Source organism: Enterococcus sp. NPDC086594 (assembly GCF_044746145.1).
GTDB lineage: Bacteria > Bacillota > Bacilli > Lactobacillales > Enterococcaceae > Enterococcus_D > Enterococcus_D entomosocium.
Map to the genome: position 1 here is coordinate 1 of NZ_JBIVBP010000001.1, position 57,156 is coordinate 57,156.

The following is a 57,156-nucleotide window of genomic DNA, read 5'->3' on the forward strand; positions in this document are numbered from 1 at the left end:
ATAAGATGAGCTTTATTTGCGCGGATGGCGAAACAGGAAAATTAATAGATGTTTTGCCTACGCGTAAATTACCTCGATTAACAAGCTATTTCTTAAAGTGTACCAATCCAGAAGAAGTAGAATTCTTGGTGACAGACATGAACGCCGCCTACTTCCAGCTCACCAAACGTGTTTTGCCAAATGCGAAAGTAGTGATTGATCGGTTTCATATTGTCAAACACATGAATCAAGCGTTCAATGAGTTGCGTATCCGTGAAATGAATGAACTTCGTAAAGCAGGACAGAAACGCCAGGCAGAAAAACTGAAAAAGAACTGGCGCTTTTTGCTAAAAAATCGTGCAAACATCAACCATTATGAATACAAAACATGGAAAAGTTTCCGAGCACCAAAATACCCATTTCTTACTGAAGCAATGATGATTGATCGATTGCTTGAGTTTTCTACGCCCCTAAAGGAGGCGTATCCCTTTTTTCATGAATTAGTTGAAGCCTTTCGAGACAAAGACCCTGACTTATTTTTCTCCTTATTAGCAGAACTTCCCGAAACGTTGGATGACAGCTTTCGGGAAAAGCTTCAAAACCTTCTGACCTATGAAGAAGGCATCACCAACGCAATGATCTATCCTTATTCCAATGGAAAAATAGAAGCGAAGAATACCCACATAAAGACAATGAAACGAGTATCCTACGGATTTAAATCATTCGAGAACATGAGAATTAGAATCTTTTTGATCAATCAATTAATCAAAGTAAGATAACAAAAAATCTGAGCCAGAATGAGGTTCATTCTGACCCAGATTTGATTTTGCACAACTCATCAGTCCTTATTGACAAAGAGCCCAGATAATTATACTTCATTAATAATTTGAATCTGATCCATACTCCGTGCCATAGCCCGTTCCGTTGTCAGTACCGTACTCGCTGCCATAACCTGTTCCTTGAGACCCGTCGTCGTATCCTGTCTGAGCATCTGTGTTTTGATTTTGGGTACTCTGTTCTTCTGTCTGCTTGCCTAATGCCTTAAGCATGTCGTTTCGGATTTCATTGTAAGAGTAGTCTTGGATGTACACAATGGACTGACCATCGTAAGACTCCCCATCATACCATTCAAAGGTATGACTATTGATTTCAAATCCTGAAATCATATTTCCAGCAAGGGAAACTAAATCTTCAAATTTAAAGTTTGTATTTACGTCATTACTTACAGAATCTAAAATTTCTTGATATTTCGTCACGTTATTAATTTTTAAAGCCTGATGAATTGCTGCTTCAATGACTTCTTGCTGACGATTTCCCCGATCAACATCGGTATCCATTTTTCGAATACGCGCAAAAATCAAAGCTTGCTCACCATTCAACAACTGACGACCTTCCGGAATCAATGTTTCCCCAGAGTTATCTGCGGCATAATCTTGATTTATGTCGTAAGGGACATTTACAGTTACACCACCAATTGCATCAATAATTTTTTTAAAACTTATGAAATTCACATTTACATAGTAATCGATTGGCAATTGCAAATAATTTTGAACGGTTTCGATCGTGGCATCTTCTTCTCCGACTGTATAAGCACTATTGATTTTTGCTGTGGTATAGATTGTACCTGTTCCAGTTCCATCATAGATATTCGTCCAAATATCCCGCGGGATGCTGACCATATCGATTTTTTTATTTTCGCCATCATAAACCATGTAGATCAAACTATCAGTACGTGCACTGTCTAAATGATCTGTTTGTTCACGTTCCTCATCATTATCGACACCCATCAATAAAACACCGAACTTAGAACTTACATCGGATGTTTTGAGTGATCCATCCTCTTTTTCTTTGTTAGAGGTTATCACAGCGGATTCTTTAAACATTTTATCCACTGAATTTTTTGCTGCATAATACGTATAGCCGGCAAATAAAACGATGCCTGCAATGGCGAAAAGAAAGATTCCTCCAATAATCACGCGTTTGTTGCGCGCTTTGTGGGCTCTTTGCTGTTTATATCTCGTCTTTCTATCCATAGTGCCTCCTTCATTTCTCCTGAATTGCTCTCCCCGATTGTACCAGAATTTTTGCGATCCGCCTATTTTTTTAAGAAGTTTTATTCTTTTTCTGTGAAGTCCTTTAAACATTCCTTAAAAATAATTCTGATGATGAAAGAAAGCTGGATAATTAGTCAACTTCTATGGATATTTTATTAAAAAACGATTTTTTTCATTCACCCTTTTTTGATGGATCAACTTCTTTTTCGACAGTAAGCTGAATAATTACACCAAATGGATCGCGAACACTTGCATAAAAAAACGCAAACGGATTTTCACTAGGTGCCTGGATCACCTGACTGCCCTTTTCCACTAGTCGTTGATAAAGCTTTTGAGCTGTTTTGGTGTCGTCTATCGTCAAACTCAAGGATAAGTGATTCCCTGCTTGAATGGGCTCCCCTTCGATCAATGGATTGTCAGCCAGCTGCAACTGGAAATCTCCGATTTGTAGGATGGAATGAGAAAGATACTGTTCTTGACCTGCAAGAATCTCCAGTGTTGGATCAAGTTTTTCTTGATATTCTTGGTTGGTGATGGCGAATAAGAGGGTCGCGTCTAATGTTTCCTGATAAAAGTGGATGGCTTCTTGGGCTTTGCCGTCTAAGGTTAAAAATAAAGCGATTTTTGGTTCGATCATTTGTTGGTTCCTCCTTTTCTTGTTACCATAAGTGTAACTGTGAATATTGCCAAAACTTGGCACCATTGGAGAAAGAAATGAAAAAATCAGAACGTTTAACTCAGGAGCTATTGTATTTACAAGGAAAAACCACTTTTCATCTAGCTGATTTGATGAAAACCTTTGCGATTTCAAAACGCACAGCCGTCCGCGATGTCCAATCGTTGGAAGAGCTGGGCTTGCCTCTCGTGGTAGAAACCGGTCGTTATGGCGGCTATCAGATCTTAAAAAATCAACTGACCCCCTTGTACTTTGACAAAAATGAACGTTATACCCTTTTCTTTGCTTTACAGCTCTTACAAAAATTATCCGATTCTCCTTTTGATCGGAGCTATCAAGGGCTGCGGCGAAAACTTTTGCAGTCTTTTTATCAAGGAGATACCGACTGGTTAGAAAAAATGGAGACGGCGGTTTCATTTCAAGGGGTGCCTCAATTGACGAGTGCACCGATCCTCTCAGCGCTTTTTTCAGCGATCGTACAAGAACAGGTCATCCAATTTACCTATCAGCGTTATCAAAAAACGAACAAGACCGTACAACCCTATCAGCTGGATTTTCGTGCTGGTTACTGGTATTGTTTGGCCTTTGATTGTCAAAAGCAGGCCTTTCGCCGCTATCGCTGTGATGCAATGCAGGGACTTGCTCCGACTGAAAAAACAGGCTATACCTTGCAGCAGTTAGCTGAAAAACAGCTGCAGCAACAAGTGTTGACACAAACACTGGGCTATCACATCCGCTTTGATCTATCGGCAAAGGAACGCTTGTGGCAAGAAAAATATCCTGATATGGCAGTGGTGGAACGTCCTAGTGATCTTTGCTTAGAAGGACACATTGCCGACAATGAGCTTGATTTTCTAGCTGACTTTCTCTTGCAATTTGGGCCAACCATCAAAGAAATCGAACCGTTAGCCCTCAAACAGGCGTATACTGAAAAAGTTCGGCGGATGCTGCAGCCATTTACAACTGACTAAGCGTCTTCACGCTGTTCGATGATGGTTGACACTCTGCCTAAAACGATTCTTACTTATAAGGAGTTTTCTACCCATGTTTCTTTTAAATAAAAAAACCTTCCAAGCGTTGGCAGCCCCCTATTTGACGGAAGGAGCTGTGATCGGCTATGCAAAATGGCAGTCCTTCAATGCCATCACCAGCCGTACCCTGCTCGTCTTAGATGATCAGCAATTGACGATTTTGGCATTGAATCTTTTCTCGACAAAAGTCCTGCAGCACAAAATCGTGCCGCTTGCTGAGCTAAAAAAACAGCACAAAGATCCTGTTGTAGGGATGCTCGTCCCGATTCGCTTTACTTATAAAGGGGAAACCTACCGTTTTCAAATGCAGCGAGTGATTTTGCCCTTGGGGGATTGGCAAAAAACCTTTCTTGCCCGCTGGCAGGCGTGGTAAATAGGCAGCAACTGGCAAGTTCTAATTGTAAAAGAAAGAATTTTCATGAAATTTACACTCTTTTACAAGAAAGTTGTTGTATTTTTCTGATAATGTTTTCGGCTATTTCGTTCTATGGTAAGATGTCCCTAAAGAAATGGAGGCTGTCTATGGTATGTATGGAAAGTGAACGGTTAACGATCCGTCCGTTTCAAGAAAGTGATTTTGCCGATACCTTTGCTATTTATCAGCAAGCGGAAGTTTGCCGTTTCTTACTTCATGAGCCTTGGCAGACAGAAACGGCAGCGGCGTCTTTTGCCAAAAAATGTCAACAGCACATCTTGACGGACCAAGCAGGTCTTTCTTTGGCGGTACTACACGATCAAACGGTCATCGGCGATTTGTCGGTGTGGTCTACTGGTCAGCCGTCTTCCGTTGAAATCGGCTATGCCTTCCATCCGTCATTTGGCGGACAAGGGTTTGCTCAAGAAGCCTTGAAAGAGTTGTTGGACTGGTTGTTTGCCAGTCAGAAGATCCATCGGGTCCAAGCGACGCTAGATGCCCGCAATCAGGCCTCAGCCAAGCTTTGCCAACGGATTGGATTGCGCCAAGAAGCACATTTTATCCAAGACTGGTGGAACAAGGGGGAATGGACCGATAGTTTGGTTTTTGCCTGTTTAGTCAGTGAACATCTTGCTGAAGTTCACTCATAAGCTCATGAGGATGAACAAGTCCGCTCATCCGCAATAATTTAGGAGGTTTTTTATGATAAGCTTGTTACGCTACGCCAAGGATTATCGCAAACAGATTATTCTTGGTCCGTTTTTCAAATTTTTAGAAGCGGTGTTTGAATTGGTCCTGCCTTTACAGATGGCCGCTTTAGTCGATGAGGGGCTACGGCAAAACAATTGGTCGAAAGTCGTTGAAATGACGATCTGGATGATCGTGATGTCCGTGGTAGGAATGATCTGTGCCGTCATCTGTCAGTATTATGCTTCCGTCGCTTCTCAAGGATTCGGGACAGAATTACGCAATCGCTTGATGAAAAAAATCAACACCCTTTCCCATAGCGAACTGAACTTATTCGGTACTGATACGTTGATTACTCGAATGACCAACGACATCAATCAGATGCAGATTGCTTTGGCGATGCTGATTCGGCTGGTTGTCCGGGCGCCCTTCTTAAGTATCGGTTCTGTGATTATGGCCTTTGTCATTGATTGGCAAGCTGGCTTGATTTTCCTACTCGTTTTACCGCTCTTTTGTATCGTCTTATTCTGGATCATCGCCAAAACCGTGCCATTGTATAAGAAAGTTCAAGTCCATTTAGATGAGTTGAATGAGCTAGTTAGTCAAAATTTAAGCGGGATTCGGGTGATTCGTGCCTTTGCCCGCACAAAAACGGAAACGAAACGCTTTGATAAGGCAACTGATGATTTAAGTGAGGTCTATTTACGGGTCACAAATCTCTCTGCCTTATTGACGCCTGCCACCACCTTGATCATGAATGTCGGCATTATCGCGTTGTTTTATATCGGTGGATTCAAGGTCAATATTGGCAATTTGCAGCAAGGACAAGTATTGGCACTGGTCAATTACATGAATCAAATGCTCTTAGCGTTGATCGTGGTTTCCAACTTAGTGATCATCTTTACCCGTGCGGCAGCATCTGGTTCACGGATTAACGAAGTGTTAGCCACTGAGCCGTCGATCGGCGACGAGCTTTCAGAAGTCTTTATGGATCAGCCGAAAAACAACGTCGGAGCGATTCGCTTTGAGCACGTTGATTTCCGCTTTTCAAAAGAATACGGATTAGCCTTGAAAAACATTGATTTCCAAGTCGCGCCGGGGTCTATTTTAGGTATCACTGGACCAACCGGGAGTGGGAAATCTGCCTTGACCCAATTGATCCCCCGCTTCTACGATGTGGCAGATGGCAAAGTGATCGTTGACGGACACGATGTGCGGAAATGGCCTTTACAGCAATTACGCCAAAAAATCGCCATGGTGCCTCAAACCGCCGTGCTGTTTACGGGAACGATTCGAGAAAACTTGCAATGGGGCAAAAAAGAGGCCACCGATGAAGAGTGTTGGCGAGCACTCGAAATCGCTCAAAGCCGCGACTTCGTTGAAGCCTTGCCGCAGCAACTGGATACCCCGATTTTTGAAGGTGGCAAGAACTTTTCTGGGGGACAAAAACAACGGTTAACGATCGCCAGAGCGTTGATTGCTAAACCAGATATCTTGATTTTGGATGATTCCCTAAGCGCCCTTGACTATCAAACCGATCTTGATTTGCGGATGGCTTTAAAAGAAAGCATTCGTGGCACGGTCATCATTATCTCTCAACGGGTTCGCTCCATTCAAGATGCGCAGCAGATCTTAGTCTTAGACCAAGGGAATTTGGTAGGCAAAGGGACCCATGAAGAGCTGTTGGCATCTTCAAAAGAATACCAAGAAATCGTGGCATCACAGGCAGAGGAGGAAGAAGCATGAAAAAGAAATCATTCGATTGGTCGGCCTTTCGTCGCTACCTCCCTTATTTGACTGCCTATGCGAAGGAAACTTGGGCAGCAGTTGTCCTCGGGATCGCTGCTGGCGTCTCCTCGGTTTATATGACGTATCAGATTGGTCAAGCCGTCGATCAGCTGATAGGTGCTGATCAAGTGCAATTTAGCACTCTCTATCGTATTTTGCTTCTGTTTGCCGGAGTGGTTTTAGTGACTGTGGTCAGTCAATGGTTGATCCAGCGACTGGGTAACCGCGTGGCGTATTTATCTGTCGCCGATTTGCGCAAAAAAGGTTTTGCGCATCTCAATACATTGCCTTTGCGCTATTATGACCAAAACTCCCACGGCAACATCGTCAGTCGTTTTACCAATGACATGGATAATATTTCCATTGCCGTCGCTGCAGTCTTCAACCAGCTGTTTTCTGGTATTTCGGTCGTCTTGATCGCCTTAGTCGTCATGCTGCAAATGAGTGTGCCCTTAACGTTGGTCGTATTGGTTTCGACCCCGATCATCTTTTTGGTCAACTGGATCGTGGCACGAACGTCACAATCGCATTTTGCTCGGCAACAAGAAATCGTCGGCGAAATTTCTGGCTTTGTTACGGAAATGATCGGCAATCAAAAAATCGTCAAAGCCTTTGATCGAGAAACCATCAACCAAAACCGTTTTGAAACGATCAACCAAGAATTGAATGTCCGGGGGCAAAAGGCACAGTTTTCTTCTTCTTTGACCAATCCCCTTTCACGATTCGTCGATCATTTGGCGTATCTGTCAGTCGGCTTTGTCGGCGGTCTGCTTTACTTTTCTGGTACAGGTGCTGTCACGGTTGGGATGATTTCCAGCTTTACGATCTACTCCAGTCAGTTTTCGAAACCATTCATTGAATTGTCAGGAATTACGACCCAGATCCAAACGGCATTGGCTGGACTTTCAAGAACCTTTGAGCTGTTGGATCAAGAGCCAGAAACAGCCGATGATCAAGAATCTCAATCACTGGGAGAGATCAAAGGCGAGATTGCCTTTGAGGAGGTGTCTTTTGCTTATGATCCTGGTCAAAAATTGATCGAAGATTTCACTTTTACTGCAAAACCTGGAGAAACCGTCGCAATCGTCGGAAAAACCGGTGCCGGTAAATCGACGTTGGTCAATTTGTTGATGCGTTTCTATGATGTCGATAAAGGCGCGATCAAGATCGATGGCACCGATATTCGTCAGTTGAAACGAGAAGAATTACGGCAAAGCTTCGGAATGGTCTTGCAAGATACATGGCTTTTTGATGCCTCTTTACGAGAAAACTTGCAATACGGAAATGACACTGCCACAGATGAAGAAATCTATGATGCCCTAAAGCATGCCTATATGTATGAATATGTGATGCGCTTACCAGAAACACTAGATACGCCGATCGGTCATCAAGGCATCAAGATCTCTGACGGACAACGACAGCTATTGACGATTGCCCGCACGATGATCAGTAACCCACCAATGCTGATTTTGGATGAAGCAACCAGTTCGGTTGATACTCTGACTGAGAAAAAAATTCAAGATGCCTTTTTGAAAATGATGGAAGGCAAAACCAGCTTTGTGATCGCCCATCGATTATCAACGATTCGAGCAGCAGACAAGATCCTTGTAATGGATGCCGGTCAAATCGTGGAGCAAGGAACCCATGAAGAATTACTGGCAGAACAAGGCTATTACTATCGCCTGTACCATGCTCAATTCCAACATTGATCAGTCATACAACAACCCCCACCACCTCAAAGAGAGACTCTTGAGTTGGTGGGGGTTGTTTTGGTTGATTTATTGGTTCCAAACATCGGCATATTCTGGTTTGCGTTCAAATTCTTTTTTGGCAAAGGGACACAAAGGAATGATTTTCTTTTGTTCTTTGCGGGCTTTTTCCACCCCTTTTGCCACTAATTTTTCGGCGAGTCCTTGTCCCCGATAAGCAGGATCGACAAAGGTATGATCAATGATCATACGCGTTTCACCGGCTTTTGACCACGTCATTTCACCAATTTCTTTGTCACCGTCTTTTAACACAAATCGAGCATTTTCTTCTAAGATTTCCATGATTGTTCCTCCTTTAACACATACTTTAATGCACCGCTTGGACAGGTATGGATCACTTGTGCCGCTTGGGCTGCTTCCCCATTATCAGGAATCACCCAGGGACGCCGTCCAACTTCAAAAATGGCGGGATTGCCCCGCACACAATTACCGCTGTGGGTGCAGATTTCTTTGTTGTAATAAATATCGATCGCTTCACCACGATACTTCCGATATCCTGCAGCAATCAACCCTTCTTCTGTTTCATTCGCTAGTGGCTGTTCGTCCATGTTGAACACCCTCCTCTTACTGATTGTCAGAAGCAAACTGCCTGCCTCCTCCTTCATCATACGACTTCTCGAGAAAAAAATAAATCATTTGTTCTAAAATAGCCTCTCAGTTGCCGATCATTAGCCAAAAGCTTGCGGCAGCACAATAAAGCGTTCCGTCAAAACAGCATGTTTTGACGGAACGCTTTTTTCATTCGTGGGGCACTTTTGCAACAAAATGAAACCGCTGCGTGGCGTAATCCCCTGCTAAATGAGGATCGATATATAACCCGAGTTGCATCAATTCATCGCCACCGAAGTTCTCGCCCCCACTTTGATAGGTGAGGTCAGGATCAAGACCAGCCAGCTTTAAAGTAACCAATGGTGCAGAGGCTTCAGCTAAAACTCGGAAGTAAAAGACGATCGCTTCTTTTTTATCCTGAGAAACATACAGCCAGGCGGCGTCATTGCCTTCATAAGGGCTGAGCAGTCGAACAAAGCGGCCCAACTGCAGCAGGCGCCGATGTTTTTTATAAAAAGTGATTTGTTCTTTGATTTGCGTTTTTTCTTCTTCTGTCAGCTGTGTTAAGTCAAGCTCATAGCCCAGCAAGCCAGACATCGCAGCATTGCCGCGAATCGCTAGATCCGTTGCCCGTTGGGTCTGATGGTTCGGGATCGCTGAGACATGCGCACCCATGGTGGATGGCGGATAGACCAGACTGGTACCGTACTGGATCTTCAAGCGGGCGATGGCGTCGGTGTTGTCGCTGGTCCAAATCTGCGGCATATAATACAAGAAACCGGCATCAAAGCGCCCGCCACCGCCAGAACAGCCTTCAAACAGGATCGTCGGATAGGCAGTGGTCAGTTTCTCTAGGAACTCATACAAGCCCAGCAGATAGCGATGCGCGACCTCCCCTTGCTGGGCAGGATCGAGGAGCAAGGAATAGACATCCGACAGACTGCGGTTCATGTCCCATTTGATATAGTCGATGGCAACCGTATCAAACAGTTGGGATAATTGCTGATAGAGATGGTCTCTGACATCTTGTCGAGAAAAGTCCAACACATACTGACTGCGGCTAAGCGCTGGCTTGCGATTTGGTACTTGTAACAGCCAATCGGGGTGTTGTCGGTTCAGTTCACTGTCGCCCGAAACCATTTCTGGTTCCAGCCAAAGCCCGAATTGCAGCCCTTTGTCATGGACTTTTTGGGCAAATCCTGCCAAGCCAGAAGCTAGCTTGCCTTCGTTTTCAAACCAATCGCCTAATGAGGTTTGGTCATCTTCTCGCTGACCAAACCAGCCGTCATCCAAAACAAACAGTTCGATTCCCAACTCCTTCGCTTCATCAACGAGGGCATCCAGTTTTTCTTCATTGAAATCAAAGTACGTTGCTTCCCAGTTATTGATCAGGATCGGCCGTTCTTGCTTTTTGTATTTGCCCCGAATCAAATGCTCATCATAAAAGTCATGATAGGTGGCTGACAGCTGGTTCAAGCCAGCCTCACTATAAGCAATCACGGCTTCTGGGGCTTGAAAGCTTTCAGTTGGCGGCAATTGCCAAGCAAATTGATGGCTGTTGATCCCCATGATCACACGAGTCTGATGGTAAGGATCTTTTTCGATGATAATTTCATGGTTGCCACTATACAGCAAACTAAAACCAAAACACTCCCCAGCAAACTCCGTAGCATTAGGTTCCAGTATGACGGCAAAGGGATTTTGCTGATGGCTACTGGAACCACGCTTGCTGTCCAAACGCTTGATGCCGCGATTGATTGGTTCTCGGGTGACTTGGCGTTCTTTCGCCCATGCCCCCGGCAAGTGGATCAAATCAAAGGGACGGTTAGGAAAATCGAGCGCTTGACTCGCCAGCTGCTCGATCGTAACAGGCTGGTTTCCGTGGTTGATTACTTTACTTGAGCGGACGATCACTGCCGCATCCTCGAAAATCGTGTAAAACAGCTGCAGTTCGAGTCCCGTCACATCATCTTTTAAGGACAGAATCAGTGTTTCGATCCCGTCGTCGGCACCATGGGTCTGAGGCAATCCTGCTAGGGCGGGTTTGCCTTGTTGAATCTGGTAATCACTAAAGACAAAATGGCTGACTCGGCTACCGTTAGACTGGCGAATCCTATAAGCTGCTTCTCGAAAATCTCCGAAGCCGTTGCCAGGAAATTCCATCATCAAGGTGTCTAATGAGAAAAGTCGGTCGCTGCTGTCTGGGGGATTGGGCGAAAAGGACCGATCAAGACGTGGATAACGATAGCCGCCAGAATAATGAGCGATTTTTTTTCCAAAATAAAGGTGTGCCACATTGCCCCCTTCTTCTATTTGTATGAGATAGCTGATTTGATCGTTGCTTAAATGAAAGACGTTTAATTGTTTGTCAAAAAGAATCATATCGTACCCTCTACTTTATAATTGTTCGCTGATACTCCGTTTATTTCACGGATCCCAGCATACCTTGGACAAATTGTTTTTGTAAAACGAAGAAAATGATGGCCGTTGGCAGTGTGGCGATCACAATGCCGCACATCATCATGCCATAATCAGGTGTATAAGAAGCACCCATAGCCGAAAGAACCAGTGGAACGGTCCGTTTGTCTGGTGATTGCAAGGCAACTAATGGCCACAAATAATTGTTCCAGCTGCCCATAAACGTAATGATCGCGGCAGCTGCATAAGTATTTTTAGCCGTCGGCATGTAGACTCTAAAGAAAATACTCAGTTCATTCAAGCCATCGATCCGAGCAGCTTCGACTAATTCTCTAGGGAATGCCTTGATGTTTTGGCGGAAAAAGAAAATCAAAAAGGCGGTACAGACCGAGGGCAAAATCACGACAGCGAAGGTATTGATCCCGATTGGTGTGCCGCTAAGCTTGCTGAACATCCGATAGAGCGGGATCATTAGCGCGGCAAAAGGCACCATCATCGACAGCAATAGAATATTAAAGATACGGTCTTTGGTTTTCGTCCGATAGATCTCAAAGCCATACCCTGCCATGGAGGAGAACAACAGTGCAAAGAAGGTCGTAATCACGGCAATCACCGCTGAGTTTCCTAATGCCCGAGTAAAATTCAAATCGGAAGAAAAAAGATTTTGGAAGTTGATGACCAACTGAGCCCCAATCATGATTTTCCCGGCAACGATATCAAAGGTTTGATTGGTCATCCCTAGGATCATCCAAACAAATGGAAAAATAGAGATGAAAGCCAAAATCGCCAGAAAGACGTATTTTAAAGTGAGTGAGATTGTTTTCAATTTTCTTTTCCTCCTATTTTCGTTTGGATGATCGATAAAATCACGATCGCGATCACAATGACAAAGGAGACCGCAGCGGCATACCCAAAGTTTGGCGTGAATTTGTAACTCAAATTGTAGATATATTGTGACAAGGTCGTCGTGGCATTGGCTGGTCCACCGCCAGTGATATTTTGAACTTCATCGAATAATTGCAGCGTACCGATCGTTGAAGTGATCGTGGTAAATAGGATGATTGGACGCAAGTTGGGAATCGTGATTTTGAAGAATTGATCCCATTTTGAAGCGCCATCGATCTCTGCCGCTTCATAAATACTTGGATCGATATTCTGCATGCCTGAGATGAAAAAGATCATATTGTAGCCGGTCCAACGCCACGTGATGGCAAAAATAATCAGTACTTTTGCCCAAAAAGGATCTGTCAACCATTGGATCGGCGCATCGATCAGGTGTAGCTGCGTCAAAAAGTTATTGACTAACCCGTTTGCCGAAAAGAGACTTTTCATGATCAAGGAATAAGAAACCAAGGATGTGATACATGGTAAAAACAAGGCGGTGCGGAACAGCCCTTTAAATTTCAATTTTTTGTCATTCAATATGTTCGATACGATCAGCGCCAAAAAGAGCATGATCGGAACTTGGACTAATAAGTATAAAAACGTATTGCCAAAGGCTTTTTTAAAGGTTGAGTCGCTCAACATCCGCTGATAGTTGCCAAGACCGTTAAAGGTCATCGCTGTCGGTGGTCCTGATTGGAATGACGTGAACAATGCCGAGACCATCGGGATAAAGACCAGCATCGTGATCAAAATGACGGGTAAGGTAATAAAGGCATTGCCGTTTGCAAACCAATTTTTTGTTTTGTTTTTCATTGTAATTCCCCCTTAACACAGAAACTCGCGATCGCTCACGAGTTTCTGCAAAGTTGTTCGATTAGTTTGCAATTTGTGCTTCCACTTGTGATTGTGCTTCTTCTAATACTTTATCGATGTCTTCGCCGTTGATCACTCGTTGCAAGCTTTCAGTCAAGACAGATTCAATGGCATAGGTGTGATTGCCGTAGTTCACGGCTGGAATTTCTTGTGACCATTGAGAGAAATCTTGGAAGACTTTTTGACCGCCATAGAAATCAAGCCCCGACGTATATTCTTCCGTTTCTTCTGCAGCATTCATGGTTGAAACCAAACCGATCTCGGTAGCTAGTGTACCCATCAATTCTTTGTTTGAAGCAAAGGTATTGGCTAAAAAGTCTTTGGCATTTTCTTCGCCGTCAACCCCTTTGATCACGTACCAGCCTGCTCCGCCGATGCTGGAAGCATTGACTGAATTGCTATCGCCAGCGATGGATGGGATCGGAGCGATCGCCCATTTGCCGCTTTGATCTTCAGCGCCTTGAATTGTGCTAGAATACCACGCACCGGTTGGCGCAGACGCAACATTCCCCGATTGAACAGCATTGACCCCGCCATCCCAATCGGAAACTTGTTCAACTAAGCCTTCATTCAACAATGTTGCCAAGACAGTTAGACCGGCTTTGAAGGATTCATTGTCTTTGATGGTCACGGTGGAGCCATCTTCACCGGTATACCATTCGCCTGCCGATTGCATAATGATTCGTGCCAAGCCAAGATCGCTTGGGTCTAACGACATCATAGCGTGACCCGTTTTTTCTTTGACATCTTTGGCAATGCTGATAAAATCATCCCAGGTAATATCTTGGAGATCCGCTTGCTCATAGCCTGCATCGGTCAAATAATCTGTGCGGTAAAATAGTCCTGCGACGCCACTGTCAAATGGCACCCCATAAATGACATCGTCGACTTTATTGACCGCAAATTTATAGCTGGAGAAATCCTCCTCATTCACGATATCCGTTAGATCACTAAACGCATCTGGATAAGAAGAAAGGTACCCTTGGATGCGGTAGTCTTCGATCAAGACGATATTTGGCAGTCCGTCCGTATTTCCTGATGCCAGACTAGTATTTAATTTTTGGACGATATCATCTTGCGACATCGTCACAACTTCCACATCGACATCTTGATTTTCATACACTTTTTTGGCTTCATTGACTGCCTTGATGTTGAAGGTCTCATCCCATGCCCAGACCGTGACTTTGTTTGAGGACTCGCCGGAATCCCCAGAGCTTGTGTTGCTGTTTCCGCAAGCCGCCAAAGTCAGCACTGCAGCCGCCGTTACCATCGATGCAAGTAGTTTTTTCATTTTTATCCCTCTTTCCTTTTATTTACAAGGCTAACTATACACTGATTTTGTAACCGTATTCAACGGTTATGAAAGAGCTTACTAAATTTGTCCAAAAATAGAAAAAAGTTACAATACCTTTCTTTTTTGAAAGCGTTTATAATAAAGAAGAGATATAGGGGGGATACCATGACTATTTTACGCACGGTCTTAGTCGTTGATGATGAGGCAACGATCCGAGATGGATTGAAACATATGATACGTTGGGAGCAAGAAGGGTTCCGTCTCTTAGGCGATGCAGCGAACGGGCAAGAAGCATTGGCGCTGATCCATGAGCTAAATCCCGACATCGTGATTACGGATTTGAAAATGCCACAAATGGACGGCCTTCAACTCACAACGATCATTCAACAACAATATCCAGAAGTCCATTTTTTGGTCTTGAGCAGCTACGATGATTTCCAATATGTCAGTCAATCTTTTAGAAATGGTGCCGTAGATTATCTTTTAAAACCGACACTGACACCGACACTCTTGTTGAAGACGCTACACAACATCACACAAAAGCTGTCACATACAAAAGACTCCGTGACTGAGGAGACGCAGCTGCAAGAATCGTTGAATCGCTATTTAGCAGGGTATGAAGAACCGTTGGCTCCTTTGGCGGACTACCTTGCATTGGATCAGCCGCAACAGCAAGCCCAAATTTTGACCACCAATTTTAGCGGCTTTCGTGCCAATGATCAGCTGCTGCATGCATTAACGGAAGTTACTCAATCACAACCGCAGGTAAAGACGCTCTTTTTTCAAACCAGTAACAAAGATGCCGGCTTAGTGATCAGTTATCCAGAAGGAACGGATGTTTATTCCTCTTTGAAAGAAACGTTGGAACAATTGCGTTTTACCGAGCCAGACGCCTTCTTTACTCTCAGTGTGCCCTTTCAAAAGATTGAACAGTTGCGGGACCATTTTGTGACCCTCAAAGCCAAAAGCCAAGGACAATCGTTTTTTTATAAACGTCAACGGTTGGTGCCAGAACAAGAACTCTTTTTGTACATTGAAAGTGATCGCTTTGATACGAAGAAGTTCTTACGGGCTTTGTTAGACAACAACTTTTTATTAGGAATCACCAGAATTGAGGAATATTTTAATGACATGATCTTATCCAATGTCGATCCGACATTTTTAAAACAGCAGGCCAGCAGTATTTTTTACACGTTACTCTCCCGCTTGGAAGAAGAATTTCCCACTGCTCCACGCTTTAGCCGCTTAAAAGCTGAATTTTTGCACGCTATCGGTCACGTGCAGTATTTGGAAGATTTTTCTGATTTGTTGTTGGCGACCATTGATGATATTCGTCAACAGCTGACGACCTTATCACCGCTGGATGAAGATGATCTACTCGTTGCGATCCAGCGCTTTATTCAAGACAACTACACCAAAAGTCTGTCTTTGTCTGAACTGGCTGAAACCTTTCATTTTAGTTACACCTATCTTTCGGCTTTTCTTTCTGCAAAACTGAAAATGAGCTTTTCTGAGTACGTAAAGAAAACCCGCTTGGATAAAGCCAAAGAACTACTGACACAATCTGATCTGAATCTATCTGAAATCAGTGAAGCGGTCGGGTATTCGGATATCAGCTATTTTTCTCGTATCTTTAAGAAAGAATGTCAGGTCACCCCATCGAAGTATCGGCGGTTGAATCAATTATGAAAATCAACCAATGGATTCAGAAAAATGAATTATTCAGTCGGATCTTCCTCTTTGTTGTCGTCGGGGTCATTAGTGTATGTCTGCTAACCGTCGTCGTGATCTATGGTCGCTCGAAAGATGCCTATGTTGCTTCGTACCAGAGTTCCAATCAGCTGCTACTGGAAAAAATCCAAGAAGATTATGAGCGTCTGAACGAGAATATCCATCGAATTTTTGATATCGTCGATGAAAGCAAAGCCGTTGAAACATACTTAGAAGGCGACATGAATCAAGGCCGTACGATTTTAGAATTAAACGAGCAATTAAAAGACACCCGCTCTTTGTTTCAAGACATCCCCTCGAATTTGGTGTTGATTGGGGTCAACGGGGGCACTTTCTTTCAAAACGATGCGGTTCGCAATCAATCAGTAGATGATTTTCTCGCCAGTGCCTTTATCCAGCAGATCAATGACAATGACGCCATCAGTCAATATTATTTCTTGGACCAAGGCTTAAGTACCTCCACCAGCGACTCCCCTGGCTTGATGTACGTGCGCAAATTAATGAAAGAAGAAACGATTTTCGGCTATGCCCTGATTTTCTTAAAAGAATCCGATTTTTCTTCGATCTATCGTCAACTCTTAGATACCAGTCTCCACTCGATCTATATCGTCAATGAACAAAATCAAATTCTTTCCACTTCTGATCCGAGCCTTTTAGGCCAGCCGTTTGAAGATCGCCTCGTCACGGTCAAAAGAGATACTAGCATCAATCAGCTGCCCCTTTATTCGTATCATTTTACTTTTTACGATGTTTTGGATGAATCGCATCTAGTACGCAATATGAATCTGATCAAGCCAGCTCTTTTGATTTCTGTCGTCAGTATTTTACTTTTTAGTCTGCTGGCATTTTGGATCATCCGCAACATCACCCAACCGATTTATCAGCTGATTGCCAAGCTGCCGGCGGTCACGCAAGGCGATTTCAGCGATAAAGTCACCATCAACGGGACGTATGAAACGCGAGAATTGGGGCGTGCCTATAACTTGATGCTGGAGGACTTGGAATCTTATGTCGATCATTTAATGGTTACAGAAGCTGAAAAACGCAAGTTCGAGATTCGTTCACTGCAAATGCAGATCCAACCGCATTTTGTCTATAACACATTGACTGCTATCAAGTTTTTGATCTGGCAAAACGAGCAAGAGGCCGCCACCCAAGCGATTGAAAGTTTTGTCCAATTGTTGCGGCATACCTTTAACCGCAAAGAGATCGTCTCTTTAAAGGATGAGCTAGCGATCGTGGAAGAATACCTCGTTTTAATGAACGTGCGTTATGGCAATCGCATCCAATCGACGATTTTTTCTGAAGATGGCTGTGAAGATATTCTCGTACCGAAAATGATTTTGCAACCGATTATCGAAAATGCCTACCTGCATGCCTTTCCCGAAGAGGATTCAGGATTGATCCAGATTTTTTCTCGTGTCAGTAAGGAAGGCCTGAAAATTGAGATCATCGATACGGGCATCGGGTTCAATGAAGAGCACCCAACCAGCTCCGCGAACCACTTTGAACACTATTCGGGTATTGGCTTAGACAATATTGATCAGCGTATCAAGCTGCTCTATGGGGAAAAATACGGATTGACTGTAGAATCACGCATCAACGAAGGAACCACCGTTCGCTTGCTGCTGCCGATCCAGCGGGAGGAAAAAAACTGAAGCAAAGAACTGCGTCTGCACTTTGCCGTTAGCTTTTCAATGCTTCATTCACTACAAAAAACCTACCGTCCTTGATAAATACCCATCAAGAACGGTAGGTTTTGTTTCCTTATTCAAAGACGATCATTTCTTGTCCGTCCATGGTGATCATGCTGCCAAAAGGATGTCGTTGGGCGTTTGCAAAGCTTCGATTGCGAAACAGTACCTGAACGTTTTCCACCCCTTCCATACAAACTCGATAACCGCGTTCCTCTGGTTCAATAGAAATTTTTCCAGCTGGCACGCCCTGCTGATCACAGACTTCAGCAGAAACTGCTTCCGTTATTTCAAAGGCATGGATGGTGAGGTTTTCGGTGTAGTCATAGGCGGCGGTCTGTTCAACGCTTCCTTCAATGATCAGTGAATTCGGTCGTACCATCAACGGAAGATGGAAATAGTCATAGCTTTCTTCCCACCATTTTTGGCCTTCATAGCGTTTGTTGTCTAAATAATTTGTCCAAGTACCCGCTGGCAAATAGAACGGAACCTTTCCTTGCTCATTAAAAATCGGTGCAGCCAATAGGCGATCCCCTAGCATATACTGCTTATCAATGGCATAAACCGTCGGATCCTCTGGAAACTCTAGCATCAATGGACGCATCAGGGGAATGCCCGTTTTTGCAGTGGCTGCTGCTTGACGATAAATATAAGGCATCAGGCGATTTTTCAATTTTGAAAAAGCTTGACTGACTTTTGCTGCTTCTTCGCCAAAATTCCATGGTACCCGATATTCAACATTGCCATGGTATCGACTGTGGGTCGACAATAAACCAAATTGCGTCCAACGTTTATACAGGTCGGGGGTCGCTTGTTCTTCAAACCCGCCAATATCATGGCTCCAAAATCCGAAACCAGATAAGACAAAGGATAAGCCACCACGCAGAGACTCTGCCATCGAAGAATATTCAGATAAATTGTCGCCTCCCCAATGGACTGGAAATTTTTGGGAACCGACAGAAGCAGAACGGGCAAAAAGAACGGCTTGATTTTCCCGCATTTCCGCCAGCAGTTCAAAAACGGTTTCATTGTATAGATAGGCATAATAATTGTGCATTTTTTTCGGATCTGATCCGTCATAATAGACAGCATCTTCAGGAATCCGCTCACCGAAATCCGTCTTAAAGGAATCAACACCTAATTCAATCAATTCCTTTAAGCGATCTTTATACCATTGACGAGCCTCTGGGTTGGTAAAATCAATGATCCCTTGTCCAGCTTGCCAAAGATCCCACTGCCAGACTTCACCTGCTTGGTTCTTAATAAAGTACCCTTTCTCTTTGCATTCTTGATATACAGAGGCTTTTTGCCCAATGTAAGGATTGATCCATAGACTGACTTTTAATCCTTTATCATGGATTTTCTTTAGTAATCCTTTCGGATCAGGAAACAACTCATCATTCCATTCAAACCCACACCATTCAAATTCCTTCATCCAGAAACAATCAAAATGAAAGACATCAAAAGGAATATCACGAGCTTGCATTTCATCGATAAAGTGCATCACTGTTTCTTCACTATAATCAGTCGTAAACGAAGTGGATAGCCATAAGCCAAAAGACCATGCTGGCGGTAAGGCGGGTTTTCCTGTCAAGTCGGTGTATTTTTCTAGAATGGCTTTCATATCTGGTCCATAGATGATGTAATAGTCTAGACGCTGCCCCTCGACACTGAATTGCGTGCGGGAAACGTTCTCGGAAGCCACTTCAAAGGAAACCGCTTCGGGATGATCAACAAAAATACCGTAGCCTTTATTCGTCAGATAAAACGGAATATTTTTGTATGCCTGCTCGCTACCCGTACCACCGTCTTGATTCCAAATATCAACGGTTTGACCGTTCTTGATAAAAGGGGTGAACCGTTCCCCTAATCCGTAAACAAGTTCATAAGGATCTAGCGAAAGCTGTTCTCGCATATACTGTTTGCCGTCATTTCCCGAAATTTTTGCCTGTGCTTTAGGCATGGAAGAAGTCAACAATCTGTCTTCTCCAAAAAAGTCGATTTTAAAAGCCGCTTGTTTAGGGACTTTCGCTTCCAGTGATCCAGATTTGAAGATATACATGTCTTCTTTATCGGTATCGATCTTCACGTCTGCTGGTTGGGTATCCACTGTAAACGACGGGGCGTGCATTGTCTTGTCATGATGCACCAAACTGACTTTGATCACATCGTTTTGCGGAGTCGAGAACGTGAGTGTGGTTAAACCAAGGTTTAAGGTATCGCCACGCCGCTGAATCTCTTGATAGGGCAGATAAAGGGTCAATTGCTCCTTTTCTACCTTATGATCATAAGCAATTCGGGGATGTTCGAGTTGGACGCCTTCTTTTGCCAGCCAATAGCCATTTGTAAATTTCATCTTCTTTTCCTCCTACTTTACTGCACCATCTGAGATGCCTTTCACTACATGTTTTTGCAAGGCAATAAACAAGAGAATGATTGGCAGAACAACGATCACCAGAGCGGCTAGCGCTAAATGCCATTGCTTGTTAAATTCGCCGAAGAAATAAAACATCCGCAAGGGAATCGTATACATTCCGGCTTTATTAATACTTAATGAAGGCAATAAATAGTCATTCCAAAACCACAATGTATTCAAAACAATCACCGTTACCGTCGTTGGTTTCAACAAAGGCAATATTACTTTCCAATAAATCTGAAAGGTATTCGCCCCATCAATGATCGCTGCTTCATCCAGCGAACGTGGAATGCCTCTTAACGCACCATAATACAAAAAAGTCGACATACTGACAGCCAATCCCAAGTACATTATCATTAGACCCGGCTGATTTAACAAATTCATTCGTCCAAAAAGAGAAATCAGTGGAATCATGATCCCTTGAAAAGGAATCAGCAAGCCGATGGCAACAACAAAATAGAGGACTGAACTTAAGCGGCTGGTATTTCTCGATAAAGCGTATGCTGCCATTGAAGAAACAAAGACCACCAAGATCAAAGAACCGACAGTAATCAACAATGAATTCATTAAACTTCTGATGAAATCCAGTTTTTCTAACGCCTCTTGATAATTCTCAAAGGACAATCCGCCAGGCAGCGACAACGTACTCTGAAAGATCTCTGCTTTTGTTTTAAATGAATTGATCACGATCAAGAAAAACGGATAAAACCATAAGCACGCAAGTAAAAGACCACTTACGATCAGCAGACTGTGCTGCAGCTTTTTTTTCTTCTGCCGTCTACTTTTTGTATTCCCCTTTTTAGTAGAGGAGTGACGAGTCTCGATCATGCGCTGATCTCCTTTCTGCGGGTAATTGAGATTTGAATAATGGAAATAATGACAATGATCACCAGAAATATCATCGCTTTTGACTGAGCAAAGCCCATTTTTCTCATTGAAAAAGCTTCATTGTAAATATTCATGGCTGCCATCTGAGTCGAATTGAACGGTCCGCCCTGTGTCAACGCCAAGTTTTGATCATAGATTTTAAAGGCATTTGACAGCGTCAAAAACAATGTTACGGTAAACGCGGGCATCAGCATGGGTAGTTTGATTCGGAAAAAGACTTGTAGCGGATTGGCGCCGTCCATATCTGCTGCTTCTAAAATTTCTTCTGGAATATTATTTAGAAACGAAATATAGATCAACATCATATACCCGCTCATCTGCCAGACGAACAAGATAACCAAACCCCAAAAACCTGTTTCTGGTGTATTCAACCAGCCATTAAAAAAATTGATCCCAGTCAAATCGGCGATACTCTCGAATGCTTTGTTAAAAATAAATTGCCATATAAATCCTAGTATGATCCCACCAATTAAGTTCGGCATGAAAAAGACGGTCCGAAATAGAGTGGTCCAGCGTCCCAGTTTTTGCGTGACTAAAGTTGCTAACAACAGCGCGATGACATTGATCAAGATCACACTGTAAACAGAAAATTTCGCCGTGAACAACAAGCTGTTAATGAACGCCTGATCTTTAAAAGCGCGCAAGTAGTTTTCCATTCCGATAAAGTCGCTGATCGTATTGCCGTTCCAGTTGGTCAGTGAGTAATATCCCCCTGTAAATAAAGGAATAAACAGAACGACCAATAATGCGACGAATGCCGGTGCTAGCAGCAGCCAAAATGATTTTGAACGATTTGTTAACATACAGCTCCTCCTATGATTTCCTTGATTTTGCCTATCCTGCGCGCATCACTGCAGGATAGGCATCACTTTGGTTATTGACGTTCTTGCGCCCAGCTGCTTTTCAGCTGATCAGTAAACTCAGTCCATGAGATTTGATCGGCTGCATAAGCCTGGAACTGAACCCCAAAAATATTTTGTCCGTATCCATCTGGATAAGAGTTATGGACCCAAGGAACCGTTTGGCCATTCGTTAAATACGTATAAATGTCATTGGACAACGGATCAGAAATATCGTCACTGGAGAAGTTCGTATAAGCTGGAATAAACTCAAAATCATCGATGATCGCGGTCATCGCCTCTTCATCGGTATACATCCATGTCAAAAATTGTATGGAGGCATCGATCACTTCTTGTTCCTTATCTTTGTTGACACCCCAATACCAAGCTGGTCCGGCTACAATTTTGCTGCCGTCTCCCACTTGCATTGGGACGATCGCTAATTTTTCTTTTGCAAATGTATCATCCAAGCTGTTTAATGTAGGAACGATCCAATTGCCTTGATGAATGATGGCAACCTTCTCACTAGCAAATAATTCTTCGACTGACGTGCTGTAATCCATTGATTCCAACGGTTGAGCATTGTATTGGATCGCCAGATCAGCGTAGTCTTTCAGTTGTGCCTCATAAGTTAAATGAAGCTCTTTGGCTTCCAGTGTTTCCTTCAAGCTATCATTAAATTCAGGTGCAAAAAAGTTCGAACTGAATTGACTGGAAACCCATGTTTCACCGCCGCTGAAGCCGAATACACCGTCTAATCCTAACTCTTCTTTCTTACTATCTAACGTTTCTACTGCCTCCTTAAAATCGGCAAATGTTTCAATCGCTTCACTATCGATTCCCGCTTGCTGAAACAGCTCTTTATTGATTAGCCAACCGTAGCCTTCGATATTCATCGGCAAGCCATAGACTGTCTCATTCAGTGTTGCCCCTTCCAACGTTCCCTCAATTGCTTTTTGGGCTAATTCTGTTTCCCCAAGGTCATATAACTTGTGTTCCCATGTTTGCGTATCTGCTAGTCCCCCCAGCATAAAAATGTCCGGTTCATCACCAGATGAAAATTTTGATTGGAGAGCCGCTGTGGCGTCCGTTCCTCCACCTACAGTAGTCATATTGATTTTTATGTCCTCATGGCTTTCTTCAAAAGCCGCAACCAATCGATCCATCTGTTCTGCAGTCTCTGTCTTGATGTTAAAAACTTCTAGTGTTACACTACCATCATCTGAGGTACCGCTTCCAGAATTTCCGCAACCAGCAATTCCGATCACACTTAACATAGTAGCAGCCGTCAACAAAATTCTCTTTTTCATCATTGTTCCCTCCTCAATCAATTCGATCACAAATTGATTATATTGATATTTCGGCCCTTCTGTAATCGTTATCTTAACCGAAATACCTTGTAATATTGATGAAAATGGAGGAGACAGATGGTAACCCAACCCTATATTTTTACGCCAAACCCTAGTGAATATGATATTGATACTTCTTTAAAAGAGATCACAGAACATGGTGATAGCTTGTTTCCAGTCAGTGTTTATTTGACAAATCATCCTGCTGATCAAGCAAATATGATCCACACCCATTGGCATCGCGAGCTTGAGATCCTATATATTTTTCGAGGAAAGATGGAAATAAAGGTCGAAGGTGTTTCTTATATCGCTAAAGAAGGCGAGCTTGTATTTATCCCTGCCAATCAGCTACATGAGGCATTAAATTATCAACAAACAGCTTGTACCTTCTTTGCTATCGTCTTTGACGCGACCTTTATTGAGAGCCGCGTCTCTGATTTGATCCAGCAGTCCTATCTGGACCCGTTGCTCCATTCCGCGGATCAGCAAGCGATTCACATCACAAGTGATTTCGTTTCTCATATGAGAATTCAACAGGCATTGACTCATATTATAGATTTATTTGCATTAAAGGAACCATTGTATGAGCTGGCGATCAAAGCGGAACTCTTTTTATTTATAAAATATCTTTGTCAAAACACCCAATACATTAACCGCAATAAGAAACCAATCGACAGTAAAAGCAAACTCAATACGTACAAATGCAAGAAAATCCTACTTTTTATTGAAGAAAATTATCAACGTCCAGTGACACTTGAGGAAGTCAGTCAGTATATTGGCTATAGCAAAGAGCATTTCTGCCGTTTTTTCAAAAGAAATTTCCAGATGAGCTTTTTTACTTATCTAAATAAGTTTCGCATCAAAAAAGCGGAGTATCTCTTACTCCATACGGATTTAAAAATCATCGAAATCGCATTGGAAACTGGGTTTGATGATCCGAATTACTTTACGACACTTTTCAAAAGGGAGACTGCTTTGACCCCTTCCAACTATCGCAAACGACCGAGCAATACCACGAGTTTATAACTCTGAAAATCAATAAAACAAGGGTATTCCGCTAGTTGAAAAAGCGGAACACCCTTGTTTTATTTTTTATAAATTAACTGGCTTAAGCCAAGTCTTCCCCATTTGAGGCAATCACTTTTTTGTACCAATAAAAGGATTGCTTTTTGCTGCGGGCTAATGTGCCATTGCCTTCATTGTCGCGATCGACATAGATATAGCCATAGCGTTTCTTCATTTCTCCGGTTCCTGCAGAAACCAAATCGATACAGCCCCATGAAGTATAGCCCAACAGTTCCACACCGTCTTGGTCAATCGCTTCTTTCATCGCAGCGATATGCGCACGTAGATAGTCGATGCGATACACATCATTGATTTTTCCATCTTCGTTTGGCGTATCCACCGCTCCTAGACCGTTTTCGACGATGAAAAGCGGCTTTTGGTAACGATCATAGAGATCATTCATCGTGATTCGCAAACCAAGCGGATCAATCTGCCAGCCCCATTCTGACGCTTCTAAATACGGGTTTTTAATGGTCGGGAACAAGTTGCCTTCCGTTTTCTCAACACCGGAATCTTCTGAAGCAGCAACCCGAGAGGCATAGTATGAAAAGGAAATAAAATCGACGGTATGGGCTTTTAATAAAGCCGCATCTTCGGCGGTTCGTTCCAAAGTGATTCCTTTATCAGCTAGCATCTTCAAACCATAATTTGGATATTCTCCTCGCGATTGCACATCGATAAAGAAATAGTTGCCGCGATCGCTTTTTTTGCTTTCCCAGACATCTTTCGGATTGCAGCTGTAAGGATAATAACTAGCCGCAGCCAGCATACAGCCAACTTTATTTTCTGGATCGATCTCGTGGGCGATTTTTGTTGCCAACGCACTTGCGACTAATTCATGATGAGCAGCTTGGTATTTAATTTGTTCTTCATTTTCGCCTTCAGCAAAGGTCAGCCCAGCACCGAGAAATGGGGCATGCAAAATCATATTAATTTCGTTAAAGGTCAGCCAGTACTTCACCAATCCTTTGTATCGAGTGAAGATCGCTCGACAAAGGTTTTCATAAAAGGTGATCATCTTACGGTTGCGCCAACCGCCATATTCTTTGATCAAATGGATCGGACAGTCAAAATGAGTGATCGTCACCAAGGGTTCGATTTGGTATTTACGGCACTCTAAAAAAAGTTCTTCATAAAAGCGCAAGCCTTCTTCATTAGGGGTTTCTTCATCCCCCTTCGGAAAAATTCTTGACCAAGCAATCGATAAACGATAGGTTTTAAAGCCCATCTCCGCAAACAAGGCGATATCTTCTTTGAAATGATGGTACATATCGATCGCTTCTTTGGCTGGATAGAAATACCCTTCTTCAAAAGCAAGCATCTCACGCTTGCCGGTAATAACTGCTCGGCGGTCCTTGCCAGTCGGAATTACATCGACATTGGCAAGCCCACGCCCGCCTTGATCAAACCCGCCTTCACATTGATTGGCGGCTGTTGCACCGCCCCATAAAAAGTTTTCTGGAAATCCCATGTCTTATTCTCCTTTTTTAGCCGATCACTTTGATGATTTGATCGCCAAACGTAATCGGGCCACTGTTAGCCGTCAAAATGTCCCCCACTTCAGTACTGTTTGTGATAACGATCGGCGTGATTACTGGATAGCCTTTTTCTTTAATAAATTCAATATCAAACGTAATCAATGGATCCCCGACTGTCACTTTTTGCCCTTTTTCTACTTGATAGGCATAGCCTTCACCATTTAATTGCACTGTATCGATCCCCACGTGGATCAATAGTTCAATGCCTTCCTCACTGGTCAAGCCAATAGCATGTTTTGAATCAAAGACTGCTGTGACAGTCCCGTTTACTGGAGCTAGCACTTCTCCGACGGTTGGCTCAATCGCTACCCCTTGGCCAAGAATCTCTTCCGAAAACATGCCGTCATTGACTGCTTGCAGGCTTTTTAGTTCCCCTTTTAAAGGTGCTTTGATCTCCGCACCGCTGATTTGATGGGTTGGTTCTTGCTCTTTGTCTGCTGGTGTTGCTTCAGGTGCTTCTTCTGTGACAGGGTCTTTGTATAAGAATAATGTCGCAATAAATGTGACCACGATACTGATTGCCGCACCGATACAAGCATTGGTCAAATGACGTAAGGTGTCATCGCCGATATAGCTTGGCAAAGTCAACAGGCCTGGTGATCCGCCTGAGAAATTGCGGACACGCATGATCCCCATAAATAGACCACCAAATCCGCCACCGATCATTGCTGCATACAAGGGTGTTTTAAACCGCAAATTGACCCCATACAACGCCGGTTCAGTAATGCCGAATAGCCCAGTCAGACCAGCAGAAAATGCCAATTGTTTGATCGTAGAATCTTTTGATTTAAAACCAACGCCGATAGCTGCAGCTCCCTGACTGACGTTTGAAGCCAGCATGCCAGGGTAGATCACTGTGTCATAACCTGTGGTCATCCGGTTGTTGATACCGATAGGAACCAATCCATAGTGGGTACCAGTTGCCACGAACAATGGCGTGAAGGCACCAATCAGTAATGGAACGATCCATGGGCTAACCGTTTCTAAGGCTTGGATCCCTGTAGAGATCGCTTCACTGATCATGTAGCCTAGAGGGCCTAAAGCAACTAATGCTACTGTCCCTACGACGAAGATCGTTAGCAACGGTTTGCTGAAGAATTTGATTGCTTTTGGCGAGACTTTATCGGCGATCGGTTCAACGTAAGACATGAACCAAACACTCAAGATGATTGGGATAACCGATGATGAATAACTCACTGGTGAAATCGGCAAGCCGAATAAATGGATGCCGCCGCCTGCCTCATTGACTGCTGTCACCATCGCGATAAAGTTCGGATGGAGTAAAATCCCCCCTACCATCATAGCTAAGTACATATTGGCTTTGAATTTTTGTGCAGAAGAAGCAGCCAGCAAAATTGGCAAGAAGTAGAACGCCGCATCCGCCATAAAGTTTAATATTTGGTAACTTTGACTCTCTGCCGTCAAGACATTGAAGACCACTAGCAATGAAAGAACCGCTTTTAGCATCCCAGCTGCCGTGATGGCTGGTAATATTGGAGTGAAGATCCCGGTGATCGTATCGATGACTTTCGCAACACGTCCGCGATCGTCTTCTACTGTTTCTTGGTCACTAGTCAAATTGGTTTGGGCAGTGATTTCGTTGTAAACATTGCCAACATCACTGCCGATGATTACTTGGTATTGCCCACCTTTATTGACCACACCCATGATCCCTGGTGTATGTTTTAAAGTACTTTCTTGGGGTTTGCTATCATCTTTCAAGTTGAAGCGCAAGCGTGTCGCACAATGGGTCAAGCTTTGGATATTTTCTTCCCCACCAACATTGGTGATGATCGTTTTTGCTAACTCTTTGTAATTCATGTCGTTCCTCCTATTTTGGTCTTTCGCTTGTTTTTTGTGTGTCAAACCATAAAAAAATACCTAAACAAACCCCTTGGGAGTTCATTTAGGTATAGCCTGCCAATCCAGTAACAATCCTAAGCACTTGTTATTCGTTTGATGTGTATAGTTAAATAGATCAATTCGTCTTCTTCTAACGGTCTACCGAATTCTTTGTTGATGTAGTCACTGATTTTCAACGCACACGCATATTCCTTCATGTAGCAGTCTTTCAACATAAAAATAAAACTGCCGGTTCCTGCATCATCGAGCTTTGTACCGCTGAATAAGCGCTGGACAAAAAATTTCAAATGGGTCACAAAGCGCTCGTAGTTCAATGAATACTCATCAAGCTCCATTGAAAAATGATATTTGACGATGTTTAGGATATGCTGAATGATCTTCGCCATTTCCGATACTTGACTGACCTGCGCCATATCCAACTCCGCATTAACGATGTGCAATGCAATGAAGCCGGCTTCATCTTCTGGCAGCTCGATCGCCAAGCGATTTTTGATAATCGATAACGCTTCTTTGCCAATGAGGTATTCATGGTTATAAAACCGCTTGATTTCCCATAGCAAGGCATTTTTGATTTCCATGCCGTTTTGATAGCGCTCGATAGCATAATTGATATGATCGGTCAGCGTCAGAAACAATTTTTCGCTCAACTTTTTCCCAAGGGAAACTTTTGCAAAACTGATGATCTCATTCGCTGCTTGAATATGTTCGATAGGGATAGAAGAAAGTAATTGGGTTAGTTTTGTGACATTCCACTCTTGTGTACTGAGATAGACTTTTTCAATCTTGGTATCGTCGATCGCATCGCCCGGCTTTTTCTTAAAGCCTAAGCCTTTGCCCATGACAACCAATTCTTGTTTTTCCTCATTCTCAGAAATCACAATGTTGTTATTGATCACTTTTGTTACGTTCATTTTAACGACCCTATTCTTCTTTAGATTTCTTCACACAAAAAAATAGGTATAGCCCGCCTAAAGCGGTAACAATCCTCAGAGCCAGTGTAGCATGAGAAAAAACACTCGTCAATGGGGATTTTCAACCGCTTGTTTAAAAGCAGAAAACAGCGCTGCTGCCATTTGACTCTTTGGCAGAACGCTGTTCACTGGTTTATAAATCACTAGCTCTCTTGATGAGAGGTAAAATTAGATACGGTTTTCGTGGTCAGCAGTTTTAACTAAGTTTGCTCCCACCATACCACCGATTGACGTAAGAGCGAGTCCTAAGACCATTGCCACAAAGCCCCAAATAGACGCTTTGGCTGTTGCATCACTTGCTTCTTCCGCTTTTTGACGAGCGTCTTCCACTGCTTGGTCAATGTCTTGTTTGGCTTGTTCAAGATTTTGTTGTGCATTTTCGATTTGTTTTTGTGCTTCATCAGAAGCATCTTGTAAGCCGTTCACGATATTGTTCGTTGCTTCTTCCGCTTCTTGTTGGCTTAGATCTGTGTTTTGAGCCACTGCATTTGAGATTGCTTCTTTATCGACTGAATCACCGATCGTTGTAGCACGATCTTGTAATTTGCTTGCTAAATCATCAATGATTTTATCAGCATCATTTGGATTGGTTGCAATGTCTTTGCCGGCATCTTTGATGTCGTTCGTCGCATCAGACAATTGATTTTGCAAGTAGTCTGGTTGCAATTCAGGAACATCGGTATCTTGTAAAACATCATTGACATTCGCTTGTAATTCATCTGTATTGACGTCTTCCATGTTTCCTGTTATTTCATCGAAGGCTTTTGAAGCGACATCGCCAGCACCTGAGGCAACTGTTTCAACGCCACTGCCAACAGCAGAAGCAACGTTTCCTAAAAGTGAACCGACTACAGAAAATGCACCGATCGTTAAGTAAGAGAGCATAACCATCATCACGATCATACTAGTTGCCCATGTTAAGAAACCATGAACCAATCCAACACGTCGAGCCGCCACACCTGAAACAAAACCTGCACCGAATAATGCCAAGACAAAGGTAATGACTGTCCAAATCAATAATCCTGTACCCACACCATCTAATGGATTATTTGATGTTGGTTCCACCAAACCAAAACCGATTGCTGAGCCGATCATTGACAGTGTCATGAACAATGCGATAAATGTTACGACCCCTGCAAAGATAGAACCCCAAGACAAATTATAACCTGCCTCCCGCTCATCTGAACCTAAATAATTTCTGAATCCTTTTTTCATCATTACATCCCCTTTTTGTTTTTTTAACCTGTATTCAGTCTAACAACTGATTGTTTTTTTATCAATCAACTCGACTTGCGCTATCTTTTTGTAAGAAAAATGAATGATTCTGAATTGTTTGACTATTTATTAAAATAAAACAAAAATTCATTCATGTATTTTAACTAAAAAAATCTTTCCACGCTCTTTCTTCCGATTACAGGCTTGTTTCTCACATTCTTCTCTTGATTCGCCATTTTGAAGCTAACAAGGTTTCATTAGAGAAAAAAACAGCTTTTCTCAACGTGACCCAAATGAGGGGCAATCGCGAAAAACCACCTTTGCCCAAGGCAAACGTGGTTGTCTACTTATTTTTCTTCATTTAGTCGATCTGGCATCATGTTTTCCATAAAACCCCAAACGCCGTTTTGTAATACGAGTTCCTCACGTTCGTAAGTAGAAACCGTGGTGCGGATCAACTCATCTTGACCGTCTAAGACTTTTTGTCCCCAATGAGGATCGATCAACAATGCCCGCCCCACTGCAACAAAATCTGCATGTTCTAGCAAGCCCGCGGCATCTTTCGACGTTCGGACATCCCCTACACCAATCAAAGGAACCCGCTGAGCGATTTTTTCATAGACATACGCCAACATCGATTTTTCTTGATACGCTTTTGAAATCGATTTACGGGTATAATCCGCAAGAGAAATGTGCAGATAGTCTAATCCTTTTTCTGCCAGTTGGTCCACTAAGAACAACGTATCTTCAAAGCGAATCCCTGGTTCTTCGAATTCTTCCGGTGAAAACCGATAACCGACGATAAACTCCTTCACACCTGATTGGTCTACTGTTTCCAATACTTCATCGACAAGCTTCTCAATAAAACGATAACGGTTCTCTAGTGAGCCACCCCATTCATCGGACCGACGATTTGAGTGAGGAGAAAAGAATTGTTGGATCAAATACGTATTGGCTCCGTGGAGTTCTACGCCATCAAACCCTGCCTTGATCGCCCGTTCGGTAGCTTTTTTAAAGTTTTCAATAATCGTTAAAATCTGATCTACTGTGACTTCTCGAGGAACCTGGGCATTTGGTCGTTCGGCAGCAACTGCGCTAGCAGAAATCGGTTGTGTTCCTCGTAGGACCGAGTCATCCGTCATCCGACCGGCATGAAAAATCTGTAAAATAGCTTTGGTACCATTTGTTTTGATGGTGCTGGCTAATTTGCTTAATCCAGGTAAAAAGGCATCGTCATAAGCGCCTAATTCCCCTTCCCAGCCCTTGCCATCTTCTTGGACATTGGCTGCCGCTGTGATGACTGCTCCGACTTCCCCAGAGCGTAAGCCATAGTAAGCCAACTCATCTTTCGTAATCACCCCATCAAAGAAGGACATCTTGGTCGTCATTGGTGCCATAATGATTCGATTTTTCAACTGTAATCCGCGCTTAAATGTTGCTTTGTCTGTTACATTTCGCATGGGTTTCCCACCTTTTCCATTGGATTCATTTCGCTTTGTAAATCTGACTGGCTTGGTTACCTAAGGAGATCCTTAAAGCAAATCGGTGCATTTTTTTCTCTTTTGCCAAAATATACATGCACATGCATCTATATTACAAAAGAATCAAGGAGAAAACAAGTGAAAACATCTTTAGTCTAGCATTTCCTCCAAGACTTTTTCAAAAACGACTTTTGAGCGCTGCAGTTTCTTTTCCCCTGATTGGGTCAAATCAATATAGATCCCCCGCTTATCCTCTTGACAAGAATGCCGTTCGATCACACCACACAGGTTGTCTTCCATGCGCATGATCATGCGTGACATCGCACTTTGACTCAAATCAAAATGGGCGATCAAATCGTTGAGGCGCATGCTATGATTGGGGGTCTTTTCTAAGTAATAAAGCACGTAATACTCATTCAAAGACAGATTGCTTTCTGCTTTGAGGGCTTGCTCCAAACGAGCTTCGATCGCTTGATGCTGATTCGTAAAGGCTAACCATTGCCCCATCCGTTCTTTTTCCATCCTCTTCACCACCCCATTCTCCTATACCAAGGTATTTTAATCTAGATCCCTGCGTTACGCAAGCCGCCAGAAAGCTTCGCCACTATGGCTGAAACTTTATTATACAAAACTAGCCAGCTGCTGCGGACGTTAATGAATATTTTATGATAGAATTGGCGAAAAATTCAGCAAAAACTTCCTATTCTTTTTCAGTGTTCTGGATTACAATATCTTTAACATTAAAGAATATTTAAACGCTATGTCAGCAAAATTGTGCATTTCGACACAATAGTTTGCTTGTTTTAGATGCTTTAGTATTCTAAAGAAAGGATGAAGTAAACAATGAAAAAAACATTTTCTTTGATTGGGACACTGATGCTCGTCAGTTTGGGGCTTTTGACAGGCTGTAACAACGAAAAAGATACCGCGCAATCAACAAGCGAGCTAAGTCAGAGTCGTGTGTCTACTGAAAGCAAAAAAAGCACGACGGCGCAAACGACTGAAAGCAGCTCCTTAGCGTCAAGCTCCACTTCAAAAACTTCAACCACAAGCCAGCAATCGACGGATCACTCTGACGCAACGCAAACAACAGCAAGCTCAGTATCCACCAATGAGTTGCCATATGCCGTTGATCTTTCCCAATATGGCCCTTCACTGACTTTTTATTTCCATGGCGTCAATGTACCAGATGCTGTCACGATTCAAAATACGAGCCCATTGATCATTTCGATCGGCGACAGCGCAAGCTATGAAGCACAAGTCGATACGATCGCAACAAAAGAGATTCGCGTGTTTTCTGCGAAAAACAATGAGATTCGCACAGTAAAAGTGAACACTCAGTTGACCTTTTCGAAAGGGATCACTTCCAATGGAAATCCTGATTTTAACCAAAACCTGTACCTATTTACAAATAAAGAGGGTGGTCTATCTTTAATCACACCAAATTATGCGGGGAATGTCAGCGATGACCAACGAGATGTGATGTTAGAAGTACTTCAATAAACGAAAAACAGGGAAACGAAGCGTGCTTCGTTTCCCTGTTTCGTTACCCGATCATCACGGTTTCATCAGGATATTTGTAGCCAGCTTCTTGTTTGTTGGCTTTTTTCATCAATGAAAAAGCAACGGTCATGATGCCGACTCGACCAATGAACATCAAAAAAATGATCAGTAGTTTGCCAAAAACCGACAAGTAAGGCGTCAACCCCATGGTCAACCCCACGGTTCCAAAAGCGGAAAAAACTTCAAAGGCAATGGTTGGCAACCCAAAGTTTGGGGTTTGCGGCATACGCTCAGTGATCGACAATAAGAAAATCGCTACGAAGCATAACGTCAAGGTAAGGAAGAACAACGTAAAGGCACGCGATACAGCAGATTCTTTGATCGTGCGACCGAACACTTCCGCTCGACTGCGCCCTTTCAATAAACTGCGGATCTTGATGATCAAGACTGCAAACGTCGTTGTCTTCAATCCCCCAGCCGTTGATCCCGAGGTCCCGCCGATATACATTAAAATCATCGTCAGCATCAAGCCTGCTTGACTCATTTGTCCGTAATCAATACTGAAAAATCCCGCGGTTCTTGGGGTGACCGCTAAGAAGAGGTATTGGAAAAAACGTTCGATGACCGAGTCACCCGTGATCAACTGTGAATTGGCTTCGGTCAAAAAGAACCCTGCCGTTCCAAAAACCACCAAAACGATCATAGCGATCCATGCCAAGCGGCTATGCAGGGACCGTTTTTTGGACGCCGTATGCAGGAGATCGAACCAAACGAGAAACCCAAGACCGCCGGCAATGATCAAGAAACTAATAATCCCCAGCACAAACGGGTCATTTTGAAACCCTACCATGCTGTTTCCGAACAAATCAAACCCAGCATTACAAAAGGCCGAGATCGCATGAAAAACACTGTACCAAAGGCCTTGCTCCCAACCAAAACGGGGCACGAATGCAAAAGCCAGCAAGATAATCCCGCTGACTTGGATCAAAAAGGCGATCCGAATCAGGTACCATGCCAAATGGATCTCTCCAGACATCCGATCCAGATTCAATGATTCCCGCAAAATCATCCTGGTACTAAGATGGACTCTTTTTCTCGCCAAGATGTAAAAGAAGACGGGAATCGACATGAAGCCGATCCCACCGATCTCAATCAACATCAGCAAGACCCCTTGGCCCCAGAGATTGTAATGGTCGGCTACTGTCAAGGTCGAAAGACCCGTCACGCAAACAGCCGATGTGGCAGTAAACAGTGCATCTAAAAAGTTGGTACCTTCACCACTTTGGGTGACAGCCGGCAGCATCAGTAAGCCAGTTCCTGCCAATATCAACAAAACGAAGACCAGTGTGACGATCTGCGGAATCAAAAAGCGTTGCGATGCCAGCTTTTTTTTCAAACGATTTCTTTTTTTCATTTTCATTTCCTTTGACCTTTTGCAAAAACCAATGGCTTGGTAATCCTAGTTTATTGCAGTTGTTTTTCACTTATCATACCATTTTATTTTGATTTATTCTTCACTTTGATCATTCTTGTTACGTTTGCTCGTTCATTTTCTTCCAGCCGCATTTTGATTCCATAAATGGCTTCTTCCAGCTCGGGAATCGTCAAATATTCTAGGGCATTGACGCGTCGGCGAGTACGTTCGATTTCCCCTGCCATCAATTGACAGGTCTTTTCGATTTCCGTTAGCTCCAACAGCTTCGGCATGGCGTCGGTAAAACGGGCGACCGCATTATCTAACGGAACATTGGAATTCAAAAAGCCATACTCGATCGGCGCTTGCATCACCGTATCGTCATAATCAAAATGCATCACTGGCACTTCCACACTCATGATATTTTTCGTGGATAACTCAAGGGAGACCTCAGTTGCTGGTAAAATAAACATTTCTTCAATGTATTTTTCATTGATCGTGGCATTGGCTAAGCGAAATGCCTTCATGGCACGCTGCAATTGTTCTTCTACTTCTTTACGCAAGTGGTCATTCTTTTTGATCAATTCAATAAATTGACGCATGAGTTCGTCTTGTTTGTCTTTTAATAATTTATGTCCGCGTTTGGCTGTCGCCAATTGTTTGCTGAGGCGCGACAACTCCATGCGGGTTGGATTAACGTTTTTTTGCGCCATTGTTCTCCTCTCCCGGTAAGTATTCCGCCAGTAAGGCATCGCTGATCCGCTTCAGTTCGACTTTTGGCAGCATCGCCAACAAGTCCCACCCTAATTCCAAGGTTTCGATAATCGAACGGTTGGTGCGGTACCCTTGGTTCAAATATTCATTTTCGAAGCGTTCTGCAAATTTGGCATAGGTTTTATCTACTTCCGACAATGCCGATTCTCCTAAAACGACTGCCAATTCCTTGGCTTGCTTTCCTTGAGCATACGCAGAAAACAACTGGTTCATCGTTGCGGCATGGTCTTTACGTGTCTTGCCTTCGCCGGTCCCTTTATCTTTTAACCGTGACAATGACGGCAAGACATCGATGGGCGGCTGGATGCCGTTTTTATACAAATCACGAGACAAGATGATTTGTCCTTCGGTGATATAGCCGGTCAAATCGGGAATCGGATGGGTTTTGTCATCTTCTGGCATGGTCAAAATCGGCAGCTGGGTTACTGAGCCTTTCAAGCCGCGAATCCGTCCAGCACGTTCATATAACGTGGATAGATTGGTATATAGATACCCAGGATAGCCGCGACGTCCTGGCACTTCACGACGAGCAGAGGAGATCTCCCGCAAAGCTTCACAGTAGTTGGTCATATCCGTCATGATCACCAAGACATGCATGCCCTTTTCATAAGCCAAGTATTCGGCTGCCGTCAGTGCCATTCGGGGAGTAGCGATCCGCTCGATCGCTGGATCATTGGCTAGATTCATAAAGACGACAGAATGGTCGATGGCGCCAGTTTGACGAAAATCTTCCATGAAATATTCTGCTTCTTCAAAGGTGATCCCGATGCCAGCAAACACAACAGCGAAATCGTCTTCCGAGTTCAACACTTGTGCTTGACGCGCAATTTGCGAAGCCAATTCTTTATGAGGCAGACCAGAACCAGAAAAAATCGGCAGCTTTTGTCCCCGAACGAGCGTATTCAAGTGGTCGATCGATGAGATCCCCGTTTGAATAAACTCATCAGGATAATCCCGCGCTGCTGGATTGATCACTTCGCCGTTGATGTCCATAAATTTTTCTGGGACGATCTCTACTCCGCCATCTTTGACCCGACCTAAGCCGTCAAAGACTCGCCCGATCATTTGCTCGGAAACGCCTAATTCCAAAGGATGTCCTAAAAAGCGGACCGCAGATTCCCGCAAATTGATCCCGCCGGTTCCTTCAAAAATTTGGACCAACGCTTTGTCTTCTTGGATCTCAAGTACTTGTCCTTGCCGCGTTTCTCCGTTTTGCATGCGGACTTCGATCAACTCTTCGTATTTGACACCGGAGACGCGATCGACGGCCATCAATGGTCCGACGACTTCTCCAATCGTTTTATATTCCTTGATCATCAGTGCGGTCTCCTTTCTGTAAAATTTCTTTCATCGTTGCTTTGATCTCTTGATGCAAAGCAGGAATTTTTGCTAATTCTGCTTCAGGCAGGTACTTCATACGTGCCACTTTGTCTCGCAATTCTTCGGTCCCTGCATAGATTTCTGAAAGATACGCACCTAGTGTCAACGCATCTTCCGCTTCTTTGTGGAGCAGCAAGATCGTTTCCAGCATTTTGAACTGCTTTTCACGAGAGGTAAACGTATCAACGTCGTCAAAAGCGTTTTGCTGCAAGAAATCTTCTCGCAAAGACTTGGTGGTTTCTAGCAATAACTGATCTTTTTCGGATAAAGCGTCGATGCCGACAAGTCGAACGATCTCTGACAACTCAGATTCTTTTTGCAGCATCCGCATGGCTTCTGTTACTTGTTTGGACCAATCTACTTGCATTTGTTGGTCCAAAAAGGCACCCAATTCGTTTTCGTATAAAGAATAGCTCTTCAACCAATTGATCGATGGAAAATGACGCTTTTGCGCTAAGGTGGCATCTAAGCCCCAAAAGACTTTAACGACCCGCAACGTATTTTGGGTAACTGGTTCTGAAATATCACCGCCTGATGGTGAAACAGCGCTGATGGCAGTGATGCTGCCTTCTTGATCAGAACCTAAGCAAATCGCTTTTCCAGAACGCTCATAATACTCTGCCAAGCGGCTGCCTAAGTAAGCCGGATACCCTTCATCCCCGGGCATTTCTTCCAGACGACCAGACATTTCCCGCAGTGCTTCTGCCCAACGTGAGGTGGAATCCGCCATGATCGCCACGGAATACCCCATGTCTCGGAAGTATTCCGCAATCGTGATCCCAGTATAAATCGACGCTTCCCGAGCGGCTACCGGCATATTGGAGGTGTTAGCGATCAACACGGTTCTCGCCATTAAAGATTCACCACTGCGAGGGTCGATCAACTCTGGGAACTCGTTCATTACATCGGTCATTTCATTGCCGCGTTCGCCGCAGCCGACATAGACGACTAGGTCGACATCCGCCCATTTGGCGATTTGGTGCTGAACGACAGTCTTCCCTGCACCAAAAGGTCCTGGAACGGCTGACGCCCCGCCTTTAGCGATTGGAAAGAAGGTGTCGATCACTCGCTGGCCAGTAATCATTGGTTCGACTGGATTCAGTTTTTGCTTTACAGGACGACTATGACGAACGGGCCATTTTTGCAGCATCGTGAAAGACCGTTCTCCTTTGGGTGTATCTAAAACATAAATCGTTTCATCGATCGTAAATTCCCCCGCATAAACAGCCTTGACTGTTCCTGAAACGCCATGAGGAACCATGATCTTGTGATTGATCAATGGTGTTTCTTGCACGGTGCCGATGACCATCCCGGTACTGACTGCCGCGCCGACTTCCACAGTCGGTACAAAAGGCCACTTTTTCTCATGATCCAACGCAGGCAATTGCACCCCACGCGTCAAGAAGTTGCTTTGGGTGACAGACATGAAGGTTTCTAAGGGACGTTGGATGCCATCAAACATTTGTGACATGATCCCAGGCGCCAATTCTACGGATAGCGGTTCACCGGTGGTTTCGACTGGTTCACCAGGTCCGATCCCGGACGTTTCTTCATAGACTTGGATCGAAGCGACGTCGCCGCGCATTTCGATGATCTCACCGACCACGCCTAAATCTCCTACATAACAGATATCTTCTAAACTTGCATGGCCCATATTTTTGGCTAACACCAATGGACCGGATACTTTAATAATTGTTCCTTTTTCCACAACATCGGCTCCTCTCTATAGTATGTTTTGCCCAACTGCTTTTTCGACATTTTCTTGAATCATTCGTTTGCCGATTCCTCGGGAACCATCGTAATCAGGGATCAAGATGACTGCAGGTGTCATTTTTTGTTGGACTTTTGCTAATTCATCGGGAATCAGCTCTGCACATTTTTCAGTCAGGTAGATGATCGTACTGTTCTTCATTAATTTTGCCAGCGCCTGCTTCACTTCTTTTTCTTCCGAGGCATAGCAGACCTGAAAGCCAAATAGTTGAAAAGGAATGACGGATTCTTTCTCGCCGATCACGCCGATTTTATGAGTCATAGTGCCGCATCCTTTCTCTGATTTGTTCTTCCGTAAAGCCGCTGCGTTTGCCTACCAGCAAGATACGCAGATTTTGCAGTTCCAAAACCTTAGCATTCAAAAATGCGAGTAAAGGCAGTGGTCCTAAAGCATCCGTTTGAGCTTGACCATAGCTTTCTGTGATCAAATTGTCTTGTAAAAGTGCCAAGCCAGCAAAGTCGATCACCTGTTCATGAATCAAAGGTCGCAACACTTCCTGATAATCACTTTCTAATAAGAAGGCTAAAAAGTCGCTATAGGACGCATCCGCAAACGCTAAAAATTCTTCTTTCGGGATACTGCCGACACTCACTAGGACTGCCTCCATAAAACTGCGCGATCGTTTTTGAAGTACACAACGAGCGGCGATCGTTAGATTGGTCAGATCGATCATCTTGATTACAGCTTCTTGTAGCTCAGGGATCTTGATTTCATCTGCCAGTCGCCGTTGTTCATGTAAATACCGACGATCGTAAATGATATCGATGCCTTGCAGCACGGCGCCGCCTTCTAAGTACTCCCGCACCTCTTGGATCGTAGTCACGATTTTCTCAGGCAATACCTCTGAGGTTCCCGTTTTGATGGCGGTCCGACACTCATCGATCGTGTAAAAACCATCTTCGATCAGTAGATGATTATAATCTTTTTTAGTGACTGACTCTTTGGTCAAGACTTTTAGATTATGGAAAGTAAAAGGCATCATATACAGTCGGAGGATCTCTTGATCAGGAACCAGCTCGGCCAATTCTTTGATCGTCTTTAACAATTCTTCATCGAGATAGGTTTCGAATCGTTCATGAAAATCCGGCTTCAAATAGCGTTGATAATGGGTCTGCTGCAAGACAGCTTCGACTTCAGCAAACCCTTTTGCCGCAATCATTTGCTCGACTTCTTGCGACTTTAACAACGTCATCTCTTTAAGCCGAATGATTGGATTCAATTGATGATAGTTCCTCATGGATCAACCTCCTTGTTGTATGATCTGCAACCACCGTTCTCGGGTTTCTTTCTTGTATTCATCAAGCAGTACCTGATAGGTAAAATTGTATTGAATGCCGTTGTCATCTACCAAAAAGCCCGCTTCTGTCAATGGTGCGCCTGCTTTGATTTGATACGGTAGTTTTGATTGACAAGACGTAAGCCAAGCGGCATCTAGATGGGCTGCTTGCTCAGGACCAGCGTGGAAGGTCACCGTCCCACTGATCGGCAACTGCTGCAGCACATTTTCAGCAAATGACTGCAGCTCTTCTGGCGTCCAGGCAACCATTTTTTGATACGCTTGCTCAAAAAGTTGTGTCAGGTATTCGTTTTGTTTCACCATTTGCTGCTGCTTAGCGGCACTTGCTTGGCGATTCAGGGCTTGCTGATAATGTTTTTCGGCTTGCTTTTTTGCTTGCTGGGCACGAAGCTGCAAGTCCGACTCTTTTTTCGCCCAGTCACGTGCCATCGTTTCACTGATCCTAGCACGTTCAGCGGCAGCCAAACGTTCCCGTTTTGTCTGCGCTTCTTGGTCTAGTTCAGCAATCATTTTGTCGATTGCGTCCATACCTTCGCCCCCTTTAAATCGTTCCTAAAAGTAAGAAAGAAATAACAAAGCCTAAGATGGCATACATCTCAACCATTACTGAGAACATGACCCCTTTAAAGAAATGCTCTGGTTTCTTCGCTAAAATTTGAATCCCAGCTGCAGCGACCTTCCCTTGGGCCATTCCTGAGAATAAGCCAGTAAAGGCAACTGGCAGCGAGGCCATCAAATACGCCATACCAGTCACTGTCGACATTTCACCACTTAAGCTACCATAGATCATAAACGCAATAACGAATCCGTATAGCCCTTGCGTTCCGGGAAGTAATTGTAAAATCAAGGCTTGTCCAAACTTCTCCGGCTGATTCGTCGTTAAGGCTGCCGCTGCTTCACCAGTTTGGCCCACCCCTTTGGCTGAACCGATCCCAGAAAAGATCGTAGCGATCCCCATTCCGATAATTGCAAACACCATACCACCATTATTATTAATTAAGTAATCAATCATTTATTGTCTCCTCCATTTTCTTTATCAAAATCAACGTATTTCTCACTTGGCTTGAAGGTTTCAAATTGGCGCCCCCCACCAGTGAAAAATTTTCCGAAAAACTCTACATATTGTAAACGTGCGGCATGCACATATGCACTCAGTAACGATAAAAAGATGTTTAAAGCTTGTAGAACAACCAATAAGAGAATGCCTACAGAAAAACGAGCGGCTGGCGTCAAGTAGCCCACCAATAAGTTGAAAGCTGCTGCGATACTCCCACCGGAGATCCCTAATGCCATCAAGCGGCTGTAGCTGACAAAGTCGCCGATGTAACTGGTCACACCGTACAAGTCATACAACCCAAAAAAGAAGCCGCCCACTTTGGTTTTCCCTTTCAGAATCGGTACCACGATGATCAATAAGGCACTAAAGCCTGCTAAAATCAAGCCGACGGTTGTTAGTGCTGGGACATCGATCAAAAGATTGCCTGCGGCTGCCACTAAAAGACCACTCAAAAGTCCTAGCCACGCAAAGCCATCGTTGACTGCACCTAAAAGATCCTTTTTGCGGATATGTTCTTTGGCTGCTAAATAAAGGCCTGTAAACAGTTGGATCCCACCAAAAATCATGGATAGACCAAAGATCGCCATAAAATCTTCGGAAGGTGATAAAAGTTGGAAGGGCAATGTAGCGCCAAAGAAAGAGCCGTAGACTGCGCCCCAAATCATAGTTGGCACGGACAAAATCTGGAACAATTTCAGAAACCGTTTGGTCCCTTTGGGCAAACGCATGGCGTGCAGCCCGATCGTGGTCGCTACAGCCATTAATGCACCATAACCTAAGTCAGCCACCATCATACCAAAGAAAACATAGTAAAAGGGCGTCATCCATGGGGTTGGATCGATCTCATCGTATTTTGGCAGGCTATACATCTCCGTCAACATTTCAAAGGGTTGAATAAACGAGGCGTTTTTTAGCTTCGTTGGCACTTGATTGGCAGCAATCTCCTCTGCAGTGGGTTCTTCAAACGAATAGTAAATCTCGTTGGCAAAGGATTCTTGGACCATTTCCGCCACTAACGGTTGATCCTTTTCTGCGATCCAGCCGCGCAAGAGGGCAAAGGTCTGACCAGCTGCTAAGCGCTGTTGCATCATTGCCCGATTCTCACGAGTCAAAAACAGTTCTTCCGCTTGCTGTAACAGGATCAGCCGTTGTTTGTGCTGACTGATTTCTGTAATCAGTTCTTTGCGCTTCTGGGTCAAGGAAGTCAACGCTTGTTTCGCGTTTTGCAAAACCACTTTTGGTGATTCGGATGTTAGACCGGTTTCTTTCTTCACCCCATATCGGTGAAACAATTGGAACACTTGCTCTTCGATCGCTGCTAAAAATAGGCAGCTGAAATTGACTTTTTTTGGCTCAGAATAGATCACTTCGATATGAACCTCTTCCAATTGTCGCAAGGCTTCAGCTAGATCTTCCCAGCGTGGGCCTTCGACACGCCCAGCAAAAAAACTTGTATGAGCAGGTGCTTCGATCTCCAACGGCACGTCAAGATTTTGCCACTGTGTCGCCCATTCTTCCGTCTGCGTCGCTGCTTCGATCGCTTCGATCGTCTCTACCCAGCGCTCTTGCAACTTCTCGACTTCAACCAGCTCCGTCAATGCTGCTGCTTCATCGAAGCTTGTTTCAAAGTCCGACAGCCGCAAGGCATCTCGTTGCCATTCTATGCCTTTTTTCGCATCACCATTTTGGCGAATAAAGCGGATTGCTTCTTGCAGTCGACGAATCATTGGTTGGTGAGAAGCACCTTCTGGGGTGGCTCCTGCAAAAAATTCCCGTAGCCAAGTTTCGTTCGCTTCCTGCTCAAATACGTTCTCGATTTCAACAAACTGCATCGTTTGCAGCTTCGTCAATACCCTTTCTTGGTAGTGCTTCGGGGTGATCAACGTTAGTTTATTTAGTTTGGTTACTGCCATAAGTTCCGATCACTCCTTCAACGATCTGTTGAACCGCTTGCTCTTGGAAGCTTTGCATATTTTTTTGGTAACGATCTAACACTTGCTGGGTCTCTTTTGCCAGCTGCTGCTTTTGTGCTTCTAGTGACTGTTGCAACTGGTCTTCGACTGTTGCTTGTTCCTGAGCAAGGGCTTCTTCCAAAGCGGAAGCCCGCTCTTGCAATGCTTGTTGCTGCTGCGCTTCTTCCGACTGCAGTTCTTTTTTCAAAGCGAGCAATTGCTGTTCATTGGCTTCTTCTGCTTCTCGTAAACGAGTCAAAGCTTCTCTCATCGATTTCCCTCCCATAGTGATTTATATTCTCAACTGAAAAATAAACAAAAAAAGCATACCTCACGAAGAAGTATGCTGATAACAAAAAAAAGGCCAGCATTCCTCCAAGAATGTTTGCCTCACCCCTTGGCAAACCTGATCCTTGAAGCATAAAAAATGCTCAACCTTTGTCTATTTTATTTTTCAATTCCTGAACTATTATAGCAAAAAAAAATGTTTCCTTCAAGTAGAATCGTTTTTTATGAGAAAAAGACGATTTCTAATATTGTATGTTCGCTCGTAATTCCACTGCTCTTGGCTGTCCGAATAACCATTACTATTCGTTCAGTCTCTTGGGGACTTTTCACCTAACATTTGTCAGTGATCGGATTGTTCTTACTAAATTGAAATCGGTCAAAATCAATTTAATCCTTAGAATGGTCTGAATGAAGAACGTTGAGATTTTTTGAAAATGCTAGACATCATTTGATTGGTACCAAAAAGGAGATAACAATTCCAACAACCCGTTCGATCCCTGACAAATCTTAAGTGAGAAGTTCGCTTATTTCGCTTCTCTTTTTATCGATGGCAGCGGTTGGCCCTTTTCTTCACAAATGAAATAACCGCCTCGGTAAAGGCATGTATAAATCTTACCGGGCTCCATTGTTAGGGGAAGCCCATTTTTTAAATACATCGGTTTTCTTTCCATTGAGCTCACCTTGTCTTTCGTGGGATAATAAGTCAAAATAAAAAACAACAGCTATTTCTAATCTTATCTTCAAGATTACCAAAAAATAAACTAATTTTCTAGTTTTTAATCAAAATATCGCAACTATATTGAATATTTTATAAAAAGATGGATATTTATCCGAGAGCGTGTGTAAAGAATGAACAGGAGGAAAAAAGGATGTCAGATGAACGTTGGTTTCAAATAAGAAGAAAGCGAAACATCGAATTAGGAATTTGTTTGCTCGTCGTCCTGCCGATGGTCTATGGCTTGTGGTTTCAACTGGCTTTTTTGATCCATTACATGTCGTTTTTGTTTCTGGTTGCTGTCTTTACTGCAATCTACGAAGGAATTCGTTGTATCTGGGCTTTCATTAGAAAAAAACGATCTTGAGAAAGCTTTGCTCTGCTATAATAAATGAAACGAGCAGAGAGGAGTGCTTCTATGAAACGAATCATTATGGCTTGTGACTTACAACATACCCCCAAAGCTTTACAAGAATCCGCCCTTTCTTTTGACCCCTTTATCCCGGATTCTCGAAGTGTCGCAGAACTTTTTTATTCGGCCTATCATGAAACGACGGATGACGAAGGGGAATCGATTGCTGACTGGCAAAGAGAGCTGAGAGAGACTGCTGACGGAAAATACGGTCCCTTGAGTCCAGAGCTTTCTTTTCGGTTGCAAATGGATAATTATCCTATCGGTGCCGTAGTAACCAGCACGTTTCAAGAGCTTCCCCTGCTATTATTTGTTGTTATGAGCGCAGCCTTTAAAGGCAAAGGCTTATCCAAGCTAATGATGAATGAAGTGATCCAACGAGCAAAAGCCATGGGACTCACTCACCTTTATCTGGTAGTGACGGTTGAAAATCAGCCAGCCTACAAGCTGTATGAAGCATGCGGTTTTTCCTTTGCAGGTGAAAGCTGGGCTGATCTTTCCCCTTAGCTAGGCTCGCAAGTTATCCGTGTCATTTTCTACTATTTGAAAAGGAGCTTCGAACCAATGAATGAACGACTAGCTGCTGCGATCCAACTGCGGGCTGAAAAAAAGCTGCAACAATCAAATGAACAATTGATTCAATTAGCTGCCGAAAATCCCCAAGATGCCTTTGTCCACTACCAAACGGCTTGGAGTTATGATCTTTTAGGGGAAGAACAACAGGCAATTCCTTATTATGAACAAGCAATCGCGTTAGGTTTATCAGAAAACGACTTGCCAGATGCCTACCTAGGTCTAGGCAGCACCTATCGTGCCCTCGGCAAGTATCAAAAAGCCGAAGAAGTGTTTTTACACGCGATACAGCTGTTTCCAAAAAATCATGCTTTGCAAACCTTCTATGCCATGACACTGTTTAATCTAGCCGAGTATGAGCAAGCCGCTGAACGATTATTGACCCTGCTTGCCGAAACCTCTAGCGATCCAGACATCCAGTCTTACCGACAGGCACTTTTGTTTTATGCGGATAAACTCAATGAGACATGGGGTTAGATGTTTCCGTCGGATCAATCAAGCACTCCCTTCTCGATTAAAGAAAGGGAGTATTTCTTTTTTCCTGTCCCTTAATTACTCCTTCGCTATCAGCGCTTTGCTGAATCAATAGCCATCGACTTTCCTATGGTCCTTTTTCCTTCAATCAATACCAAACATCCATTATCGAAAATTTCGATAACAAAACCAATTGACGAGTACTGTCAAATTTGCTAATTTATCTATGCTTTTTTTATCAATATTTTGGAGGAATGACTATGCCCTTTATTGTCTATTTTTTTCTATCCTTATTGATTATTTATATTCCGACACCCACACTTTTGCTATTTTTTCAAAAACTTGCCTCCCAGCATGACAATCTGACGGCTTTTAGCAAACTTTTTCTATTATTGATGATCTTGCTGGATTATTACTTAAGCTATTATTGGTTGAAAAACTGCAAGGTCAAAAAAGCGCACTACCTTTATTTAGTCTTTGTCAATGTCTTCGAATGGCTGATCCACTTCTATCTTTATTCACGATTTGAAACGATCAATCTACTAGTCATTTTGTTGTTCCAAACCGTGCTACTATGCTGTATGATCTTTTTTCCTGTCTCGGAGAAATTTCGCTCATTCCTTTTTACCTAAAAAAAGAGCATCCTTGGTTTCCACATAAAAAATCAAGCTTCTCAATCGTTTCTTTCTAAGAACGGATTTACACGATAGCCCACCTTTGTTACGATTGATAAAAAGGATGTGTTGTGATGTCATTGATCGTCTTGATTGGCGCGCAAGCGGTAGGAAAAATGACTGTGGGGAAAGAACTGGAAAAACGGTTGGATGCAAAACTATTATTCAATCACCAGACCATTGATCTATTTGCGAATTTTCTTGGCTATAGCCCAGCAGCATTTGCTTTGTCTAATCAAACGCGGATCGAACTCTTCAAAGCCTTTGTTCATAATGAAGCCAATAATACGACAAAATCAATCATCTTTACGGTCTTGATTGATTTCGATCAAGCGGGAGATTTAGCTTTTTTACAAGAGATCGCCCAGCTATTTACCGATGCCCGACAAGAGGTCTATTTTATCGAATTAGTGGCTGATATTGAGGAACGTTTAAAGCGCAATTGCCATGAGGACCGTTTAGCCGCAAAGCCGTCAAAAAGAGCGCTGGCTTTTTCTAGAAATGAGCTTTTGTCTTCGTATGAAAACTATCGCTTAGAAAGCCTGCCACAGGAATTAACTACCCTTTTCCCAACGATTCCTTCGCTGAAAATCAACAATACCCACTTGTCACCTGATGAAGTGAGTCAAAAAATTATTGCCCATTTTTCCTTGACTTAAGTGCCAAAGAAACGCCATTATCAAGCTTTGCTTCAATACGAAAATGTCTATTGACTTTGACGCTGCGTCAAGCGGTATCCTCTAATCAAGAGGAGGTGTCAAAATGAAAGTTTATGTTATGCCAATGTTTTACCAAATGAAGACAAAAGATATTGTGCAATCATCGAAATGGTTCACAGAAATCTTGGGTTTCCAGTCATTGTATCAGTTTCGCAATCAAGAAAATCAAGTGATGATGGACCACCTGCGTCTTGCTGACTACCAAGATTTGATGCTGATTGCAGCAGAAGCGTTCACTGTTGGCGATGGGGCAATTTTGAATGTAGCGATGAATGATCTTCAGAATATCGCTCAGAAAATTCCCGCAAAGTGGATCGTGGAACCTTTGATGGAAAAGCCTTGGAATGCCCTTGAAATGACCATCAAAGACCCCAACGGTTATTTGTTTACCCTAACAGAGGCAATAAAAAAAAACGAATCAGACTTTCAAACCTTGATGGACCAAGCCAAGGATTATTTTCAATAAAAGGAACCGAGTAAGAAGAATTGCTTTCTTACTCGGTTCCTTTTTTATATAAAAACTTGATTCTGGCAGCAATGACAAAAAAACGACCCTTTCCTAGATTTACCTAGCGAAACTTTTTGCCCCATCAGATGTACCAATACACCGCTTTAGTATATTTTTAAGTATTGAAGGTAATTATTAACACACCTAACTCAGAACATGTTACACTAAGCGAAAAGGGGGATTTCCTATGGAAAAGAAATCGCAGCTTCCGTGGTACAAGCGTAAAAAATTCTACCTTCCAGTTGCCGTCGTCCTCGGCGTGATTGGGTTTCTTCCCAGTCTCGTTTCTCTTTTCGGGGTATCGATCGATGATGAATTCAATCCTGATTACTATTCTGATCCGAATGAACCAATGTTTAAGAAAAAGCAAAACTGACTGTTGCGATGCCGTATGCAGTTTTTTTGACCAACAAAAAAAGAGCAATCACTCGCTGTTGTGTTTGCTCCTTTTTTAAAAGGGATTCGGCAAACCTACGCACCTTGACAGGGTAAGCTGTTTGGGGAGAGGGCGTTTGAATGCGCGAATGAACAGTAACTTATTACGTGAAACCACTTATACTTTTTTCCTGTTAAAAAATCAATTGCTAACCAATCACAAAGGATCGATTATTTGAAGAAAGAAAAAACGTTAGCCATTAGTTCTACAACTTCCCAGGGAAAACTAAAAAAATCAAACATCCATTTCTCCTCCTTTAATTGACTTTCTTCAAGTTTACCCGCAAAATAAAGCTGTAACATATTTGGACTATTTTTCCGTCCACTTTTTTTAGGAGGGATTTTTTGAAGGCCAATGACTTGTTAAAAGAGTTACGAACGGAACGAAATATCTCACAGCGAAAATTGGTTGAGAACATTTCAGAACGCAGTACACTGGCAACCTTTGAACAAAAAGGGCATCGCATCGCCTTTGATATTTTGCACCAATATTTGGACCGCTTAAATGTCACCTTAGAGGAATTTGAGTATCGCTTGGATGACAATCAAGTCAGCGAGAAAAAACAGCTATCCAAACAGTTGACCACCGCTTACTATGAAAGCAATTATTCTGAAGTACTCTCTTTGATCAACAAAGCCCAAGCACTGTATAAAACCACGAAGGATTTTTTCTATTATGTATTGTATAGTCAATTCTTTTTGATTTTAGAGAAAAAAGGCGTAGTTACCGACGAGGAAGAACGTTGCATCATCGAAGCGACCATCAAGAAATACTTGGAACGAATCGACACGTGGGGAAAGTTTGAAATCTCCTTATTTACCAATCTGCTTTTCCTTTTTTCTGACGAGTACATCTTGTATCAAATGAAACACCTGAATAAAAAAATTTTTTACAGCAATACGCTAAGTATCAATTATCAAATCTACACAAAATTGCTGACGAATGCGGCTTTCTTGTTTATCGATCGCAAAAAACCTGCCGAGTTGGCGCATGTGCTGACGTATCTAGCCGATCACCTGCCGCCGGACAATGATCGTATCCGCCTGATGATTCGTTATTTCGAAGGCATTTACGCCTTGTTCCAAGGAGATCGTACGCTGGGAATGGCCACGATTGAAAAAGCCTTGGACTATCTGCGATTTATTGGACAAGAAGCCTTTGCCAAAGAATTAGAGGTACTGGCTCATAGTATCTAAAAAAACCTGCTGCTTCCTCTCAGTAAGAGAACGACTCTCTTACACGGAGGAAACAGCAGGTTTATTTTTTCTTAAAGTAAATGCAATGCTTCTTTCCAGAGCAAAACTCGTTTGACGGAAGCATTCAAATCAGCTTCCAAATAGCGGCCATCTTCAACCGCTTGTACGACAAAGGGGATCTGTTCTTGGTAGGTAGATGAGATCACTAGATCATTTCCCGCCTGCAACGCCTGTAATGCGGCTTCATTTTGCGGAATGAACTCAGAAAGTCCTGCCATATCCAAGTCATCCGTCATGATGACCCCTTCAAAATGCAATTCATTTCGGAGCAGCTCATGCACGGGTTTTGAAATAGAGGCGGGTACAGTGTTATCGATACTATTGACAATCGTATGGGCCACCAAAATACTATCGGCACCAGCCTTGATCCCTGCGGCAAAAGGCAGAAAATCCGTTTCCCGCAGTGCAGATAGCGGGCGGTCATCGGTGACGATGGCGACATGCGAGTCACGATTGTTGCCATAGCCGGGAAAATGCTTCAAGGTTGACCCCACGTGGTGTTTCTGCAAAACATGAACCACACGTTCTACAAACGCACTCGTGCCCTGCGCATCCATGCCAATGGTTCGGTCGTAGATAAAGGACTGCGGATCAGTGGAAACATCGGCAACGGGAAACAGCCCGGCATTGATGCCATACGCTTTTAAAATTTCCGCTTTCTTTGCTGTATCTTCTTCGATCGCCGACCATCCACCTTGGGCATATAGCTGTTGTGGTGAGAGAAAACGCTGATCCGTAAGGTTCGGATTGCGGCTGATGCGAGTCACCGTGCCCCCTTCTTCATCCATACCGATCAACAGCGGAATGGCGCTGGCTGCTTGGTAATCTGAAATTTTCTGTTTCAAGCTCTCCGCCGTCTCATTTTCGGTATCACGGCCGAATAACAGATAGCCGCCAAAGTGATAGTTTTGAAGTTCTTCGATTTGATTGCTTTCAGGTACACGCACAAAAAACAATTGCCCGACCTTCTCCTCCAAACTCATCGTGGCGATTTTTTCTTCTATTGCCTCTTCTGACTGTTCTTGCGTGGAAGTTGAAACAGAAGGTGACGTGGAAATTGAGGTGGTTTCTTGGCTTGCACTGCCTTCTTCCTTTGTTTCGTCTCTCGAGCTGCTTTGCTGGATCACGGATGACTCCTCCGTTTGCTGTTTTTGCTGTTCTATCACCCACTTCATCCCTCCCATTGCTGCTAAGACCAAGAAAAGAAACAGTCCCATAGCGAGTCCTTTTTTATTCATAGGTTCACCTTCCCCTCTAAACAAGTTATTGAGAATGACTAAGCCCATCCTTAGAAAGAAAAAAGTGAACCACTTACGAAATATTCGCAGATGATTCACTTCAATGGATGTTATCGTTCTTTTTTACTCGTTAAACGAACCGTCGGATCAGCCGTTTGTATGGTACCGCACGCCCTACGATGTAAATCAACGCAGTTTGTATCGGGAACATGATGACTGCTTTTAGCAAGCGGACCGACCAGATGGCCCAGCTTGTCAAAGGAATATTCAGCATCATAGCTAACCAAATCGGAGTTAAGATCAAGGTTATCAAAATAGTATTTAACAAGACGACCGTTGCCGCTCGTTTTAATGTGACTTCTTTCCGATAGAAGAAGTAGCCATAAATCAGTCCACCAACAAAGGCATTGATGGTAAAGCCGAAAAAGTAGGCTGATTTTGGAAAAATCACCATTCCTGCGATATCAGCTAATGACGATCCAACTGCGGTCCAAAACGGACCAAACAGCATACCCATGATCAGCTGTGGTACAAAGGAAAATGTGATTTTGATATAGGAGGTTTCAAACCCCAAGATTTGCGACAAGACCACCATTAAGGCAATCAAAAGTCCCATGACCGCAATCATGTGTGCATCGACTTTTCTTTTCATAGCGAGCATCTCCTTTTAGAGTTGCTACAAATTCATGCAGCGAATGCGAAAATAAAACCGCGAACGAATGACCGTTCTTCGTCCGAAAGGCAACATCCCATCCTTTCAGCACTTAACGCTTTATTTCCTACTCTGATTTTTATTAGGTATTACTACCCAGACACACTATAGCATACAAGCGCGGACTGCCACAATTTTTCTTACTTATTTTCTTGTACAAAATCTGCCAATGTTCGCTTTTCTTTTTTGCGCATCAAAAAAAACGCTTTTCTTATGTGAATTTTTCTGCCACTAGTAAGTGAGCAAAAAACATTCTCAAAAAAAGCGTTCATTCTGTTTCTTGTTTCATTTCATGCTTTATGACAAATTATCCAATCAGATTGTCATTGATCAATACCGATTTGATGTCGCGTAATTGATGATCGATAGCTAGTTGTTCATGGGTCATCGTTGCTGTGACCTCTTTCATAGCGTGCATTTCTTCATTTAATTCGTTGATGTTCGTCACTAATTTGTTCAATGCTTCAATAATCAATTGATTGTTATCCATGGTGAAACACTCCTTTTTGTGATGGTTGAGGTCATTCTTCTTCGTTGATTGGCTGCTTCAAAGTACCAACGGCGGCAACTGCGCGTTTCGTTTTATAAAACAATTTGTATAAAACAAGAACGACGACTGGGATCAGTCCGCATAAGATGTAGATCTGCGAGTAATCAAACAGACCGTGCAAGCTTCCTAATGCATAGGGACCTACGCCTAAGCCGAGGTCCAGCCCGATGAAATAGGTGGAGAGCGCTACGCCGACACGGTGAGGATCGACCTCTTTTAGACAAACGGCTTGGCCATTCGACATGAAGGTGCCATAGCCCAAGCCGACAAAGCAACCCGCAAGCAACAACATCCAGCTGTTGCCGGTAATACTCAATAGGAAAAGACCAAGGGTCAAGAAAAGAAAGCTAGGATACATGACCGCATCTGCGCCATGGCGGTCAAATAGTTTGCCAGTCATTGGCCGTGTGAAAGTCACGGAAAGTGCATAGACGATGAAGAAAAAGGCACCGGCCGTTTCTAACCCAAGCTCACTGGCGTAGATCGACAAGAAGCCGAGAACACTGGAGTAAGCCAACCCGATCAAAAAGGCAATCCCGGAAATGAAAAAGACTTTTGGTTCGACAAAACTTTTGATGGACCATTTTTTTAGTTGTGCTCTGTGTTCTTCTGTTAATGGGATGTTTTTGACTGGGAACCAGAAACACGCGATGGCTGTTGCGATTGATAAGATGGTTGCTAACCAAATAATGAAATCAAAGCCGACGGTCGGTAATAATAGCATGCCAATAAAAGGCCCGACTGCCGCTGCTAAACTGGTACTTAATCCATAGTAATTGATCCCTTCGCCATGTTTGGAAGCTGGGATATATGCTGTGACGATCGCATTAGCCGCAGTTGAGACAGCACCATAAGCAAAGCCATTGAAAAAGCGAACGGTATCTAAAATATAGATGTTGACCGAGATTAAATAGGCAGCGGTGGTAATAACATAAAACAAAATCCCCCAGCGCAAAACGGCTTTGCGACCAACTAATTCTAAAATTTTTCCAACATACAAGCGAGCGATCAAGGTCCCGATAATGTAGATCCCCGCTGCCAAGCCAGCTTGTGCGGTGGATGCCCCTAACTCCTGAGTGGCAAATTTCGCAGTGATGACGACAAAACAATAATACACGAGAAAGACGATAAAATTGATCAAGGTAATCGTGATAAACCCTTTGTTCCATAGTTTTTCATTTTTGGTTGACGGCGTCGAGCTGACGATTCCTTCTTGATTGGTTTCCCTGTCTGACATGTTTCTTCCATTCCTCCTGTTTGTGCTGTGATGCGTTTTACTATACCGAAACTTCCTCTACTTGAAATGCGCTTTTGCTGTTAAAAAAGAGCATTAACAAGAAACATTAACATTTGTTATTGCTTTTTCACTAGAAATGTCTTTTAATGAAGCTTGAATAGAGGATATTTCATCTTTTTTTCAGAAAATGTTGGGTTGGCATGAAGTGAAGGAGTAACGTGGGTGGAGAAACAGATATTACGTGATTATTTAGAAAAACAAGCAATACCGGTCGTTATCCGCAAGAAAAAGAGTTACTTGACGTATGAAGGCATCCCGGATCGGTACGTCTATATTTTAAAAAAAGGCATCATCAAAACTAGCGTAGTGACCCATGAAGGGCGCGAATTCAACTTGCGCTATTTGACGGATTTCGAGATCGTCTCTTTGTTTAAAGACGAATCTTCTCAAGAAGTCGAAGCCCCTTTTAATGTGCGGGTTGAATCAGAAGAAGCCGAATTATACAAAATCGTGCGGGATCAATTTTGGGCTGATGTCAATCGTGACCGTCTGCTACAGGATTATGTCAAAGAGTATTATCGGAGAAACTTGATGGATACGATGAAAAAGATGCAGCAAATGCTGATGAACGGCAAATTCGGTGCTGTCTGTACCCAAATCAATGAGCTCTATGAAACTTTTGGGGTTCAAACAACAGAGGGCGTCTTGATCGACTTTGAAGTCACCAATGAAGAGATCGCTCGCTTTTGCGGCATTACCTCTGCCAGCAGTGTCAATCGAATGATGCAAAAATTACGAGAATCTGGCGCCCTAAAGAGTGTCGATCGCAAACTATTAGTGACCGATATCGATTTTATTCGGGAGAATATTATTTATTGATCAAAAAAGACTTTGTGTGCCTTTTGGTTTCAGGCACACAAAGTCTTTTTTCGATTAAATAAACGTCACCGTTTCCGTCACTTCGATCGTTGGATCTAACGATTGGATCACGGGGCAATTTGGTGAAACGAGTTTTAGGCAACGGGTCGCTTTGTCATGATCAGCTTCGGCGATTTTCGCATAAAACTGAATTTGGATAGCACTGACTGGTTGGGCTTTTTTATTGTCGTCTCGGTCATAGCTGACTTCGATCTTTTCGATTTCTGCTTCAACCTTTGAATTCTCTAAGACAGATGCGTATACATAGCCGCCGCAAGCAGCGACCGCACTCACCAGCATTTGGACAGGCGAATAGCCTTTTTCCCGTGCTAACACCCAATTGCCAGTTGGGGTCGTCATTTCAAATTTGTCGCTTCCTTGATGGATCGTCAATGTTTCTACTGTCATCGTTTTTCTCTCCTCACAAAATGATCTGGTTCAACTTCGACCCATTCATACAATGGTGTCAAAGTAATCGTGCTTTGAATTTCCGTTTGTTCCATCGCACCTCTTGCTAACACAGGATCAGCGATCGGAGCTGCTGCTAATAATTTCTTCGTGTAAGGATGCAGCGGATTTTCAAACAAGCGATCGGTAGGTGCCAATTCAACTAATTTCCCTTGATACATGACGGCTGTTCGATCACTGATATGACGAATCACGGACAAGTCATGGGAAATGAATAAATAAGACAATGAAAACTCTTTTTGTAGACGCAGCAGCAATTGGATGATCTGAGCCTGAATGGAGACATCTAATGCCGAAGTCGGTTCATCACACAAGACGAACGCCGGGCGATTGACCACCGCACGAGCGATACCGATCCGTTGCCGTTGTCCGCCGCTGAAACTGCGAGGCAGTTTATGGACGTCATCACCGATGATCCCGACGATCGCTAAGATTTCTTTGGCTTTCGCTCGAGCAGCATCTTTCGTTTCATGATACAACGGCTCCATCACCAGTTCAAGTGCTGTCATACGGGGATTCAATGATGAATACGGATCTTGGAAAATGATCTGCATTTGCTGATACGCTGCTTTGCGATCTTCTGCCGTCAATGCTGTTATCTCTTTGCCTTCAAAGAAAATCTCCCCGCTTGTTAAGGTCTCTAAATTTAAAATACTGCGTCCTAAAGTGGTTTTCCCACTCCCAGATTCCCCCACTAGCCCCAATGTCTCGCCCCGATGGATCGTTAGGCTGACATCTTCGACCGCTCGGACTTCACTGACAGTGCCGCGCCAGTTTTTACTGCGAAAGATTTTCGTCGCATGTTCTACGCGAATCAGTTCTTCCATTATTCTGTCACCTCCTGATTGCGCCAGACGCGATGTGTCTTAGATAGTTGCGTTTCTTGCAGTTCATCTGCCAATGTCTCATGATAGTCAAAGACTTTTAATTCGGCATGCTTGTCGCCTAAATGGGCCGCCTGCAATAATTGTTTCGTATAAGGATGTTCCGGCTGATAAAAAATTTCTTCCGTGGTTCCTTCTTCCACGACTCGGCCTTGATACATCACTTTAATAAAGTCGCACATTCCTGCAACGACCCCAAAGTCATGGGTCACAAGGACGACGGAAAGCTGGTTCTCTCTTTGCAGGTTTTTGATCAATGCCAAAATCTGTGCTTGGATCGTCACATCTAAAGCCGTTGTCGGTTCATCTGCGATCAGCAATTTCGGTTGCGCCAACAAAGCCATGGCAATCATCACCCGCTGACGCATCCCCCCAGATAGCTCATGAGGATATTGTTTCATGCGTTGTGCTGGAAAAGGTATGCCGACTTTTTCTAACTCTTTGACGGCGATTTCTTGTGCTGCTTTTTTCGATACTTTTTGTGAGCGGCGAATCACTTCGATCAAATGATAGCCAATCGTGCGCAAAGGATTTAACGAAGTCATCGGGTCTTGAAAAATCATGGCGATCGGTAATGTTCGACGATCGGTCACTGCTGCTCCTTCAAATGTATAACTGGTATAGTGATCGGTCACTTTATCAGGCAAAAGATCCATGACGCTTTTCATGGTCATACTTTTGCCGCTGCCAGATTCGCCAACGATCCCAACGACTTTGCCCTTAGGAATTACCAGATCAAGATTTTTTACTAACGGTTTCGGACCGGTTTTGCTTTGAAATGTCACATTCAACGCTTCGATCGCTAATAACTCTGTCTTCATCGGTCACACCTCTCTCTGCAAGACATGTTTGATCATGTCGCCGATATTGTTAAAGGAATAGATGGTGAAAATAACAAAGAGCCCTGGAAGAATCGCCATGTATGGTGCCCGCTGCAAGCTGTTTTGCGCGTTTTGCAACAGACTGCCCCACGAAGCCATCGGTTGCTGTATTCCTAAGCCTAGAAAACTCAAAGCCGATTCGGTCATGATCGCTCCTGAAATACTTGCAGATGCCGCAACGATCAAGGTAGGAAGCACTGCTGGGAAAACATGCTTCACGATAATACTAAATGAAGAACGTCCGATAAATTTCCCGTAAGCGACATATTCCCGTTCTTTCGCCGCTAACGTTTCACCACGAATCAAACGAGCGATGTTCATCCAGGAGAAGCCGCCGATCACAATAATAATCGTGGTTAGTCCGGGACGTAAAAAGACGCTCAAAACGATCACTAACACCAACCAAGGAATCGATGACAATACATCGACGAGCCGCATCAGCAGGTTGTCGATCCAACCGCCAAAGTAGCCAGAAACAAGACCGACAAGAGTCCCAATAAACGTCGCTGTGATCATTGCCAAAACACCTACAAACAATGATACCCGACCGCCGTAGACGACCCGAATAAAGTAATCTCGCCCCACTTCATCGGTTCCAAATAAATGAGACCAACTCGGCGGCTGTGACATGTTGCTGACATCCGTTGCATTAGGATCGATGGGGATCAAAGGTGCAACAAGCGACAAAATAATCAATAACGTCAGGAAAACGACAGAAAAGGTATAGATGGGCGAAGCAAGCATGACTTCACTGATTTTTTTGAAACGTTTCATTACTTACTCCCTCCTTTACGGATACGTGGATCAACCACGGAGTATAATACATCCGCTAACAAATTCCCTAAGATGACCAGTGTTGCTGACAACAGCATGATGGCCATGATCACAGGATAATCGAGGCTTTTCGTCGCACTCATCAAGTAAGGGCCGACGCCCGGCCAGCCGTAGATCGTTTCTGTAATGATCGCACCGGTAACTAACATTGGCAACGCCAAGCCGATTTGGGTGACAACGGGAATCAAAATATTTCGACTAATATGACGGCTGAAAATCTGCCATTTGCTGGCATGAAATGCCCGTTGCACCATCACGTAGTCTTCTGAAACTTGATGTGTCGCTGATGCGCGGATATACCGCGTCAAATCTGGAAAGAAGGCGACTGTCAATGTGGTATAAGGCAAAATAAAATGCTGCAGAAAATCGCCAAAATCCTCTTCTTTACCGACCGTATACATGCCAATGATTGGAAACATATTTAATAAGTAACCAAACACATAAATCAAGATCATCGCAAACCAGAAGGTCGGCACAGCGATTCCTAGAGATGCCACAGCGTCAATGATCCGATCCCAAATCTTTCCTTTGTTGGCAGCAGCCAACAGGCCCAAAATGATGGCCAACAACAAGGCAGTCAAATAAGCGGGGATCACTAGGCGCATGGTATTGGGAATCCGAGTCGCAAGTTCTTGTGAAATACTACTTTGAGACACCAAAGAAAAGCCAAGATTACCGGTAAGAATATTTCTGATCCAAAGAAAATATTGAACCAAAAAGGGTTGATCCAAGCCATAGCGCTGCCGCAAAAGATCGATTTGCT

54 protein-coding genes, 2 pseudogenes, 1 riboswitch and 1 other annotated feature (1 of these 58 only partly in view) are annotated in these 57,156 nt (G+C 43.5%); of the genes and pseudogenes, 19 read left to right on the forward strand and 37 right to left on the reverse strand.

What is annotated here, in order from left to right; all coding sequences use genetic code 11:
• Positions 1-758, forward strand: a pseudogene (locus ACIPK1_RS00005) (ISL3-like element ISEfa11 family transposase); the annotation flags it as partial.
• A gap of 99 nt (positions 759-857) precedes the next feature.
• On the opposite strand, the gene ACIPK1_RS00010 reads toward ACIPK1_RS00005, so the two are convergent.
• Together ACIPK1_RS00010 and ACIPK1_RS00015 are read right to left on the reverse strand one after the other, a co-directional pair.
• Positions 858-2,012, reverse strand: coding sequence for an LCP family protein (locus tag ACIPK1_RS00010; protein ID WP_034868433.1), 1,155 nt, complete (start codon positions 2,010-2,012; stop codon positions 858-860).
• A 193-nt stretch (positions 2,013-2,205) separates the two neighbouring features.
• Positions 2,206-2,670, reverse strand: a complete 465-nt coding sequence (locus ACIPK1_RS00015; RefSeq protein WP_086373142.1) for a VOC family protein — start codon at positions 2,668-2,670, stop codon at positions 2,206-2,208.
• A gap of 77 nt (positions 2,671-2,747) precedes the next feature.
• On the opposite strand from ACIPK1_RS00015, the gene ACIPK1_RS00020 reads away from it, so the two are divergent.
• From ACIPK1_RS00020 to ACIPK1_RS00040, 5 genes are all read left to right on the forward strand, one after another.
• On the forward strand, positions 2,748-3,680 hold the full coding sequence (locus tag ACIPK1_RS00020; RefSeq protein ID WP_400449619.1) for a helix-turn-helix transcriptional regulator: 933 nt from the start codon (positions 2,748-2,750) through the stop codon (positions 3,678-3,680).
• A 73-nt stretch (positions 3,681-3,753) separates the two neighbouring features.
• Positions 3,754-4,113, forward strand: coding sequence for a hypothetical protein (locus ACIPK1_RS00025; RefSeq protein ID WP_016621521.1), 360 nt, complete (start codon positions 3,754-3,756; stop codon positions 4,111-4,113).
• Between the two features lie 149 nt (positions 4,114-4,262).
• Positions 4,263-4,805 carry a GNAT family N-acetyltransferase gene (locus ACIPK1_RS00030; RefSeq protein WP_400449621.1) on the forward strand — a complete coding sequence of 181 codons (543 nt, stop codon included), beginning with the start codon at positions 4,263-4,265 and terminating at the stop codon, positions 4,803-4,805.
• 52 nt (positions 4,806-4,857) lie between these two features.
• Positions 4,858-6,588 carry an ABC transporter ATP-binding protein gene (locus tag ACIPK1_RS00035; protein WP_061054370.1) on the forward strand — a complete coding sequence of 577 codons (1,731 nt, stop codon included), beginning with the start codon at positions 4,858-4,860 and terminating at the stop codon, positions 6,586-6,588.
• Positions 6,585-8,339 (forward strand): ABC transporter ATP-binding protein, encoded by a 1,755-nt coding sequence (locus tag ACIPK1_RS00040; protein ID WP_139960102.1) that lies wholly within the window; start codon positions 6,585-6,587, stop codon positions 8,337-8,339. Before ACIPK1_RS00035 ends, ACIPK1_RS00040 begins: the two co-directional genes overlap by 4 nt.
• A 69-nt stretch (positions 8,340-8,408) precedes the next feature.
• Here ACIPK1_RS00040 and ACIPK1_RS00045 read toward each other — a convergent pair whose 3' ends face one another.
• The 6 genes and pseudogenes from ACIPK1_RS00045 to ACIPK1_RS00070 form a co-directional block, all read right to left on the reverse strand.
• On the reverse strand, positions 8,409-8,681 hold the full coding sequence (locus tag ACIPK1_RS00045) for a GNAT family N-acetyltransferase (protein WP_005234932.1): 273 nt from the start codon (positions 8,679-8,681) through the stop codon (positions 8,409-8,411).
• Complete coding sequence (locus tag ACIPK1_RS00050) at positions 8,669-8,947, reverse strand: (4Fe-4S)-binding protein (RefSeq protein ID WP_008378829.1); 279 nt, start codon at positions 8,945-8,947, stop codon at positions 8,669-8,671. Before ACIPK1_RS00050 ends, ACIPK1_RS00045 begins: the two co-directional genes overlap by 13 nt.
• Before the next feature lie 190 nt (positions 8,948-9,137).
• Positions 9,138-11,330, reverse strand: coding sequence for an alpha-galactosidase (locus ACIPK1_RS00055; RefSeq protein ID WP_016613525.1), 2,193 nt, complete (start codon positions 11,328-11,330; stop codon positions 9,138-9,140).
• A 40-nt stretch (positions 11,331-11,370) separates the two neighbouring features.
• Positions 11,371-12,186, reverse strand: a pseudogene (locus ACIPK1_RS00060) (carbohydrate ABC transporter permease); the annotation flags it as partial.
• 2 nt (positions 12,187-12,188) lie between these two features.
• The gene (locus ACIPK1_RS00065; protein ID WP_005225588.1) at positions 12,189-13,064 is read right to left on the reverse strand and encodes a carbohydrate ABC transporter permease; all 876 of its coding nucleotides are present in this window, start codon (positions 13,062-13,064) and stop codon (positions 12,189-12,191) included.
• 61 nt (positions 13,065-13,125) lie between these two features.
• A complete protein-coding gene (locus ACIPK1_RS00070; protein WP_005234924.1) occupies positions 13,126-14,415 on the reverse strand; it encodes an ABC transporter substrate-binding protein in 1,290 nt (429 codons plus the stop codon).
• 168 nt (positions 14,416-14,583) lie between these two features.
• On the opposite strand from ACIPK1_RS00070, the gene ACIPK1_RS00075 reads away from it, so the two are divergent.
• Together ACIPK1_RS00075 and ACIPK1_RS00080 are read left to right on the forward strand one after the other, a co-directional pair.
• Positions 14,584-16,107: a response regulator gene (locus ACIPK1_RS00075; RefSeq protein ID WP_400449624.1), complete on the forward strand. Its 1,524-nt coding sequence runs from the start codon at positions 14,584-14,586 to the stop codon at positions 16,105-16,107.
• On the forward strand, positions 16,104-17,807 hold the full coding sequence (locus ACIPK1_RS00080; RefSeq protein WP_400449626.1) for a sensor histidine kinase: 1,704 nt from the start codon (positions 16,104-16,106) through the stop codon (positions 17,805-17,807). Before ACIPK1_RS00075 ends, ACIPK1_RS00080 begins: the two co-directional genes overlap by 4 nt.
• Positions 17,808-17,916: 109 nt before the next feature.
• On the opposite strand, the gene yicI is transcribed toward ACIPK1_RS00080, so the two are convergent.
• The 4 genes from yicI to ACIPK1_RS00100 all read right to left on the reverse strand — a co-directional run bounded on the left by yicI (position 17,917) and on the right by ACIPK1_RS00100 (position 23,296).
• A complete protein-coding gene (yicI, locus tag ACIPK1_RS00085; protein WP_008378842.1) occupies positions 17,917-20,199 on the reverse strand; it encodes an alpha-xylosidase in 2,283 nt (760 codons plus the stop codon).
• Between the two features lie 12 nt (positions 20,200-20,211).
• Positions 20,212-21,087, reverse strand: a complete 876-nt coding sequence (locus tag ACIPK1_RS00090) for a carbohydrate ABC transporter permease (RefSeq protein WP_008378845.1) — start codon at positions 21,085-21,087, stop codon at positions 20,212-20,214.
• Positions 21,084-21,950 (reverse strand): carbohydrate ABC transporter permease, encoded by an 867-nt coding sequence (locus ACIPK1_RS00095; protein WP_400449627.1) that lies wholly within the window; start codon positions 21,948-21,950, stop codon positions 21,084-21,086. The genes ACIPK1_RS00090 and ACIPK1_RS00095 overlap by 4 nt, the downstream gene beginning before the upstream one ends.
• A gap of 71 nt (positions 21,951-22,021) precedes the next feature.
• Entirely contained in the window at positions 22,022-23,296 is a 1,275-nt protein-coding gene (locus ACIPK1_RS00100) for an ABC transporter substrate-binding protein (RefSeq protein ID WP_035006650.1), read from the reverse strand.
• A gap of 117 nt (positions 23,297-23,413) precedes the next feature.
• On the opposite strand from ACIPK1_RS00100, the gene ACIPK1_RS00105 reads away from it, so the two are divergent.
• Positions 23,414-24,361 (forward strand): AraC family transcriptional regulator, encoded by a 948-nt coding sequence (locus ACIPK1_RS00105; protein WP_016613530.1) that lies wholly within the window; start codon positions 23,414-23,416, stop codon positions 24,359-24,361.
• 82 nt (positions 24,362-24,443) lie between these two features.
• Here the strand turns inward: ACIPK1_RS00105 and ACIPK1_RS00110 are convergent, their stop codons facing one another.
• The 6 genes from ACIPK1_RS00110 to ACIPK1_RS00135 form a co-directional block, all read right to left on the reverse strand.
• Positions 24,444-25,871, reverse strand: coding sequence for a 6-phospho-beta-glucosidase (locus tag ACIPK1_RS00110; protein WP_086332549.1), 1,428 nt, complete (start codon positions 25,869-25,871; stop codon positions 24,444-24,446).
• A 16-nt stretch (positions 25,872-25,887) separates the two neighbouring features.
• Positions 25,888-27,759, reverse strand: a complete 1,872-nt coding sequence (locus ACIPK1_RS00115) for a beta-glucoside-specific PTS transporter subunit IIABC (RefSeq protein ID WP_086332550.1) — start codon at positions 27,757-27,759, stop codon at positions 25,888-25,890.
• Between the two features lie 116 nt (positions 27,760-27,875).
• A complete protein-coding gene (gene licT, locus ACIPK1_RS00120; RefSeq protein WP_400449629.1) occupies positions 27,876-28,712 on the reverse strand; it encodes a BglG family transcription antiterminator LicT in 837 nt (278 codons plus the stop codon).
• Between the two features lie 228 nt (positions 28,713-28,940).
• Positions 28,941-29,987, reverse strand: coding sequence for a hypothetical protein (locus tag ACIPK1_RS00125; RefSeq protein WP_008378859.1), 1,047 nt, complete (start codon positions 29,985-29,987; stop codon positions 28,941-28,943).
• 347 nt (positions 29,988-30,334) lie between these two features.
• Positions 30,335-31,447: an NADH-dependent flavin oxidoreductase gene (locus ACIPK1_RS00130; RefSeq protein ID WP_086332551.1), complete on the reverse strand. Its 1,113-nt coding sequence runs from the start codon at positions 31,445-31,447 to the stop codon at positions 30,335-30,337.
• Between the two features lie 171 nt (positions 31,448-31,618).
• The gene (locus ACIPK1_RS00135) at positions 31,619-31,990 is read right to left on the reverse strand and encodes a MarR family winged helix-turn-helix transcriptional regulator (RefSeq protein WP_016613534.1); all 372 of its coding nucleotides are present in this window, start codon (positions 31,988-31,990) and stop codon (positions 31,619-31,621) included.
• Between the two features lie 321 nt (positions 31,991-32,311).
• Here ACIPK1_RS00135 and ACIPK1_RS00140 point away from each other — a divergent pair, with 321 nt between their 5' ends.
• A complete protein-coding gene (locus ACIPK1_RS00140) occupies positions 32,312-32,971 on the forward strand; it encodes a hypothetical protein (RefSeq protein WP_086296971.1) in 660 nt (219 codons plus the stop codon).
• A gap of 43 nt (positions 32,972-33,014) precedes the next feature.
• Here the strand turns inward: ACIPK1_RS00140 and ACIPK1_RS00145 are convergent, their stop codons facing one another.
• The 10 genes from ACIPK1_RS00145 to ACIPK1_RS00190 form a co-directional block, all read right to left on the reverse strand.
• On the reverse strand, positions 33,015-34,391 hold the full coding sequence (locus ACIPK1_RS00145; RefSeq protein ID WP_061054379.1) for a TrkH family potassium uptake protein: 1,377 nt from the start codon (positions 34,389-34,391) through the stop codon (positions 33,015-33,017).
• Between the two features lie 77 nt (positions 34,392-34,468).
• A complete protein-coding gene (locus ACIPK1_RS00150) occupies positions 34,469-35,098 on the reverse strand; it encodes a V-type ATP synthase subunit D (protein ID WP_005234899.1) in 630 nt (209 codons plus the stop codon).
• Positions 35,079-36,476: a V-type ATP synthase subunit B gene (locus tag ACIPK1_RS00155; protein ID WP_005234898.1), complete on the reverse strand. Its 1,398-nt coding sequence runs from the start codon at positions 36,474-36,476 to the stop codon at positions 35,079-35,081. The genes ACIPK1_RS00150 and ACIPK1_RS00155 overlap by 20 nt, the downstream gene beginning before the upstream one ends.
• Complete coding sequence (locus ACIPK1_RS00160) at positions 36,460-38,247, reverse strand: V-type ATP synthase subunit A (protein WP_008378873.1); 1,788 nt, start codon at positions 38,245-38,247, stop codon at positions 36,460-36,462. The genes ACIPK1_RS00155 and ACIPK1_RS00160 overlap by 17 nt, the downstream gene beginning before the upstream one ends.
• A 15-nt stretch (positions 38,248-38,262) precedes the next feature.
• Positions 38,263-38,571, reverse strand: coding sequence for a V-type ATP synthase subunit F (locus tag ACIPK1_RS00165; protein WP_005225570.1), 309 nt, complete (start codon positions 38,569-38,571; stop codon positions 38,263-38,265).
• Positions 38,561-39,547: a V-type ATPase subunit gene (locus tag ACIPK1_RS00170; protein ID WP_008378876.1), complete on the reverse strand. Its 987-nt coding sequence runs from the start codon at positions 39,545-39,547 to the stop codon at positions 38,561-38,563. Before ACIPK1_RS00170 ends, ACIPK1_RS00165 begins: the two co-directional genes overlap by 11 nt.
• 3 nt (positions 39,548-39,550) lie before the next feature.
• Positions 39,551-40,135 carry a hypothetical protein gene (locus tag ACIPK1_RS00175; RefSeq protein ID WP_008378878.1) on the reverse strand — a complete coding sequence of 195 codons (585 nt, stop codon included), beginning with the start codon at positions 40,133-40,135 and terminating at the stop codon, positions 39,551-39,553.
• Positions 40,136-40,148: 13 nt separating this feature from the next.
• On the reverse strand, positions 40,149-40,619 hold the full coding sequence (locus tag ACIPK1_RS00180) for a V-type ATP synthase subunit K (RefSeq protein ID WP_005225567.1): 471 nt from the start codon (positions 40,617-40,619) through the stop codon (positions 40,149-40,151).
• Positions 40,616-42,577 carry a V-type ATP synthase subunit I gene (locus tag ACIPK1_RS00185; protein ID WP_400449633.1) on the reverse strand — a complete coding sequence of 654 codons (1,962 nt, stop codon included), beginning with the start codon at positions 42,575-42,577 and terminating at the stop codon, positions 40,616-40,618. Before ACIPK1_RS00185 ends, ACIPK1_RS00180 begins: the two co-directional genes overlap by 4 nt.
• Positions 42,555-42,887 carry a hypothetical protein gene (locus ACIPK1_RS00190; RefSeq protein WP_008378883.1) on the reverse strand — a complete coding sequence of 111 codons (333 nt, stop codon included), beginning with the start codon at positions 42,885-42,887 and terminating at the stop codon, positions 42,555-42,557. Before ACIPK1_RS00190 ends, ACIPK1_RS00185 begins: the two co-directional genes overlap by 23 nt.
• A 112-nt stretch (positions 42,888-42,999) precedes the next feature.
• Positions 43,000-43,053, reverse strand: a sequence feature (sodium ion sensor (DUF1646 type); this cis-regulatory element may regulate processes involved in with the transportation of sodium ions).
• 720 nt (positions 43,054-43,773) lie between these two features.
• Between ACIPK1_RS00190 and ACIPK1_RS00195 the strand changes: the two genes are divergently transcribed.
• The 8 genes from ACIPK1_RS00195 (at position 43,774) to ACIPK1_RS00230 (ending at position 48,611) form a co-directional block, all read left to right on the forward strand.
• Positions 43,774-43,986: a hypothetical protein gene (locus ACIPK1_RS00195; RefSeq protein WP_008378885.1), complete on the forward strand. Its 213-nt coding sequence runs from the start codon at positions 43,774-43,776 to the stop codon at positions 43,984-43,986.
• Positions 43,987-44,010: 24 nt separating this feature from the next.
• Positions 44,011-44,538, forward strand: coding sequence for a GNAT family N-acetyltransferase (locus tag ACIPK1_RS00200; protein WP_016613544.1), 528 nt, complete (start codon positions 44,011-44,013; stop codon positions 44,536-44,538).
• Between the two features lie 57 nt (positions 44,539-44,595).
• Entirely contained in the window at positions 44,596-45,081 is a 486-nt protein-coding gene (locus tag ACIPK1_RS00205) for a tetratricopeptide repeat protein (RefSeq protein WP_008378889.1), read from the forward strand.
• A gap of 257 nt (positions 45,082-45,338) precedes the next feature.
• Positions 45,339-45,710: a hypothetical protein gene (locus ACIPK1_RS00210; protein WP_008378891.1), complete on the forward strand. Its 372-nt coding sequence runs from the start codon at positions 45,339-45,341 to the stop codon at positions 45,708-45,710.
• A 116-nt stretch (positions 45,711-45,826) separates the two neighbouring features.
• Positions 45,827-46,411 carry an AAA family ATPase gene (locus ACIPK1_RS00215; protein WP_008378893.1) on the forward strand — a complete coding sequence of 195 codons (585 nt, stop codon included), beginning with the start codon at positions 45,827-45,829 and terminating at the stop codon, positions 46,409-46,411.
• A gap of 103 nt (positions 46,412-46,514) precedes the next feature.
• Entirely contained in the window at positions 46,515-46,937 is a 423-nt protein-coding gene (locus ACIPK1_RS00220) for a VOC family protein (RefSeq protein WP_400449636.1), read from the forward strand.
• A 229-nt stretch (positions 46,938-47,166) separates the two neighbouring features.
• Positions 47,167-47,355, forward strand: coding sequence for a hypothetical protein (locus ACIPK1_RS00225; protein WP_005234854.1), 189 nt, complete (start codon positions 47,167-47,169; stop codon positions 47,353-47,355).
• A gap of 404 nt (positions 47,356-47,759) precedes the next feature.
• Positions 47,760-48,611, forward strand: a complete 852-nt coding sequence (locus ACIPK1_RS00230) for an Rgg/GadR/MutR family transcriptional regulator (protein WP_008378897.1) — start codon at positions 47,760-47,762, stop codon at positions 48,609-48,611.
• Positions 48,612-48,682: 71 nt separating this feature from the next.
• Here the strand turns inward: ACIPK1_RS00230 and ACIPK1_RS00235 are convergent, their stop codons facing one another.
• The 4 genes from ACIPK1_RS00235 to ACIPK1_RS00250 all read right to left on the reverse strand — a co-directional run bounded on the left by ACIPK1_RS00235 (position 48,683) and on the right by ACIPK1_RS00250 (position 52,408).
• Positions 48,683-49,909 carry a glycoside hydrolase family 3 protein gene (locus ACIPK1_RS00235; protein WP_400449637.1) on the reverse strand — a complete coding sequence of 409 codons (1,227 nt, stop codon included), beginning with the start codon at positions 49,907-49,909 and terminating at the stop codon, positions 48,683-48,685.
• Positions 49,910-50,039: 130 nt separating this feature from the next.
• Positions 50,040-50,570, reverse strand: coding sequence for a folate family ECF transporter S component (locus tag ACIPK1_RS00240; RefSeq protein ID WP_005234846.1), 531 nt, complete (start codon positions 50,568-50,570; stop codon positions 50,040-50,042).
• Between the two features lie 26 nt (positions 50,571-50,596).
• A riboswitch (THF riboswitch) is annotated at positions 50,597-50,698 on the reverse strand.
• Positions 50,699-50,928: 230 nt separating this feature from the next.
• Positions 50,929-51,111 (reverse strand): hypothetical protein, encoded by a 183-nt coding sequence (locus ACIPK1_RS00245; RefSeq protein WP_005225550.1) that lies wholly within the window; start codon positions 51,109-51,111, stop codon positions 50,929-50,931.
• A gap of 31 nt (positions 51,112-51,142) precedes the next feature.
• Complete coding sequence (locus ACIPK1_RS00250; RefSeq protein ID WP_400449639.1) at positions 51,143-52,408, reverse strand: MFS transporter; 1,266 nt, start codon at positions 52,406-52,408, stop codon at positions 51,143-51,145.
• A 222-nt stretch (positions 52,409-52,630) separates the two neighbouring features.
• Between ACIPK1_RS00250 and ACIPK1_RS00255 the strand changes: the two genes are divergently transcribed.
• On the forward strand, positions 52,631-53,287 hold the full coding sequence (locus ACIPK1_RS00255) for a Crp/Fnr family transcriptional regulator (protein ID WP_061054390.1): 657 nt from the start codon (positions 52,631-52,633) through the stop codon (positions 53,285-53,287).
• A gap of 54 nt (positions 53,288-53,341) precedes the next feature.
• Here ACIPK1_RS00255 and ACIPK1_RS00260 read toward each other — a convergent pair whose 3' ends face one another.
• The 5 genes in view from ACIPK1_RS00260 to ACIPK1_RS00280 are tightly spaced (at most 3 nt apart) and all read right to left on the reverse strand, a layout consistent with a single transcriptional unit that may run on beyond the window.
• Entirely contained in the window at positions 53,342-53,734 is a 393-nt protein-coding gene (locus tag ACIPK1_RS00260) for an OsmC family protein (RefSeq protein ID WP_016621556.1), read from the reverse strand.
• Positions 53,731-54,621: an ATP-binding cassette domain-containing protein gene (locus ACIPK1_RS00265; RefSeq protein WP_016613553.1), complete on the reverse strand. Its 891-nt coding sequence runs from the start codon at positions 54,619-54,621 to the stop codon at positions 53,731-53,733. The genes ACIPK1_RS00260 and ACIPK1_RS00265 overlap by 4 nt, the downstream gene beginning before the upstream one ends.
• A complete protein-coding gene (locus ACIPK1_RS00270) occupies positions 54,621-55,499 on the reverse strand; it encodes an ABC transporter ATP-binding protein (RefSeq protein ID WP_005234835.1) in 879 nt (292 codons plus the stop codon). Before ACIPK1_RS00270 ends, ACIPK1_RS00265 begins: the two co-directional genes overlap by 1 nt.
• A 3-nt stretch (positions 55,500-55,502) precedes the next feature.
• A complete protein-coding gene (locus ACIPK1_RS00275) occupies positions 55,503-56,333 on the reverse strand; it encodes an ABC transporter permease (protein ID WP_005234832.1) in 831 nt (276 codons plus the stop codon).
• Positions 56,333-57,156: the 3' portion of an ABC transporter permease gene (locus tag ACIPK1_RS00280; RefSeq protein WP_400449641.1), read on the reverse strand. It continues 136 nt past the right edge of the window; only the last 824 of its 960 coding nucleotides appear in the window; the start codon falls outside the window, past its right edge; its stop codon occupies positions 56,333-56,335. Before ACIPK1_RS00280 ends, ACIPK1_RS00275 begins: the two co-directional genes overlap by 1 nt.

What these genes read in the sequence shown, in the direction of transcription:
- ACIPK1_RS00010 (WP_034868433.1), bottom strand. Translation starts at nt 2,012, where the DNA reads ATGGATAGAAAGACGAGATATAAACAGCAAAGAGCCCACAAAGCGCGC.
- ACIPK1_RS00015 (WP_086373142.1), bottom strand. Translation starts at nt 2,670, where the DNA reads ATGATCGAACCAAAAATCGCTTTATTTTTAACCTTAGACGGCAAAGCC.
- ACIPK1_RS00020 (WP_400449619.1), top strand. Translation starts at nt 2,748, where the DNA reads ATGAAAAAATCAGAACGTTTAACTCAGGAGCTATTGTATTTACAAGGA.
- ACIPK1_RS00025 (WP_016621521.1), top strand. Translation starts at nt 3,754, where the DNA reads ATGTTTCTTTTAAATAAAAAAACCTTCCAAGCGTTGGCAGCCCCCTAT.
- ACIPK1_RS00030 (WP_400449621.1), top strand. Translation starts at nt 4,263, where the DNA reads ATGGTATGTATGGAAAGTGAACGGTTAACGATCCGTCCGTTTCAAGAA.
- ACIPK1_RS00035 (WP_061054370.1), top strand. Translation starts at nt 4,858, where the DNA reads ATGATAAGCTTGTTACGCTACGCCAAGGATTATCGCAAACAGATTATT.
- ACIPK1_RS00040 (WP_139960102.1), top strand. Translation starts at nt 6,585, where the DNA reads ATGAAAAAGAAATCATTCGATTGGTCGGCCTTTCGTCGCTACCTCCCT.
- ACIPK1_RS00045 (WP_005234932.1), bottom strand. Translation starts at nt 8,681, where the DNA reads ATGGAAATCTTAGAAGAAAATGCTCGATTTGTGTTAAAAGACGGTGAC.
- ACIPK1_RS00050 (WP_008378829.1), bottom strand. Translation starts at nt 8,947, where the DNA reads ATGGACGAACAGCCACTAGCGAATGAAACAGAAGAAGGGTTGATTGCT.
- ACIPK1_RS00055 (WP_016613525.1), bottom strand. Translation starts at nt 11,330, where the DNA reads ATGATTCTTTTTGACAAACAATTAAACGTCTTTCATTTAAGCAACGAT.
- ACIPK1_RS00065 (WP_005225588.1), bottom strand. Translation starts at nt 13,064, where the DNA reads ATGAAAAACAAAACAAAAAATTGGTTTGCAAACGGCAATGCCTTTATT.
- ACIPK1_RS00070 (WP_005234924.1), bottom strand. Translation starts at nt 14,415, where the DNA reads ATGAAAAAACTACTTGCATCGATGGTAACGGCGGCTGCAGTGCTGACT.
- ACIPK1_RS00075 (WP_400449624.1), top strand. Translation starts at nt 14,584, where the DNA reads ATGACTATTTTACGCACGGTCTTAGTCGTTGATGATGAGGCAACGATC.
- ACIPK1_RS00080 (WP_400449626.1), top strand. Translation starts at nt 16,104, where the DNA reads ATGAAAATCAACCAATGGATTCAGAAAAATGAATTATTCAGTCGGATC.
- yicI (WP_008378842.1), bottom strand. Translation starts at nt 20,199, where the DNA reads ATGAAATTTACAAATGGCTATTGGCTGGCAAAAGAAGGCGTCCAACTC.
- ACIPK1_RS00090 (WP_008378845.1), bottom strand. Translation starts at nt 21,087, where the DNA reads ATGATCGAGACTCGTCACTCCTCTACTAAAAAGGGGAATACAAAAAGT.
- ACIPK1_RS00095 (WP_400449627.1), bottom strand. Translation starts at nt 21,950, where the DNA reads ATGTTAACAAATCGTTCAAAATCATTTTGGCTGCTGCTAGCACCGGCA.
- ACIPK1_RS00100 (WP_035006650.1), bottom strand. Translation starts at nt 23,296, where the DNA reads ATGAAAAAGAGAATTTTGTTGACGGCTGCTACTATGTTAAGTGTGATC.
- ACIPK1_RS00105 (WP_016613530.1), top strand. Translation starts at nt 23,414, where the DNA reads ATGGTAACCCAACCCTATATTTTTACGCCAAACCCTAGTGAATATGAT.
- ACIPK1_RS00110 (WP_086332549.1), bottom strand. Translation starts at nt 25,871, where the DNA reads ATGGGATTTCCAGAAAACTTTTTATGGGGCGGTGCAACAGCCGCCAAT.
- ACIPK1_RS00115 (WP_086332550.1), bottom strand. Translation starts at nt 27,759, where the DNA reads ATGAATTACAAAGAGTTAGCAAAAACGATCATCACCAATGTTGGTGGG.
- licT (WP_400449629.1), bottom strand. Translation starts at nt 28,712, where the DNA reads ATGAACGTAACAAAAGTGATCAATAACAACATTGTGATTTCTGAGAAT.
- ACIPK1_RS00125 (WP_008378859.1), bottom strand. Translation starts at nt 29,987, where the DNA reads ATGAAAAAAGGATTCAGAAATTATTTAGGTTCAGATGAGCGGGAGGCA.
- ACIPK1_RS00130 (WP_086332551.1), bottom strand. Translation starts at nt 31,447, where the DNA reads ATGCGAAATGTAACAGACAAAGCAACATTTAAGCGCGGATTACAGTTG.
- ACIPK1_RS00135 (WP_016613534.1), bottom strand. Translation starts at nt 31,990, where the DNA reads ATGGAAAAAGAACGGATGGGGCAATGGTTAGCCTTTACGAATCAGCAT.
- ACIPK1_RS00140 (WP_086296971.1), top strand. Translation starts at nt 32,312, where the DNA reads ATGAAAAAAACATTTTCTTTGATTGGGACACTGATGCTCGTCAGTTTG.
- ACIPK1_RS00145 (WP_061054379.1), bottom strand. Translation starts at nt 34,391, where the DNA reads ATGAAAATGAAAAAAAGAAATCGTTTGAAAAAAAAGCTGGCATCGCAA.
- ACIPK1_RS00150 (WP_005234899.1), bottom strand. Translation starts at nt 35,098, where the DNA reads ATGGCGCAAAAAAACGTTAATCCAACCCGCATGGAGTTGTCGCGCCTC.
- ACIPK1_RS00155 (WP_005234898.1), bottom strand. Translation starts at nt 36,476, where the DNA reads ATGATCAAGGAATATAAAACGATTGGAGAAGTCGTCGGACCATTGATG.
- ACIPK1_RS00165 (WP_005225570.1), bottom strand. Translation starts at nt 38,571, where the DNA reads ATGACTCATAAAATCGGCGTGATCGGCGAGAAAGAATCCGTCATTCCT.
- ACIPK1_RS00170 (WP_008378876.1), bottom strand. Translation starts at nt 39,547, where the DNA reads ATGAGGAACTATCATCAATTGAATCCAATCATTCGGCTTAAAGAGATG.
- ACIPK1_RS00175 (WP_008378878.1), bottom strand. Translation starts at nt 40,135, where the DNA reads ATGGACGCAATCGACAAAATGATTGCTGAACTAGACCAAGAAGCGCAG.
- ACIPK1_RS00180 (WP_005225567.1), bottom strand. Translation starts at nt 40,619, where the DNA reads ATGATTGATTACTTAATTAATAATAATGGTGGTATGGTGTTTGCAATT.
- ACIPK1_RS00185 (WP_400449633.1), bottom strand. Translation starts at nt 42,577, where the DNA reads ATGGCAGTAACCAAACTAAATAAACTAACGTTGATCACCCCGAAGCAC.
- ACIPK1_RS00190 (WP_008378883.1), bottom strand. Translation starts at nt 42,887, where the DNA reads ATGAGAGAAGCTTTGACTCGTTTACGAGAAGCAGAAGAAGCCAATGAA.
- ACIPK1_RS00195 (WP_008378885.1), top strand. Translation starts at nt 43,774, where the DNA reads ATGTCAGATGAACGTTGGTTTCAAATAAGAAGAAAGCGAAACATCGAA.
- ACIPK1_RS00200 (WP_016613544.1), top strand. Translation starts at nt 44,011, where the DNA reads ATGAAACGAGCAGAGAGGAGTGCTTCTATGAAACGAATCATTATGGCT.
- ACIPK1_RS00205 (WP_008378889.1), top strand. Translation starts at nt 44,596, where the DNA reads ATGAATGAACGACTAGCTGCTGCGATCCAACTGCGGGCTGAAAAAAAG.
- ACIPK1_RS00210 (WP_008378891.1), top strand. Translation starts at nt 45,339, where the DNA reads ATGCCCTTTATTGTCTATTTTTTTCTATCCTTATTGATTATTTATATT.
- ACIPK1_RS00215 (WP_008378893.1), top strand. Translation starts at nt 45,827, where the DNA reads ATGTCATTGATCGTCTTGATTGGCGCGCAAGCGGTAGGAAAAATGACT.
- ACIPK1_RS00220 (WP_400449636.1), top strand. Translation starts at nt 46,515, where the DNA reads ATGAAAGTTTATGTTATGCCAATGTTTTACCAAATGAAGACAAAAGAT.
- ACIPK1_RS00225 (WP_005234854.1), top strand. Translation starts at nt 47,167, where the DNA reads ATGGAAAAGAAATCGCAGCTTCCGTGGTACAAGCGTAAAAAATTCTAC.
- ACIPK1_RS00235 (WP_400449637.1), bottom strand. Translation starts at nt 49,909, where the DNA reads ATGAATAAAAAAGGACTCGCTATGGGACTGTTTCTTTTCTTGGTCTTA.
- ACIPK1_RS00240 (WP_005234846.1), bottom strand. Translation starts at nt 50,570, where the DNA reads ATGCTCGCTATGAAAAGAAAAGTCGATGCACACATGATTGCGGTCATG.
- ACIPK1_RS00245 (WP_005225550.1), bottom strand. Translation starts at nt 51,111, where the DNA reads ATGGATAACAATCAATTGATTATTGAAGCATTGAACAAATTAGTGACG.
- ACIPK1_RS00250 (WP_400449639.1), bottom strand. Translation starts at nt 52,408, where the DNA reads ATGTCAGACAGGGAAACCAATCAAGAAGGAATCGTCAGCTCGACGCCG.
- ACIPK1_RS00260 (WP_016621556.1), bottom strand. Translation starts at nt 53,734, where the DNA reads ATGACAGTAGAAACATTGACGATCCATCAAGGAAGCGACAAATTTGAA.
- ACIPK1_RS00265 (WP_016613553.1), bottom strand. Translation starts at nt 54,621, where the DNA reads ATGGAAGAACTGATTCGCGTAGAACATGCGACGAAAATCTTTCGCAGT.
- ACIPK1_RS00270 (WP_005234835.1), bottom strand. Translation starts at nt 55,499, where the DNA reads ATGAAGACAGAGTTATTAGCGATCGAAGCGTTGAATGTGACATTTCAA.
- ACIPK1_RS00275 (WP_005234832.1), bottom strand. Translation starts at nt 56,333, where the DNA reads ATGAAACGTTTCAAAAAAATCAGTGAAGTCATGCTTGCTTCGCCCATC.